This is a genomic window from Brachybacterium sp. ACRRE, assembly GCF_022346485.1.
In the GTDB taxonomy this organism is placed as follows: domain Bacteria; phylum Actinomycetota; class Actinomycetes; order Actinomycetales; family Dermabacteraceae; genus Brachybacterium; species Brachybacterium halotolerans.
This window is the reverse complement of the sequence record NZ_JAKRMO010000020.1, coordinates 1-57,671: the sequence shown is the minus strand read 5'-3', so window position 1 is coordinate 57,671 and position 57,671 is coordinate 1. Positions and strand designations below refer to the sequence as shown.

At 70.8% G+C, this 57,671-nt stretch carries 43 protein-coding genes and 1 pseudogene (1 of these 44 running past the window's edge); 15 read left to right on the top strand and 29 right to left on the bottom strand.

Annotation, left to right across the window (positions count from 1 at the left end):
• The 3 genes from MHY49_RS08000 to MHY49_RS07990 form a co-directional block, all read right to left on the bottom strand.
• On the bottom strand, positions 1-154 hold the 5' end (the start) of the coding sequence (locus MHY49_RS08000) for an OBAP family protein (RefSeq protein WP_239203498.1). The gene continues 584 nt to the left of window position 1, outside the view; the window shows 154 of its 738 coding nt (coding positions 1-154); its start codon is at positions 152-154; the stop codon falls past the left edge of the window.
• A 298-nt stretch (positions 155-452) separates the two neighbouring features.
• Entirely contained in the window at positions 453-620 is a 168-nt protein-coding gene (locus tag MHY49_RS07995) for a CDGSH iron-sulfur domain-containing protein (protein ID WP_239203501.1), read from the bottom strand.
• Between the two features lie 56 nt (positions 621-676).
• Entirely contained in the window at positions 677-1,579 is a 903-nt protein-coding gene (locus tag MHY49_RS07990; RefSeq protein ID WP_239203497.1) for an iron-containing redox enzyme family protein, read from the bottom strand.
• 155 nt (positions 1,580-1,734) lie between these two features.
• Between MHY49_RS07990 and MHY49_RS07985 the strand changes: the two genes are divergently transcribed.
• The 6 genes from MHY49_RS07985 to MHY49_RS07960 all read left to right on the top strand — a co-directional run bounded on the left by MHY49_RS07985 (position 1,735) and on the right by MHY49_RS07960 (position 7,766).
• On the top strand, positions 1,735-2,226 hold the full coding sequence (locus MHY49_RS07985) for a transporter substrate-binding domain-containing protein (RefSeq protein ID WP_239203496.1): 492 nt from the start codon (positions 1,735-1,737) through the stop codon (positions 2,224-2,226).
• Entirely contained in the window at positions 2,223-3,257 is a 1,035-nt protein-coding gene (locus MHY49_RS07980) for a cation diffusion facilitator family transporter (protein ID WP_239203495.1), read from the top strand. The genes MHY49_RS07985 and MHY49_RS07980 overlap by 4 nt, the downstream gene beginning before the upstream one ends.
• An 86-nt stretch (positions 3,258-3,343) precedes the next feature.
• Positions 3,344-3,946, top strand: coding sequence for a cysteine hydrolase family protein (locus MHY49_RS07975; protein ID WP_239203494.1), 603 nt, complete (start codon positions 3,344-3,346; stop codon positions 3,944-3,946).
• A gap of 48 nt (positions 3,947-3,994) precedes the next feature.
• Positions 3,995-5,128, top strand: coding sequence for a hypothetical protein (locus MHY49_RS07970; RefSeq protein WP_239203493.1), 1,134 nt, complete (start codon positions 3,995-3,997; stop codon positions 5,126-5,128).
• Positions 5,129-5,280: 152 nt separating this feature from the next.
• Positions 5,281-6,021, top strand: a complete 741-nt coding sequence (locus MHY49_RS07965; RefSeq protein WP_239203492.1) for an MBL fold metallo-hydrolase — start codon at positions 5,281-5,283, stop codon at positions 6,019-6,021.
• 32 nt (positions 6,022-6,053) lie between these two features.
• A complete protein-coding gene (locus tag MHY49_RS07960; protein ID WP_239203491.1) occupies positions 6,054-7,766 on the top strand; it encodes an NAD-dependent epimerase/dehydratase family protein in 1,713 nt (570 codons plus the stop codon).
• Here MHY49_RS07960 and MHY49_RS07955 read toward each other — a convergent pair.
• The 4 genes from MHY49_RS07955 to MHY49_RS07940 all read right to left on the bottom strand — a co-directional run bounded on the left by MHY49_RS07955 (position 7,755) and on the right by MHY49_RS07940 (position 16,145).
• On the bottom strand, positions 7,755-9,077 hold the full coding sequence (locus tag MHY49_RS07955) for an APC family permease (protein WP_239203490.1): 1,323 nt from the start codon (positions 9,075-9,077) through the stop codon (positions 7,755-7,757). The genes MHY49_RS07960 and MHY49_RS07955 overlap by 12 nt on opposite strands.
• Before the next feature lie 140 nt (positions 9,078-9,217).
• Positions 9,218-10,588 (bottom strand): M18 family aminopeptidase, encoded by a 1,371-nt coding sequence (locus tag MHY49_RS07950; RefSeq protein WP_239203489.1) that lies wholly within the window; start codon positions 10,586-10,588, stop codon positions 9,218-9,220.
• Between the two features lie 93 nt (positions 10,589-10,681).
• Positions 10,682-13,810 (bottom strand): acyltransferase family protein, encoded by a 3,129-nt coding sequence (locus MHY49_RS07945; RefSeq protein ID WP_239203488.1) that lies wholly within the window; start codon positions 13,808-13,810, stop codon positions 10,682-10,684.
• Positions 13,811-13,967: 157 nt separating this feature from the next.
• A complete protein-coding gene (locus MHY49_RS07940) occupies positions 13,968-16,145 on the bottom strand; it encodes a DUF6541 family protein (protein ID WP_239203487.1) in 2,178 nt (725 codons plus the stop codon).
• Positions 16,146-16,278: 133 nt separating this feature from the next.
• Between MHY49_RS07940 and tgt the strand changes: the two genes are divergently transcribed.
• Positions 16,279-17,568 carry a tRNA guanosine(34) transglycosylase Tgt gene (gene tgt, locus MHY49_RS07935; RefSeq protein WP_370646055.1) on the top strand — a complete coding sequence of 430 codons (1,290 nt, stop codon included), beginning with the start codon at positions 16,279-16,281 and terminating at the stop codon, positions 17,566-17,568.
• Between the two features lie 57 nt (positions 17,569-17,625).
• On the opposite strand, the gene MHY49_RS07930 is transcribed toward tgt, so the two are convergent.
• From MHY49_RS07930 to MHY49_RS19335, 4 genes and pseudogenes are all read right to left on the bottom strand, one after another.
• Positions 17,626-18,138, bottom strand: a complete 513-nt coding sequence (locus MHY49_RS07930; RefSeq protein WP_239203502.1) for a hypothetical protein — start codon at positions 18,136-18,138, stop codon at positions 17,626-17,628.
• A gap of 732 nt (positions 18,139-18,870) precedes the next feature.
• Positions 18,871-21,939 (bottom strand): glycoside hydrolase family 2 TIM barrel-domain containing protein, encoded by a 3,069-nt coding sequence (locus MHY49_RS07925; RefSeq protein WP_239203486.1) that lies wholly within the window; start codon positions 21,937-21,939, stop codon positions 18,871-18,873.
• Complete coding sequence (locus tag MHY49_RS19340) at positions 21,936-22,346, bottom strand: pentapeptide repeat-containing protein (protein WP_370646054.1); 411 nt, start codon at positions 22,344-22,346, stop codon at positions 21,936-21,938. Before MHY49_RS19340 ends, MHY49_RS07925 begins: the two co-directional genes overlap by 4 nt.
• Positions 22,244-22,459 (bottom strand): annotated as a pseudogene (locus MHY49_RS19335) (hypothetical protein); the annotation flags it as partial. The pseudogene MHY49_RS19335 and the gene MHY49_RS19340, both read right to left, overlap by 103 nt.
• Between MHY49_RS19335 and MHY49_RS07920 the strand changes: the two are divergent.
• Positions 22,365-22,793: a hypothetical protein gene (locus MHY49_RS07920; protein ID WP_239203485.1), complete on the top strand. Its 429-nt coding sequence runs from the start codon at positions 22,365-22,367 to the stop codon at positions 22,791-22,793. The pseudogene MHY49_RS19335 and the gene MHY49_RS07920 sit on opposite strands and share 95 nt — an antisense overlap.
• A gap of 142 nt (positions 22,794-22,935) precedes the next feature.
• Positions 22,936-24,444, top strand: coding sequence for a DUF3375 domain-containing protein (locus MHY49_RS07915; RefSeq protein WP_239203484.1), 1,509 nt, complete (start codon positions 22,936-22,938; stop codon positions 24,442-24,444).
• Between the two features lie 52 nt (positions 24,445-24,496).
• Here the strand turns inward: MHY49_RS07915 and MHY49_RS07910 are convergent, their stop codons facing one another.
• Complete coding sequence (locus MHY49_RS07910) at positions 24,497-25,051, bottom strand: YdeI/OmpD-associated family protein (RefSeq protein WP_239203483.1); 555 nt, start codon at positions 25,049-25,051, stop codon at positions 24,497-24,499.
• 330 nt (positions 25,052-25,381) lie between these two features.
• Between MHY49_RS07910 and MHY49_RS07905 the strand changes: the two genes are divergently transcribed.
• Positions 25,382-26,893 (top strand): APC family permease, encoded by a 1,512-nt coding sequence (locus tag MHY49_RS07905; RefSeq protein ID WP_239203482.1) that lies wholly within the window; start codon positions 25,382-25,384, stop codon positions 26,891-26,893.
• Positions 26,894-26,929: 36 nt separating this feature from the next.
• Here the strand turns inward: MHY49_RS07905 and MHY49_RS07900 are convergent, their stop codons facing one another.
• From MHY49_RS07900 to MHY49_RS07885, 4 genes are all read right to left on the bottom strand, one after another.
• Complete coding sequence (locus tag MHY49_RS07900; protein ID WP_239203481.1) at positions 26,930-28,552, bottom strand: amidohydrolase; 1,623 nt, start codon at positions 28,550-28,552, stop codon at positions 26,930-26,932.
• A gap of 155 nt (positions 28,553-28,707) precedes the next feature.
• The gene (locus tag MHY49_RS07895) at positions 28,708-29,865 is read right to left on the bottom strand and encodes a patatin-like phospholipase family protein (RefSeq protein WP_370646047.1); all 1,158 of its coding nucleotides are present in this window, start codon (positions 29,863-29,865) and stop codon (positions 28,708-28,710) included.
• The gene (locus MHY49_RS07890; RefSeq protein ID WP_239203480.1) at positions 29,865-31,250 is read right to left on the bottom strand and encodes an AI-2E family transporter; all 1,386 of its coding nucleotides are present in this window, start codon (positions 31,248-31,250) and stop codon (positions 29,865-29,867) included. The genes MHY49_RS07895 and MHY49_RS07890 overlap by 1 nt, the downstream gene beginning before the upstream one ends.
• Before the next feature lie 358 nt (positions 31,251-31,608).
• Complete coding sequence (locus MHY49_RS07885; RefSeq protein ID WP_239203479.1) at positions 31,609-33,267, bottom strand: ATP-binding protein; 1,659 nt, start codon at positions 33,265-33,267, stop codon at positions 31,609-31,611.
• 382 nt (positions 33,268-33,649) lie between these two features.
• On the opposite strand from MHY49_RS07885, the gene MHY49_RS07880 reads away from it, so the two are divergent.
• Positions 33,650-34,051, top strand: a complete 402-nt coding sequence (locus MHY49_RS07880) for a response regulator transcription factor (RefSeq protein WP_239203478.1) — start codon at positions 33,650-33,652, stop codon at positions 34,049-34,051.
• Here the strand turns inward: MHY49_RS07880 and MHY49_RS07875 are convergent.
• The 5 genes from MHY49_RS07875 to MHY49_RS07855 all read right to left on the bottom strand — a co-directional run bounded on the left by MHY49_RS07875 (position 34,014) and on the right by MHY49_RS07855 (position 39,825).
• On the bottom strand, positions 34,014-35,903 hold the full coding sequence (locus tag MHY49_RS07875) for a glycosyltransferase (protein WP_239203477.1): 1,890 nt from the start codon (positions 35,901-35,903) through the stop codon (positions 34,014-34,016). The genes MHY49_RS07880 and MHY49_RS07875 overlap by 38 nt on opposite strands.
• Positions 35,904-36,150: 247 nt before the next feature.
• Complete coding sequence (locus MHY49_RS07870) at positions 36,151-36,336, bottom strand: hypothetical protein (protein WP_239203476.1); 186 nt, start codon at positions 36,334-36,336, stop codon at positions 36,151-36,153.
• Between the two features lie 97 nt (positions 36,337-36,433).
• Positions 36,434-38,182: a hypothetical protein gene (locus MHY49_RS07865; RefSeq protein WP_239203475.1), complete on the bottom strand. Its 1,749-nt coding sequence runs from the start codon at positions 38,180-38,182 to the stop codon at positions 36,434-36,436.
• Between the two features lie 256 nt (positions 38,183-38,438).
• Positions 38,439-39,146, bottom strand: coding sequence for an SDR family NAD(P)-dependent oxidoreductase (locus MHY49_RS07860; protein WP_228359279.1), 708 nt, complete (start codon positions 39,144-39,146; stop codon positions 38,439-38,441).
• Complete coding sequence (locus MHY49_RS07855; protein WP_239203474.1) at positions 39,139-39,825, bottom strand: 2-C-methyl-D-erythritol 4-phosphate cytidylyltransferase; 687 nt, start codon at positions 39,823-39,825, stop codon at positions 39,139-39,141. The genes MHY49_RS07860 and MHY49_RS07855 overlap by 8 nt, the downstream gene beginning before the upstream one ends.
• Before the next feature lie 243 nt (positions 39,826-40,068).
• On the opposite strand from MHY49_RS07855, the gene MHY49_RS07850 reads away from it, so the two are divergent.
• The 3 genes from MHY49_RS07850 (at position 40,069) to MHY49_RS07840 (ending at position 45,664) form a co-directional block, all read left to right on the top strand.
• Positions 40,069-41,088 (top strand): hypothetical protein, encoded by a 1,020-nt coding sequence (locus MHY49_RS07850; RefSeq protein ID WP_239203473.1) that lies wholly within the window; start codon positions 40,069-40,071, stop codon positions 41,086-41,088.
• A 136-nt stretch (positions 41,089-41,224) separates the two neighbouring features.
• Positions 41,225-42,979, top strand: a complete 1,755-nt coding sequence (locus MHY49_RS07845; RefSeq protein ID WP_239203472.1) for a CDP-glycerol glycerophosphotransferase family protein — start codon at positions 41,225-41,227, stop codon at positions 42,977-42,979.
• 156 nt (positions 42,980-43,135) lie between these two features.
• Complete coding sequence (locus MHY49_RS07840) at positions 43,136-45,664, top strand: hypothetical protein (RefSeq protein WP_239203471.1); 2,529 nt, start codon at positions 43,136-43,138, stop codon at positions 45,662-45,664.
• Positions 45,665-45,842: 178 nt separating this feature from the next.
• Here MHY49_RS07840 and MHY49_RS19330 read toward each other — a convergent pair whose 3' ends face one another.
• From MHY49_RS19330 to MHY49_RS07800, 8 genes are all read right to left on the bottom strand, one after another.
• On the bottom strand, positions 45,843-47,438 hold the full coding sequence (locus MHY49_RS19330; RefSeq protein WP_239203470.1) for a glycosyltransferase: 1,596 nt from the start codon (positions 47,436-47,438) through the stop codon (positions 45,843-45,845).
• Positions 47,435-48,325, bottom strand: coding sequence for an ABC transporter ATP-binding protein (locus tag MHY49_RS07830; protein ID WP_239203469.1), 891 nt, complete (start codon positions 48,323-48,325; stop codon positions 47,435-47,437). The genes MHY49_RS19330 and MHY49_RS07830 overlap by 4 nt, the downstream gene beginning before the upstream one ends.
• Entirely contained in the window at positions 48,312-49,181 is an 870-nt protein-coding gene (locus MHY49_RS07825; protein ID WP_239203468.1) for an ABC transporter permease, read from the bottom strand. The genes MHY49_RS07830 and MHY49_RS07825 overlap by 14 nt, the downstream gene beginning before the upstream one ends.
• Before the next feature lie 208 nt (positions 49,182-49,389).
• Positions 49,390-50,808, bottom strand: coding sequence for a glycosyltransferase (locus MHY49_RS19325; protein WP_239203467.1), 1,419 nt, complete (start codon positions 50,806-50,808; stop codon positions 49,390-49,392).
• A gap of 167 nt (positions 50,809-50,975) precedes the next feature.
• Positions 50,976-52,853 carry a CDP-glycerol glycerophosphotransferase family protein gene (locus MHY49_RS07815; RefSeq protein WP_239203466.1) on the bottom strand — a complete coding sequence of 626 codons (1,878 nt, stop codon included), beginning with the start codon at positions 52,851-52,853 and terminating at the stop codon, positions 50,976-50,978.
• 137 nt (positions 52,854-52,990) lie between these two features.
• On the bottom strand, positions 52,991-54,235 hold the full coding sequence (locus MHY49_RS07810; RefSeq protein WP_239203465.1) for a CDP-glycerol glycerophosphotransferase family protein: 1,245 nt from the start codon (positions 54,233-54,235) through the stop codon (positions 52,991-52,993).
• The gene (locus MHY49_RS07805) at positions 54,235-56,148 is read right to left on the bottom strand and encodes a glycosyltransferase (protein ID WP_239203464.1); all 1,914 of its coding nucleotides are present in this window, start codon (positions 56,146-56,148) and stop codon (positions 54,235-54,237) included. The genes MHY49_RS07810 and MHY49_RS07805 overlap by 1 nt, the downstream gene beginning before the upstream one ends.
• Positions 56,149-56,339: 191 nt before the next feature.
• A complete protein-coding gene (locus tag MHY49_RS07800; RefSeq protein WP_239203463.1) occupies positions 56,340-56,681 on the bottom strand; it encodes an MGMT family protein in 342 nt (113 codons plus the stop codon).
• A 41-nt stretch (positions 56,682-56,722) separates the two neighbouring features.
• Here MHY49_RS07800 and MHY49_RS07795 point away from each other — a divergent pair, with 41 nt between their 5' ends.
• A complete protein-coding gene (locus tag MHY49_RS07795; RefSeq protein ID WP_239203462.1) occupies positions 56,723-57,541 on the top strand; it encodes a DUF4194 domain-containing protein in 819 nt (272 codons plus the stop codon).
• Positions 57,542-57,671: the final 130 nt, after the last annotated feature.

The window sequence follows — 57,671 nt, the reverse complement described above, 5'->3', positions numbered from 1 at the left end:
GTTTCCGCTGAACGAACGCTGACCCCAGATCCAACAGGCGATGCCGCCAAGGGTGACTCCTGCTGGTCCTGAGGTTGCTCATGGTCTTGCGTCCGGTGACGGTCGCCGCGGCGACCCCGATGCCGAGGACGAGCCCGGTCGCGAGACTCTTCATCTGTTTCGATCCCATACTCCACCGTAGCGCGACCGACCTCCGCGGCATCACTGCAGGCGCCTTTCGGGGCAAGGACAGTCAGGCGCTTCAGGACAACGTCGTTTCCAGTCGCGTCGAAGAGGCCGGTTGCATCGTGCACTCGGACGGGGGCCCCAGGGCGGGCCCAACTGGTGGTCGCGACGCCTTGGCTTCGGAGGTGTTCAAGGGTGGCAGCGAGCTACTGGAGCACCAAGACCAGCGATGCGGCCGAGGGGCTTCGTCGGCAGTGGCGTGCCGAGAATGGAAGCAGACCGGCCCCTCATCGGGAGGTGCGCTGTCCTCGCCTCTTCTCGATGGCTTTGTGCGTGCCGTCGCACCAGGGTTTGATGGCTGATCCGCCGCACATACATACGGCGCTGACTGGTCGCGGTGTCTCGTGCTCATTCCCCTCGGCGTCGCGGATCACGTGATCTCCGCGCAGGAGCATCGGCCCTCCGGGGCAGAGCACCACGTCGGGCGGGGCGTGTTCCTCCGCGCCCGGGTTCATGGCGCCCACTGTGAGAGCATGCGCCGCGCGTACCGGTCATCCATATCCAGGCAGATCCACGCTCCGAAGAAGATGTTCTCGTACTGGTCGGGGGACTCCTCGACGAGGGTCCCGCAGATGTTCCGCACCGCGAGCTGCTCGTGGACCGCATCGGCCTCGACGTGCTCGGTGTAGTAGGCGATCACTTCGGATCCGAATCCGAGTCGCTCCAGACCGCCTGCGATCTTGCGCGACGGACCCGAGCTGGTCGCCTCGAAGGCCGCGAGGAAGCCGAGGGAAGCCGCTCGCAGGCGGCGGTTGAGGCCGAGCATGCTCATCGCGTTGTCCTGCTCAAGCACCTCAAGCGGCACCTCGTCGACGAAGGCTCCGTAGTCGGAGGACAGACCGCTCTCCTCGAGTCCTCTGGCGAAGAGGTGCGCGTGCAGCCGCCGCGGGTCCCCGGCACCGTACTCGTCGTACTGGAGCTCCACGACGGCCGCTTTCACGCGATGCGACAGGCGAGGAATCGTCCACATCGTGTGGTCCGATTCCTTCAGCGTGTAGATCGATCGGTGGCGGAGGAACTCACGCATGTGCTCGGTCGTACCGGAGCTGCGCAGCCAGGCGGCGACCGAGGGGCCGTCATGGTCCGCGATGAAGGAGAAGAGGTCCGCGGCGAAGTCATCGGGCTCGGGAAACGCCGGAGCACGTTCGCGCAGCGACCGCTCGAAATCGTGCTCGAGCTCGCGTCGCAGGGAGATGAGCACGGGGTCCCACTCCAGGCGGTCGTCGACGTCGTCGAACCCGAGATGGTGGAGAGCGAAGAGCGACCACAGGGCGATCTGCGCATCCTCAGGGCTGGTCGGCGGTGGGGCATCGGCCGCAGTCGGACTCGTGTCTCCGGACCGCAGAGCGCGCATGACGACCTCGCTGAGTTCTCCGCGGGGGAGGGGAGTCCGCACTGGGTTCTCGCCTCCGCTCTCTGCTCCTGGCCGCCGGGCGCTGCGGGCTCGGCACGAGGATTCCCACGATATAGGGTTCCCGCACGACGGCATGACCCCGAGGAGGACTCGCAATGTCGCGGACACTCACGAGACGTTCCGCGCTCATGCTCTCCGTCTCGGCCGTGCTGGCGACCGCCGGCTGCGCGGACGCGGTGCCCCGTGACTCGCAGGGCACCTTGGAGCGCGCGGAGGGCGGTCGGCTCTTCGTCGGCGCCGCGGAGAACCCCCCATGGACCGAGATCGCAGATGACGGCGGTGTCGGTGGCCTCGAAGCGGACATCATCGCGGACTATGCAGCGAGCATCGACGCGACCGTCGAGTGGACCACCGGAGGCATGAACGAGCTCGCCCGGACGATGAAGAACAACGAGCTCGATCTCGTGATCGGCGGCCTCACGGCGGACACGCCGTGGTCCGACAAGATCTCCCCGACGCGTCCTTACCAGGTGGTCAGGGCGGAGGATGGATCGAAGCAGAAGATGGTGATCGGTGTCAGGCCGGGCGAGAACGCCCTGCAGGTCTCGCTCGAGCGCTTCCTCGCGAAGAGGACGGGGGAGCTGTGAACGAGAGCAGGCGCGGCGAGCCCGCCCCCGAGGAGGTCTCCCCGTCGGGGCGCGACGCCCTCCCGGAAGAGCAGGAGCGCGTGCTCGCCCGCGCCATTCGCCTCGAATGGTTCTCCCTCGTCTTCCTCGCGGTGACCGTGACCATGGTCGCGCTCGTCTCCGGGCAGTCGCAGGCGATGAAGGCCGCGTGGCTCGAGGACTCGATGTCCCTTCTGCCGCCGATCGCCTTCCTCGTCGCCGCGCACCTGATCAGCAAACGCTCCGACCGCGGCCATCCCTACGGCCATCACCGCTCCATCGGCGTCGCGCACGTCGTCTCCGCCGCGGCGCTGCTCGGTATGGGCGTGTTCCTGGTGGTCGACTCGTTGAGCACGCTCATCACCGTCGAGCGGCCGCCGGTGGGGCTGACCGTCGTGCTCGGGCACGCCTTCTGGGCGGGCTGGCTGATGATCGCGGTCATGGTGGTCACCAACATTCCGCCCATCTTCATCGGCCGCGCGAAGATGAAGCTCGCCGAGCCGCTGCACGACAAGGTGCTGTACGCCGACGCCGACATGAACAAGGCCAACTGGACCTCGGCCCTCGCCACCGTGGTCGGGGTGCTCGGCATCGGCGCCGGTCTGTGGTGGGCCGACTCCGTGGCCGCCCTCGTGGTCTCCGTCTCGATCCTCCACGACGGCGTGAAGAACCTGCGCTCGTCCATCCGGGGTCTCACGGACGCCGAAGCGCGGACCTTCGACGACAAGGAGCCCCACCCGCTCATAGGGGACATCGAGCAGAAGGCGCGGGAGGCGGACTGGGTCGCCGACGCGGTGAGCCGAGTGCGGGACGAGGGGCACGTCTTCCACGCCGAGGTCTTCGTGGTGCCCGCCGAGGGGGCGGAGGTGACCGGGAAGAGATGCGAGGAGCTGCGCAGAGCGCTGCGGGACGTTGACTGGAAGGTCCACGACGTCGTCATCGCCCCTGTCTCGGAGATCCCGGCCGATCAGGCCTTCCGCAGGACCGTGGCGGGCTCGGAGGCGACGTCATGATGGAGTCGGCACCGCTCGACCGGCGCTCGATGGCGACGGGAAGCGGGAGGCGAGGCGAGTGCAGCGGCGGCGTACTGTCCGTGGGCATGGGTGACGCACTGCTGCTGGTCGACCTGCAGGAGGCCTTTCTCGAGGCCTCCGGGCTGGCCGACGCGCGAGCGGGCATCGTGGATTCGGTGACCGCGCTCGCCGAAGCGGCGCGTACGGCAGAGGTCCCGATCCTGCTCGTGACGACCGAGCACAGCAGGGATCGCTCCACGTGGACGCTGAACATGATCGACGATGACCAGGGGTTCCTGTTCCACGGCGACCCCGGGACCGAGGTGGTCCACGAGCTGGACACGACCGGGATGACACGGGTCGAGAAGACCCGCGACAGCGCCTGGTTCGGCACCGACCTGCTCCTGCGCATGCGGAACCTCGATGCGCGGCGAGTGGTGATCGCGGGCGTCTCGACGCACGCCTGCATCGCACAGACTGCGCGCGACGCGTATGCCAACGGGCTGCGGGCCGACGTGGTCACGGACGCCGTCGCCGACGAGCGCCCCGAGCACAAGGACGCCGTGCTGGACCTGCTCGTCGGCGACAGACAGGCCGAGCTCGTGCGCGTGCAGGAAGTGCTCGACCGCTGGCGCGGTGACACGCGGACCGGGCGTGCGCCGGCACGGCAGCGGCCGTCCGATCGGTAGGCCCGAACGTGCGCGCCCCACGGCCGCCCTGCCACGAGAGGAGCCGGGATGAGATCTCGTACGCGGAAGATCGGGCTGCTCGCTGACCTGGGGGCGCCGGAGACCATCGCTTCGCGCATCGCCGACGCCGTCGCGGCGCGCGTGTCCGAGTGCCTCGGTGAGGAGACCGACGTCGAGGTCGGCCGGGAGACCCTCCCGCTCTCCCCGGACGGATCGGTCCACCTCGCCGAACGGGCGCCGGCACTTCGCAGGCGCCACGAGTGGGACTGCGTCGTGTACCTGTCGGACTTGCCGGACTTCGTGGACGGGCGCCCCCTGCTCGCCGAGGCGGCCCACGCGGAACGCTGCGCGCAGGTGACGGTGCCGGCCATGGGTGGTCTGCGTCTCGCTGCGCGGACGCGAGATCTCCTCGTCGGGCTGATCCTTGCCATCCTCCAGAGCGACCAGCGACACGGAGAGGGCACGCTCGAGGAGGCACTCGGTGCCGGCCATCGGCGCGTCATGCCCTCGCCGGACAGATCGGGCCTCACGACCGTGGTCCTGGAAGGACGGCTGCGCACCGTGCGGCTGCTGGGCGGCATGGTGCGCAGCAACCGGCCCGGGCGCCTGCTTCCCGCACTCACCGGATGCATCGCCGCCGCGGTCGGTGCGGGCGCGTTCGGCGTCTTCTACGGAACGCTGGCACCTGTGGCGGACCCCTTGTCGCTGTGGCGACTGGGCGTGATCGCTCTCCTCGCCGGCGCGATCCTCACCGTCTGGTTGATCGTGCGCAATCGGCTGTGGAACTCCGCGAGCCCCAGCCGGAGGAGCTCGGAGAGACGCCTGGACAATGCCGCGACCGTCCTCACCGTGGGCTTCAGCGTCGCCATGCTGTACATCGTCCTGGCCGTGCTCATGCTGCTGCTGAGCGTCACGGTCCTGGACCCCGTCTACCTGCACAACGAGCTGCTGCACCCGGCCGGCGCGATGGAGTACGTCAAGCTCGCGTGGCTCAGCGCTTCCATGGGAGCGCTGGCCGGCTCCCTCGGCGCGAACTTCGACGACGAGTCCGCGGTGCGCAGCGCCACGTTCAGCCGCCGTTATGACGAGCGCCGCCGCCTGTTCGATCAGGAGTCGGACGACCAGAGCAGCAGGGAATCCCGGGGCGAAAGCGGAGGCGACGGCGATAGGCGGAGCGGCTGAGCGGTGCGCGCGGTCTTGCGGGTGCGTCACTCCCGGCCGCGCCGGCTCCATAGCTCATGTGCACAGTCGTCGGCAAGCCCCGCTCCGACCGGAATGCGAGGAGACCCGTGCGGACGTACCGTCGCAGGAACGCTCGAGGCGAGGAGGACTCCATGCTCAGCGTCGATGTCGCGGATGGCATACATCTGCTCCAGCACGGTCACGTGAACTGCTGGCTGATCGAGGGGGCAGGAGGACTGACCCTCGTGGATGCTGGCCTGCCGGGCGTCTGGAACCGGCTCGGACGAGCTGTCCGGGAGCTCGGGTACCGGCCCGAGGACCTGCGTGCGCTGGTGCTGACCCACGCGCACTTCGACCATGTGGGCACGGCCCGCCGCCTCGTCGACCGGCTGGGGCTCCCGGTGCTCGCGCCTCCGCAGGAGCGGGAGCTCGCAGCGCATCCCTATCGATACGCGCACGAGAACCCCCGGGTGCTCTACCCGATCCGGCACCCCCGCGCTGTGCCCCTGCTCGGCGGGATGCTCGCGGCTGGAGCCGCATGCGTGCGGGGCGTCGAGCTCACCGGCACCTTCGCCCCGGGGGACGACCTGGACGTCCCCGGTGCACCGCGGGTGATCGCGACCCCCGGCCACACGCTCGGGCACGTCGCCCTGCACCTGCCTGATCGCGACGCCGTGATCACCGGGGACGCCCTCGTGACGCTCGACCCCTACACCGGGCTGCGCGGACCGCGGATCGTGGCGGGCGCGGCCACGGCGGACAGCGGACTCGCCCTTCGGTCGCTCGAGGCGATCGCCGAGACCGACGCCCGTCACGTGCTGCCGGGGCACGGCCAGCCCTTCCTCGGGGCGCGGCAGGCCGCTGCCGAGGCCCGGCGCCACGGGGCGTCCTGAGACGCCCACCGCCCCAGACGAGGAGGACCACCATGCGCATCGCCGTCGTAGGAGCCACAGGGAACGTCGGTACCGCGGTTCTGCGTGCTCTCCGGCGTCGTCCCGAGGTCACGGAGATCCGGGGCATCGCGCGCCGTCTGCCCGATCCCTCCGCGGAGCCGTACGATGCGGCGCACTGGGAGGCGATCGATATCGGCGCCGCCAGTGCGCCGGAGCGGGCAGTGGAGCAGCTCGTCCGCGCCTTCGACAGCATCGACACCGTCGTCCACCTCGCGTGGCTCCTGCAGCCCAACTCCCGTCGCGACCTGCTGCGGCGCGTCAACGTCGAGGGCACCCGGAACGTCGCCCGGGCCGCCCGCCTCGCGGGGGTGGGCCACCTCATCGCCGCCTCCTCGGTGGGAGCCTATGCGCCCGTGCCGGCGGGGGACGACGACCTCAGGGACGAGACGTGGCCTGCGCTCGGGATCCGCACCTCCCACTACAGCGTCGACAAGGCGGCCCAGGAGGACGTTCTCGACGAGGTCGCCTCCGCGCACCCCGAGCTGGTCGTCTCCCGCCTGCGGCCCGCCCTGATCTTCCAGGACGATGCCGCCTCCTCGATCCAGCGGTACTTCCTGGGCTCCCACATCCCTGTGCAGGCTCTGCGGTGGGGCGGCCCGCCCCTGCTCCCCCTCCCGGCGGGACTGCGGTTCCAGGCGGTGCACGCGGCCGACGTGGCCGAGGCGTACGCGGAGGTGGCCGTGCGCCGCGCGCCGGGCGCCTTCAACATCTGCGCCCCCGAGGTCCTCCGGGCCGACGACCTGGTCGGCCTCCTGGGCGCCCGCGGCTCCGTCCCCGTGCCGACGGGCGTCCTGCGCGCGGCGCTCGCTGCAGCGCACCGTGCCGGGGCGATCGCGGCCGACGAGGGCTGGCTGGACATGGCCATGTCCGCACCGCTGATGGACGCCTCCCGCGCGCGCGAGGTGCTGGGCTGGCGGGCACGACACACCGCCGCGGACGCACTGGGAGAGCTCCTGGTGGGCATGGTCGAGGGCCACGGCGCGGCGTCGTCCCCGCTGCGTCCCCGCGCGGCGGGCGCGCTGGCGCTCGTGCCGGGGCGCGCCGCGGTCGCCGAGGTGGCACGGGAGCAGGCGGGCTCTGCGGACACCGCCCCGATCGACCGCCACCTGCTTGCGCTGTACCTGGCGGATCATCTCAGCGGGGCGTCGGCAGGCCTCGCCCGGGCCGAGCGGATGCGCGACGACTTCGCGGACACCTCGTTCTTCCCCGAGCTGGCGGAGGTGGCGGAACGCCTGCGTGCGGAGCACCGCTTCGTGCGGGACCTCATCCGCCTGCTCGCCCTGCCGCCGATGCGGTATCGGCAAGCGGTGACCTGGTGCGGAGAGCGCATCGGCCGCCTGAAGACCAACGGACGGCCGCGGGAGCGCTCGCCGATGACACCGCTGCTGGAGCTGGAGCTCCTGCGCGGCGCCGTGCTCGCGAAGCTGGGGCTGTGGGAGACGCTGCGCGCGCATGCGGCTGGTCTCGGGGTCGACCCCGAGGTGCTCAGCGACCTCGAGGGCAGCGCCCATCACCAGCTGCGCGTGCTCGGGGACGTCCACGGCCAGGTCGCACCGCGCGCGCTGCGCGTGGATCGCAGCCCCTTCGATCGCGTCGGGACCCCCGATCGGTCGGCAGGCTCGACCGCCTCGGCGGGCTCACGAGGGCCGGACGGCTCGTCCGTCTCGGGCGGCTCAGCGCACTGAGGTGCCGGCGCGGCGCCGACGCCAGGCGGCGAGTGCGGCGAGGACGGCGGCGACGGCGAGCAGAGGCAGCCCCCTGCGCCACACCTGGCCCTCCACCTGCGTGAGCAGCAGCAGGCATGAGATGAGCCCGCCGACGGGCAGCACGATCGGCACCCGGAAGTGGGCGTGCTCGACCCGGTCCCTGCGCAGCACGAGCACCGATGCATTGACGGCGAGGAACACGACCAGAAGGAGCAGGACCATCGTCCCCGCGAGCACCTCCACGGTGCCCGTCAGAGCGAGGAGGACGGACAGCGCCGTGGTCACGACGATCGCGACCCAGGGCGTGCGCCGGCCCGGCAGCAGCCGCCCCAGGAAGCCCGGCAGCAGGCCGTCGGCGGCCATGCCATAGGTGAGAGGCGAGGACATGATGCCCGTCAGCAGTGCCCCGTTGGCCACGGCGACCAGCGCGATCGCGCTGAACACCACGGGCGGCACGATGCCGGCGGCGGAGATCACGCGCGCGAGCGGGGCGGAGGAGCCGGCGAGCTCGTCGGTGGGCACCACAGCGGAGGCGACCACACCGATCAGGGCATACACGACCCCCGCGGTGATCAGGGCGCCGAACAGAGCGCGCGGATAGGAGCGGGCGGGGTCCTTGGTCTCCTCGGCGATGTTCACGCTGGTCTCGAAGCCCACGTAGGAGTAGAAGGCGAGCACGCTGCCCGCGAGGACGGCGGCGACCGGGCCGTTCTCGGGCGTTCCCAGCGTGGTCAGGCGGGAGAACTCCCCGTTCCCGCGCAGCAGCACGATCGCCCCGAGCACGATCACCAGCAGCAGGCCGGAGACCTCGATGAGCGTCGCGACGCGGTTCACCCACATCGACTCGGAGATCCCCCGTGCGTTGAGCACGGCCAGCAGCGCAAGGAACACGACCACGACGAGCATCGTGGGCAGCGTGACGAAGGTGCGCAGGTAGTCCCCGGCGAAGCCCAGGGCGAGCGTGCCCACCGAGACGATCCCGGCGGCGAGCATGCAGAACCCGACGAGGAAGCCGACGAAGGGGCCGAAGGCGCGGGTCGCGTAGTGGGACGATCCGCCGGCCCGCGGGTACTTCGTCGCGAGCTCCGCGTACGAGGAAGCGGTCAGCAGCGCGAGCACGAGCGCGACCACCAAGGGGACCCACAGGGCGCCGCCGGAGATCGCGGCGATCTCGCCCGCGAGCACGTACACGCCCGCTCCCAGCACATCGCCGAGGATGAACAGGAACAGGCTGAAGGTGGTGACGGACCGGACGAGCGAAGGAGCGCTGGCGCTCCGCTGCGCAGGCATGCCGGTCAGACTACGGCGGGGCCGCGTTCAGGAGCCATCGACCGACCGATCGGAAGGTCCACCCTTTTGCTCGATTCGCCCGGTGCAGGCCCCACACGGGGTGGGCGACCGGTTCGCGCCCGGGATCCGACGGCGAGGCGTCAGCCCCGCAGGAACTCCTCGCACGCCCGTGAGAGGTGCAGCGGGTCGGCGACGGCGCACATCTCGCGGGCCGAGTGCATCGAGAGCAGGGTGATGCCCACGTCGATCGTGGTCATGCCCAGCCTGGTCGCGGTGATCGGGCCGATGGTGGAGCCGCAGGGCATCGCGTTGTTCGAGACGAACGCCTGCAGCGGCACGCCCGCGCGCTCGCAGGCCTCGGTGAGCGCGGCGGTGCCCACGGCGTCGGTCGCGTAGCGCTGGTTGGCGTTGATCTTGAGGATCGGCCCGGCGCCCAGGCGCGGACGGTTCACGGGGTCGTGGCGCTCGGGGTAGTTCGGGTGGGCGGCGTGGCCGGCGTCGGCCGAGAGCACCATCGAGCCCGCGAGAGCCCGGCGCCGCGAGGCCTCGTCCCCGCCGAGCGCCGCGTGCACGCGCACCAGCACGTCCTCGAGGAACGGCCCGGCGGCGCCCGAGCGGGACGCCGAACCCACCTCCTCGTGGTCGTTGGCGACCATGAGGGCGATCGGACGCTCGCCGTCGGCCGTTCCTGAGCGGGCTCCCGAGCCGGAGCCGGCCCCCGCGTCGGTGCCGGACCCCGTGCCGCCCGCGAGCCGCACGAGCGCCTCGACCTCGGCGTGCACGGAGGAGAGGTTGTCCAGGCGGCCCGAGGCCAGGAACTCCTCGTGGGCGCCGAAGAAGCCGGGCGCCTGGGAATCCGCGGTGACCACGTCGGTCCCCAGGATCTCCGCGCGCTGCACGCCCGCGCGCTCGGCGAGCAGGCCCAGCACGTCGACCTCGCCCAGGCCGAGGATCGGCTGCATGTGCTTCTGCGGGTTCAGCGTGAGGCCGTCGGCGTTCACCCCGCGGTCCAGGTGCACGGCGAGCTGCGGGACCCGCAGCAGCGGGCCGGTCGCGACCAGCACCTCGCGGCCGCCGCGCAGCACCAGCCGCCCGGCCAGGCGCAGTTCGCGATCCAGCCAGGAGTTCAACAGCGCCCCGCCGTAGACCTCGACGCCCACCTGCGCGATCGTCTCCGCAGCGAGCTGCGGGTCGGGCTTCACCTTGAGCGCCGGGGAGTCGGTGTGCGAGCCGACGATCCGGAAGGCCGTCCCGTCCGACGCCTCCGCGGGCGCGGACCAGGCGATGAGCGAGCCGTCGCGCAGCACGAAGCGGTTCCCGCGCACCGCGTCCCCGCTCCACTGCTCCCGCTCGTCCAGCGCCGTGAACCCCGCGACCTCGAGGCGCCGGGCCGCCTCGCGCACGGCGTGGAAGCTCGAGGGGGAGGCGGTGACGAAGGAGCCCAGGTCGGTCGCGAAATCGCGGGCCTCGGCGGTGGGGTGGACGGCGGATTCGGCAGGTGCGGAGGTCATGGGCTCATCGTTCCACAGCGGCCGGGGCCGCGACGGCGGCTTCGGCCCGTCCCGTCCGGTCCCGTCTCGTCGGTCCGGCCCCGTCGGCCCGGATCAGCCGGCGTCGGACGGCTCGGTCTGCGGGGCCTCCGCGTCGGGGCCCTTCATCGCAAGCGTCGCGTCGATCTGCTTCTCGAACCAGTCGTCCATGGTGCGGGAGAAGGCATCGGTGAGGTGGTAGCTGTCGCGGTAGACGAACACGTTGCCGATGATCGGCGAGCAGCGCCCCTTCGGGCACAGCACGTCGGTCGCGGGGTCGGCGATGCGGATCGGCGCGTACGGGTCGTCGCTCGCCCGGTAGGCCGACGGGTTCTCGGCATCCATCCGGTTCTTCATGTCGTCGCCGCACTCGGCGTCGGCCTGGGCCGCGTCGCCGCCCTCGCGCAGCACGTCGAAGGAGCAGTCGAAGCGGTTGCCGGACTCCTCCTTCTTGGGCCAGCGCGGATTGTCCCGCAGCAGCAGCACGGGGATGCCCCGCTCGGTGGTCAGCGGGAGCGCGCTGTCGAGGTTCTCGCGGTCGGATTCGGTGTCCGAACCGCCGTCGAACGAGGTGCGGGTGCCCATCGTGATCAGCACGTCCGGGTCGACGCCGTCGATGAGGGTCTCCCAGGAGGTGTTGACGTCCTCGCACTGGTTGGTCGCCGGGTCCGTGGTGAAGGTGCAGCCGCTGTGGCCGATGTAGTAGACCGCCCAGTTCCTCTCCTTCGCGATCTGCTGGATCGCGCCCGTGTACTGGCCGGCGTGGGAGTCGCCCGCAAGCGCGACCGTGAGGTCGGGGTCGCCGTCGGGCGCGGGGGTATATCGGCAGGTCACGGTGTCCGGGAGGCCCAGCTCCTTCTGGCAGTCCTCGGCGTAGGTGTGCTCGGAGGGCTTCGTGACGACGTCGGGCGAGGGGATGGTGGCGCTGAAGCCGTCGGTCATGGGGTCCACGGTCCACTGCGCGCCCGGGTTCGGGGCTGCCGGCGCGGCAGGGCCGCCGCCGTCGCTTGCTCCGGCGTCGGCGTCGGCATCCTGCGAGCCCTGGGCGACGGTGAGCGAGCGCTCGCCGACGGCGGGGAAGACGGCCTGGGAGCCGACGAGCACCACCACGAGGCTCACCGCGACCGCCGCGAGGGTCCTGCGCGGCCGCGCATCGAGCCAGGCCGAACGGCGCACGGGGGTGTCGACGAGACGCGTGAGCAGCCACGCGATCAGCAGGGACACGGCGAGCACCCCGGCGCCGTCGAGCGCCCCGGCGCGCTCCTGCCCGGTGAGGGCGAGCCAGCCGATGAGCAGCGGCCAGTGCACGAGGTACAGGGCGTAGGCGATCGACCCGAGGAAGGCGACCGGGCGCAGCGAGAGGAACGCGTCGGCGCCCCAGGCGCGGCCCGAGCGCCCGGCGAGGATGACCAGGCCCGCCGCGGCGAGCGGCCAGATCGCGATCCAGCCGGGGAACATGCCCTGCACGTCCAGCAGCGCCCCGCACGAGAGCAGCGCCGCGAGGCCGACCCAGCCGATCACCGCGCGCGCCGCCGCGAAGCGCGGAGGGGTCGCGGCCGAGGTCGTCGCGCCCGTCGCCCGGTCGATCCGCGGCAGCATCAGGCCCAGCAGCGAGCCGAGCGCGAACTCCCACAGCCGCGCCGCGGTGTCGAAGTAGGCGAAGGTCTGGCTCGACGCGGTGGAGAGGATCGACCACACGAGCGAGACCACGATGACCAGCGAGAACATGCCCGCCATCAGTCGGCGCGGGTGGGCGCGGAGCACCGGCAGGCGGCGCATCAGCAGGGTGCCGAGCGCGAACAGCAGCGGCCAGACGAGGAAGATCTGGCCCTGGATTGACATCGACCAGAAGTGCTGCAGCGGGGAGGCGGCCGCGGCGTCGTGCGCGTAGTAGTCGACGCTGTCCGCCGCCAGCACGTAGTTCTGGACGTACAGTGCGCTCGCCCACGCCTGGCGCTGCACGGTCGCCCAGATCGTCGGCGGCAGCACCGTGAACGCGAGGATCAGCGAGCCCAGGATCGTGACGACCGCGGGCGGCAGCAGACGCTTGAACGTCTTCAGCCAGTAGCGGGGCACGGCGAGCGGACGCCCGGACTCCAGGCGCCGCGCGAACGAGCCCGTGAGCAGGAAGGCCGAGATGAACAGGAAGACGTCGACGCCGCCGGAGACCCTCCCGAACCAGATGTGGTACACCGCGACCAGCAGGATCGCGATCGCCCGCAGCCCGTGGATCTCGACCCGGAACGGCACCGAGAGAGCCGGCTCCGAGGGGCGGGGCGACGGAGCAGCGGGCACTCCGGTCGACGGGGCGGCAGGTGTCTCTGTCGACCGGGCGGCCGGCGTCTCGGTCGACAGTGCGGCGGGGGCGGGCGCATCGGCCGACGGGTCGGCGGGCGCGGGCTCGGTCGGCCGTGGCGCCGGTGGCTCCGGGGCTGCTCCGGGTGCTGACGGTTCTGCGGGTGCCGCGGGTGCCGCAGGTGCTGGGTGCGTGCGTCCGCGGGTGGCGCGGTCGAGATCGGCGTGGGAGGGGAGCGGTCGCGCGTCGGGCGCGGTCGGCTCGGTGCGGGGCGCCGTGGTCCACGCATCGTGGACGTCGTCGGCGGGCTCAGCGCGCTCAGCGGGCTCGACGGGGTCGGCTGGCCCGGCGGGGCGCGGACCCGCGCGCGGAATCTCGGCGGTGTCGTCCGCCGTGGGCGCCGCATCCTCCGCGTTCGTCTGAGCCTCGGTCCCGACATGCCCGGCCCGGTCGTCCCCGGTCGCTTCGTTCCTGCTCCCGTCGTCCCCGTCGTCGGCGGTCCCCTCGAACTCCACGGGGTACCCGAGGTCGGCCGAAGCATCGCCGGGCTCGAGCCAGGCGTCCAGGGATTCGGGATGGACGTGCGCATAGGCGGCGCGAGCGGGGGTGCGCTCGGCGGGCGTCTCCTCGGAGGCGGCGGGCGTCTTGGCGTCCGACGAGGCGGGAGCCTCGGGCGCCGGCTCCTCGAGGCGGCGGGCGCGGCGACCGTGGCGGCGGGCGGGCGGGGTAGTGGTCGCGCTCTGCGTGGCGGCGGTGCTCGGGTCCGGCGACGCGTCCCGCTCGGCCGGGTCGGGGAGTCGCCCGTCGGCCCGCGGGGTCTCCGAGGCGGCCGGCGGCGTCTCGTCACGGGGGGTGCCGCGGCGACGGCCGTGGGCGCGCGGCGCCGACCGCGCGTCGTCGTCCGACATCCGTCCCCCTTCGTCAGCTCGTCAGCGCACCCGTCCGTCGCCGCATGCATGCGGAGGCGAGCGCACAGATCCTATCGTCAGTGCGCACAGCGCTCAGGCGAGTCCCGCCTCGCACGCCCGGGTCGGCTGCGCGGGTCGTCGGTTGCCGATCCGGGTCTCAGCCGTCGCCGGTGAGCTCCATCCGCCCGTCGGACCCGCGGCACGGGCGCAGTTCCCACAGCGCAGCCTTCCCCACCCGGTGCAGCTCGATCGCGCTGCCGTTGCGCGCGGCGTCCTCGGGACCGCGGTTCGGGCTGCGCTTGCGCCAGAGCGCACCCTCCGTGGAGGTGAAGACGTAGCGGGCGTCCTGCCGCGCGGCGGCGTCGCACACCGCGGGGTCGCTGTCGATCCTGCCGAGTCCCCGCAGCAGCAGGCGGTCGTCCTCGCTCAGGGCCGAGGCGGGCGTCGGGGCGAGGACACGGCGGTCCTCGAGCGCCCACAGCAGCGAGCCGCCGTCCCAGGGATCCGCGATGATCGTCGCGTGCGGCGGCACCAGGGCGTCGGCCTGCGCGAACACGGCGAGCTCGTCGGCGGAGACGACCTGAGGGATCTTCCAGTAGCGGGCCATCAGGGCGTCCTCGTGCTGCGACGCGGAGGAGAGGACGGCCGGGGCGAGGAGGCCCAGGACGCAGACCGCGACCACGACGGCCGAGGCGGGGAACCCGGCGGCGGGCGCGCGATGCCCGGGGCGACCGGTCCGCGTCGAGCCTCGGGCGAGCTCCGAGCCTCCCGCACGTGTCGTGCTCTCTGCGCGCACCCGGCGTCCCGCAGGCGCTCGGCGCGGGGCCGGCAGGGCGCCCGCCGCGCGGGCGAGCACGTCGATCGCGACGGCCAGCACGGGGATGCCGAGCACCGGGATCAGGGCCGCCGGCCGATAGCTGTCGATGTACCAGGGACCGGTGAGCAGGTAGCGGATGTCGCGGTCGCCGAAGGCCGCCGCCGCCACGAACAGGAAGGTGGTCGCCAGCAGCGGCGGCAGCATCCAGCGCGAGCGGGAGAGCACGAGCACCACGAGCATCGCGAGGCCCATGAGCAGGGCCGGCAGCACCCCGGGCGGCACGTGCGCGCCGGACATCCCCAGCCCCGCCCGGAGCGCCTCCTCGATGTGCATGTGCGCAGGCCAGGCCGACGCCCGGCGTGAGGGGCGCAGCTGCGTCCAGGCGAACGGGATGAGGGCGATGAGCACGAGCGAGGCGCCGCAGGCGAACAGGGGGAAGCGCCGGCGGGGGTCGCGCCCGTCGGCGCGCCTGCGCCCGCGCAGCCACGCGAGGACCCCGCCGACCGTCGCCCACAGCGCCATCGGCGCGACCAGCACCAGCGAGGCGTGCAGGCCCTGCGGGTGCGCCCAGAGCACGGCGCACGCCGCCACCGGGGCCGCGATCACCAGCTGCAGAGGGCGCAGGTGCTCGCGGGTGCGCGGGGCGAGGCCGAGCGCCTGCGCCGCCACCAGCACCACCGTCGGGAGCATCGCGGTGGACAGGAAGTTCGGCAGCAGCAGGCCCCAGGTCATGAGCGCGAGCGGGAACGCGAAGGACGCGCCCGTGAGCGCGCCCGCCGCGCACAGGCCGGCCGGGCCCACGCGCGTGCACCCGGCGACCAGGGCCACGATCCCGATCGGCCACACCACGGCCCCGACCAGCAGCATCAGCGCGTTCGAGGCGAGCGGGAGGGACTGGCCGGAGGCCATCACCACGAGGCTCGCGAGCTCGTGCCAGCCCGCCGGGTAGAAGCCGCTGCGCCCCTCGGGGAGGTTCAGTGTCGAGACCACCGCGGCGGAGGCGTCGTGGGCGTCGAGGATCGCGCGCACACCGCCCAGATGGAAGATGTTGTCGTAGGTCTGGCTGATCGCGTCGATGCCGCCCATGCCGTGCAGCGCCCGCACCGCGATCACGGCGCCGCCGACCAGCAGCCCGAGCAGCGCGGCGAGGGTCCGGGCGCGCGGCGAGCAGTCCGTCGGGGTCAGCGGGGAGGGGCGGGCCGACGGGCCGTCCCCGTCATCTGCGCCACGCGGGGACACTCCTCGGGACGTCGTCCGCCCCGCTCGCGCAGCGATCCTGCGCGTCGCGAGGACGAACGCACCGGCGAGCAGACCCACGACCACGGGCGTCACGAGGGACCACGCCCAGCCCAGCGCATGGGAGCCCTCGGCAGAGACGGCGACGACCACGAGCGAGGCCGGGGCGAGCAGGGCGGCGCCGGTGAGCGGACGCGGCCGGAGGGCGACCACGAGCGGCAGCCCCGGGACCACGAGCACCCCGAGCGCAGCGGCGAACGCGGCGATCACGGCCAGCGACATGCGGACTCCTCCGGGCGGGCTGCGAGCCGCGCTGGAAAGGGCTCAGGAAACCAGATCCGACCGCGGCGTGCTCGGACGGGGGACCTCGCCGTGCCACACTGGTGCAGTGCAGGACAGCCGCGTTCCCCCGGACATATTAGGGTCTCCAGACTCCTCGTTCACGCCCGTCGACCCCGGAGTCGCGTCCGCGGGCTTCACGATCACCGCGCGCCACGGCGAGAAGGCCCGCGCCGGCGTCATCCGCACCCCGCACGGGGACATCGCGACACCGGCGTTCGTGCCCGTGGGCACCAAGGCGACCGTGAAGGCCGTGCTGCCGCAGGCCGTCGCGGACCTCGGCGCGCAGGCGGTGCTCGCCAACGCCTACCACCTCTACCTCCAGCCCGGCCACGACCTGGTCGACGAGGCCGGCGGCCTGGGCGCCTTCATGAACTGGCCCGGCCCCACGTACACCGACTCGGGCGGCTTCCAGGTGATGAGCCTGGGCGCGGGCTTCAAGAAGGTCCTCTCCAGCGAGTTCTCCGGCGGGGAGAAGGCCCGCACCGCGAGCGGCGAGGATGACGCCGTCGCCGAGGGCAAGGAGCGCCTCGCGCACGTCGACGACGACGGCGTCACCTTCCGCTCCTTCATCAACGGCGACGTCCACCGCTTCACGCCCGAGATCTCCATGCAGATCCAGCACGGGCTCGGCGCCGACATCATGTTCGCCTTCGACGAGCTCACCACGCTCATGAACTCCCGCCCCTACCAGGAGCAGGCGCTCGAGCGGACGCGGCTGTGGGCGATCCGCTGCCTCGCCGAGCACCGCCGTCTGACGATCGAGCGGGACACCAAGCCCTACCAGCAGCTGTGGGGCGTCATCCAGGGCGCCCAGTACGAGGACCTGCGCCGGAAGGCCTCCCGCGACCTCGGTGCGATGGAGGTCGACGACCAGGTCTTCGACGGCTTCGGCATCGGCGGCGCGCTCGAGAAGGAGAACCTGGGGACGATCGTCGGCTGGGTGACCGACGAGCTGCCCGAGGACCGCCCGCGGCACCTGCTGGGCATCAGCGAGGTCGACGACCTGTTCATCGCCGTGGCCGCCGGCGCCGACACCTTCGACTGCGTCTCGCCCTCCCGGGTCGCCCGCAACAGCGCCGTCTACACGCGCACGGGCCGGGTGAACCTCACGGGGTCGCGGTACAAGCGCCAGTTCGCGCCGATCGACGAGACCTGCGACTGCTTCACGTGCACGCACTACACCGCCGCGTACATCCACCACCTGTTCCGCGCCAAGGAGATCCTCTCGGCGACGCTCTGCACCATCCACAACGAGCGGTTCGTGGTGCGCCTGGTCGACGAGATCAGGGCGTCGATCGCGAGCGGCGACTTCGACGCCCTGCGCGAGGAGCGCACGGGCGCGAACTACGGCGAGGCGCGGTGAGCGGTCTCGCGGAGGCCGGCTGCTAACGGAGGGTGCGACGCGCCCCGAGCGCCGAGGTCAGGACTTCTTCGCGGCGCGGAGCACGACGATCCCGCCGACGATCACGAATGCGCCCTCGATGACGTGGCGGATCACCTCGACGATCACCATCACCACGAGCAATCCCCGCGCGGCGTCGAAGCTCCCGTCGTGGAGAGCGGACTGCAGCGCGGCCTGCGCGATCGCCGTGATGATCAGTCGCGTGACGACGCCGCAGACGAGCGGAGCGAGGATCAGTCCTCCGCCGATCCGCACCTTCTGCGGGCCGACCACCAGGAAGTAGATGGCGGCTGCGAGCAGGGCGATGCCCACGATCACGTTGAGGATCACGAGCAGCACGCCGCCCACGGCGAAGCCGGTGACTGCTGCCTCGGAGCCCTGATAGCCCGCCGAGTACCCACCGACTGTGGTCACGATGATGGCGATCGAACGGATCAGCAGGAACAGCGCCCCGAGGGTGATGACGATGATCGCGAAGGTGCGCGTCAGCCGGCTGCGATCCGGCGTTCCCGCCGGTGCGTACACGGGCATCGAGGCATTCCCCGGAGCGTACGGGCCGCCCGGCGTCGCCGGCTGAGGAGCGGCGTAGGGCGAGGGCTGCTGGGGCGGGGCGCCGAACGGCTGTGGCGCGGGGGAGGGCTGTGACTGCGCGGGCTGCCCCCACGGGGAGGGCTGCTCGGACGCGCTCGGTCGGCGTGCGTCCGACTGATCAGTGTTCGGCTCGTCCGTGCCTGGTTGGGGAGCGTTCGATGATGCGGCGCTCTGCTGCGGCCAGCCGGGCTGCGGGTCGCTCTGCTGCGGCCAGCCCGGCTGCGGTTCGCCCTGCTGCGACGAATCCGGCTGTGCCGTGCTCTGCTCCGAGGTGCTGCGGTACGGGTTGTACGGCTGGGCAGGCTGCTGGCCGCCTACGGGTTCGCCGTATCCCTGCTGCCCGTCGGGAGCTCGCCCGTACCCCGGCTGGCTCTCCTGCGGATCCGGCTGCCCGTAGCCCTGCGACATGTGCTGTTCTCCCTGCTCTGGTCGGCCCTCGTGTGGTTCCAGCCTAACGGGCAGGTCACGTCGCCCCGGCGTCGACCAGCCCGCGCGGGCACATCGATCTAGCCTCGCGCGCACCGTCCCCGCGATCACCGCGCTGGGCCGGGGCTCCGCCGGGTGCGAGCAGCACGCGTAGCAGGAGGTCGGGTCACCGCATATATGACACGTGACCCGACCTCCTGCTACGCGAAGTGCACGGGGGCTCCGGACAGTCTGACCGCGGGACGGTCAGCGCGCGGCGAGCTCGAATCGGAAGCTCATGGGGGCGGCGCCCAGCACGTACTGCGGCAGCGGCTCGGGGCCGCAGGCCGCGGAGCCCACACCGTGCAGCGCCGCGGACAGGGTCACCCAGGTGAGGCCGTCGGATTCGAGGGCGGCGTCGTGGGCCTTCGCGTCGAGCTCGGCCGTCGGCCACGGGCGCACCGCCAGTCCCAGGCCCTCGGGGGCGACGACGTCCACCTCGTGCCCATCGCCGCGGACAGCCGCTCGCACCACGCCCGCCCGGTTGCCGTTCTCCTGCGGCATCACGTAGCGGGTCTGGAGGTCGGTGACGGAGGAGCGGTAGGTCGCGAAGGTCGTGCCGCCGCCGGTGTCCGGGTAGGACTCGTGCGGCCCGTAGCCCGTGTACTGGACATCGTCGAGGTCACCGGGGACCGCGAACGTCCAGCCCACGCGGGGCAGCGGCAGATCCTCGGGCCAGTGCGCCGAGGGGGCCACGTCCACCTGCACCCCGACGCGCTCGCCGTCGCTGGACCAGCGCTCGATGACATCGGCGCCGAGGCTCGATCCGTCCAGTCCCAGGCGCTTGCGCAGCACGAGTACGTCTCCCTCGACGTCGGCCGAGACCAGTCGCAGCCTCGCCACGTCCAGACCGATCCGCTTCCACCGCGTCTCGAGCGCCACGGACGTGAAGGCGCGCTCGTTGTCCACCGGAGCGCGGTACAGGTCGACGCCCGCGTGCGGCACGTCGACCGACCCCACCTTCACCAGGCGACCCAGGTCGTCGAGCACCGCCGAGCCCACGCGCCAGCCGTCGCGGCCCACGGCCGCATCCGGGGGGATCGGGGCGACGAGCTCGCCCAGGCCCCCCTGCTGCGCGGAGAGCGCGGCACGATCCATGCGGTCAGCGGCGATCACGAGGTGGCCCGCCGGGACAGGTCCCTCCTCCTCGCGGGTCAGCAGGCGCACGGTCACTGCGGGCCCGTCGCCCGCAGGCAGGGGCACATCGGCCGACGCCCCCGGCGCGAGGTCCGGCAGCGCGAGCTCCTGCCAGCTCTCCTGCGCATCGAGCGAGACCTCCGCGCGCAGATGCTCGAGGGAGCGGAACGCATAGCGGTTCGTCACCCGCGCCGCGCGGGCGCCGGACTCATCGCCCGTCGGCGCCGCGAGGATCTCGAGCCCCACGGGAGAGAAGTGGTGCTTGGCGTCGAGCAGCGCGGGGGAGGGGCTGCGGTCGGGCAGCACGAGGCCGTCGGCCACGAAGTTGGAGTCGTGCAGGCGCTCGCCGAAGTCGCCGCCGTAGCCGTCGATCGCACGGCCCTCCGCGTCGGTCGTGGCCAGGGCGTGGTCGATCCACTCCCAGATGAAACCGCCCTGGATCGCCGGGTACTCGTGGACCAGGTCGAAGTACTCCTTCAGGGAGCCGGCGCCGTTGCCCATCGCGTGCGCGAACTCGATCCACAGGAACGGCTTGGTGAGCGCCGGGACGTCGTCGAAGGCGTCGTCGGCGGCGTCCACGCCGAGGTGGCGCAGCATGCCGACCAGCTGCTTCCTGTTCTCCGCATCCAGCGCGCGCTCGCCGATCTGGCGGGACTGCTCGTGGCTGGGGTACATGAGCGAGAAGAAGTCCGCGTCCAGCGCCCGGTAGTCCTGCTCGTAGATGACCGGGCGGGTGGGATCGACCTCGCGGACGCGCTCGATCATCGCGGTCGTGTTCTGCCCCGTCGACGCCTCGTTCCCGATCGACCAGATGACGATCGACGAGTGGTTGAGGTCACGGCGCACGAAGCGGTCGGTGCGCTCGAGCAGGGACTCGGTGAACTGCGGGTCGTCGGCCGGGCGCTTCGCGGCGCCCGTGGAGTCCTCCCCGGTGGTGTCCGCGTGGAAGCCGTGCGCCTCGAAGTCGCACTCGTCGACCACGTACAGCCCGACCTCGTCGCACACATCGAGGAACCGCTGGTGGGGCGGGTAGTGGGAGGTGCGCACCGCGTTGATGTTGTGCTGCTTCATGAGCGCCGCGTCGAGATCCTGGTTGCCCGGATGCTGCGTGCGGCCGACGAGCCGGTCGACCTCGTGCCGGTTCACGCCGCGGATCTCGACGCGCTCGCCGTTGATGCGGAAGATCTCGCCGTCGATCTCCACGCGCCGGAAGCCCACGCGCAGGGAGATCGTCTCGGTCACGGCCCCGCCGGATGCGCCCGCGACGCGACCGGCAGCGCCGGCGCCGCCGGCGCCTGCTGCGGCCGTCACCGTCGCGTCGTAGAGGGCGGGCACCTCGGCGCTCCAGGGGTCGACGGGGCCGACGTCGATGCTCGTGCCGTCCGCCGGGGCCTCGACGTCGAGTGCGGGGATGCGCACCACAGCGCCCTCGAGCAGCGCGCCGTCGATCCCGGTCGCACGGGCGCTGAGCGTGCCGCGGCCGGTGGACGGGTCGAAGTCGACGCGGGTGACGAGGTCGTGGATGCCGCCGACGGGCCGCAGCAGCAGGTCCACGCTGCGGAAGATCCCGGAGGCCCACCACATGTCCTGGTCCTCGAGGTACGTGTTGACGCTCCACTGGACCACGCGCACCTCGAGCAGGTGGGCGGCGCCCGCGCGCAGCAGGTCGGTGACGTCGAACTCCTGGGTGAGGCGGGAGCCGGCGGTCACGCCCACCTCGGTCCCGTCGATCCATACCTTCGCCGCCGAGTCCACGCCCTGGAAGCGCAGGATCGCGCGGGCGCCCTCGGTGAGCTGCTGCTCCCAGTCGGCGGGCACCGCGAGCGCGCGCGAGTAGTGGGCCGTGGGGTTCTCGTCGGGCACGTGCGGGACGTCGACGGGGATCGGGTAGACGACGTTCGTGTACTGCGGGGCGCCGTGGCCCTGCAGTTGCCACAGTCCCGGCACCTCGATCGTCGTCGGGTCGCCCAGGTCCGAGCCGTCGGCGCGGGACCCGAAGCGCACGTCCCACGTGCCGTCGAGACTGAGCTCCGGGGCGTCGGAGTGCAGGTGCGCCCGACCGCGCAGGCGCCCGCTGCCAGTAGGCAGGGCCTCCCACCAGCGATCGGTCGGGGCGGTCACGGGAGCGGCGGTGGTCATCGTGAGGATTCCTCCAGGTCAGATGGGGTCTTCGCGTCGGACCGGGCGCGGGTGGCCGACGGTGGCGCTGGGATCAGCCTACAGATTCGTGAGCGTTCACGTGACGGGGTGCTCGAGGCGGCCAGGGTGAGGGGAAACCGGGAGGAGGGGAGTATCCGGCTCCCGCGGCCTCGGCGGCCCGCGAGAAGTACGAAGTGGTTGCCATGGGCCCTCTTGGCAACGACTTCGTGCGGCTCGCGTACGGCCGGGGCGGTCGTGGCCACTCGCTCGCAGCGAGCGGGACCTAGTCTGAGCTGAGCTGAGCTGAGCTGAGCTGAGCTGAGCTGAGCTGAGCTGAGCTGAGCTGAGCTGAGCTGAGCTGAGCTGAGCTGAGCTGAGCTGAGCTGAGCTGAGCTGACGGTGAGGATCGAGGTGAGGGGAAGAGTATGGGCTCCGCGGACCACGAGCGCCCGGGACGTCGCATCGACGGCGTGCCCGAGCACGTCGATCGTCCTGGGCGCGACGACCTGCCCGGGCACACCGGTGCGCCTGAGCGCGACGATCTGTCGCAGCTCGCAGGCATGCCTGGGCCCCTCCTGGTCGACTGGGACTACGTGCTGATCCTGGACTGGCCGGAGGGCGACGATGATCTCGATCTCCCCGACCCCGAGGCCGTCATCTCCCCACCGCTGTCGCAAGCGCTGCGGCGATGGTCGACTGCGATGCGGATCGCCTACGACGATGAGACGGGCGCGCATGACCCTGATCCGGAGGAAGCCGACGCCCTGGACGCCGAGTACGACCGCCTCGTCGCGCGACTCCGCGCCACGGGGCTCGCAGTGGACCAGGGGGAGAAGTGGTGGCGCGCACCCTGATGCCGCCGCTTCCCGGCTCGGCCCGATCGCGCCACAGGCGCGAGCAGCTCGCCCCCATCAGAACCGCGAGAAGTGAGAAGTCGTCCTGAAGAGGCGGTTATGACAGCAACTTCTCACTTCTCGGTGGCACGGGGCGCCGAGGGTGCCGCGTGACGGAGCGCCGTCCGCCCCGCTCCTCGGGTCCGCGACCGATCGCCCGCAGACGGTCTCCGCGCGCAAGGACGCCTACGAGCAGCTGCGACGCCTCTCGACGTGGCGTCTGCTGAGCGCGACGAAGGCCCCGGCGGTGCTCGCGATCCTGCAGACGGTCTTCCCCGGCGGCAGCCGTCGCCTGGGACGCAGCGACCTCGTGGCGCGCGTCGAGACCCACCTGGACCTGCTGCACGAGGACGGCCAGGGCCGCACCGCCCCGGAGTACGTGGACTCGTGGGTGCGCGAGGGCTATCTGACCCGGCGCGACGACCCGCAGCACCTGGAGACGATGTTCGAGCCGTCCCCGGCGACGATCGACGCGGTCCAGTTCATCGCCTCCCTCGAGGAGCACCGGCCCACGACCACGGAGTCGCGCCTGCAGCTGGTGCTCCAGCAGTTCGACCGCCTCGCGCAGGAGACGGAGACCGACCGCGACGTGCGGCTCGCGGACCTGCAGCGTCGGCGCGCGGCGATCGAGCAGGAGATCCGGGACCTCTCCGAGGGGGAGCTGCTGCTGCCCGATGCCGGCACGTCCGCCGACCGTCTGCGCGACATCCTGCAGATCGCCTCCGAGCTCTCGGGCGACTTCCTGCAGTACCGCGAGGACCTGCGCGCCGTGGACCTCCATCTGCGCGAGCAGATCCTCTCCCCGGAGGCCTCGCGCGGCGAGATCCTCGAACAGCTGCTCGCGGGCGACGACCTGCTGGGCCAGTCCCAGGTGGGCCGCACCTTCACCGCCTTCTTCCGGATGCTCAACGACCCCGCCCAGACCCGTCGGGCGCAGGACGTCGTGGACCGTCTGCTCGAGCGCGACTTCACCCAGCACCTCACGCGGGACGACCGCGAGATGCTCGCGAACGTCTTCAGCGACCTCTACGAGCCCGCGCAGGAGGTGCTCGACGTCAAGACCGAGCTGTACCGCTCGCTCGCGCGATTCGTGCGCTCCCAGGACTTCCGCCAGCACCGCGTGCTGCTGGACCTGCTGCAGGAGGCCCAGGGCCTCGCGCTCGCGCAGAAGGACGAGGTCTCCACGCGCTTCCCGTTCTCGCTGGACCTGCGGGTCGCGCGGGTGCGGATGTCCTCGGTCTCCCAGCACCGTCTGAAGGATCCGACGGATCCCGGCGCCCCGGTGGAGGCCGAGGTGCACGATGCGACCACGCTCAGCGTCGAGGTGCTCCAGGACCTGGTGCGCACCAACGACATCGACACCGTGGGCCTCACCGGCTCCGTGAACCGCGTGCGCTCGCTCGCCGGGCAGGCCTCGATCGGCGACGTGCTGCGCGAGGAGCCCGCCCGCCAGGGACTGGCCTCGGTGATCGGTCTGATGTTCCTGGCCACGCAGTTCGCCCAGGAGCGCGAGGGGTCGACGGAGGTCGTGGGCTGGCGCGAACTGGACGGCAACGACTACGCGGCCAAGGTCCCCGCCTACTACTTCCTGGACGACGTGCCGGTGGAGTGAGTCGGCCGACGGGCCTGCCCGGGCCGCCGGCGGTCATGCAGGCACCTGTCCCTCAGTCGAGCCCGAGCAGCTTCCCGCTCTTCGAGACCTCGGGGTCGGTGCACGAGGCGAGATCGAAGCAGCAGGGGCGGCGCTTGCCGTGGCGCATCTTGTCCAGCGACACCTCCACGCGGCGCGCCCGGGTGTCGGGGTTCTTCGTGGCGCCGACCCAGCGCACCCACTCCCACCGGGCCATGGGCGTGATGTCCTCCCAGACCCCGCCGACGTCGTCGGCGCCCGCGAGCGCCTCGCCGAGGTCCTCGGGGACCGACGGCTCGGGCCATGCGGCCGACGGGGTCAGCGCGAAGGAGACCTCGTCGCCCTCGCCGCGCCCCAGCACCTCGAGCATCTCCGCGTCGAGGCTGATCCAGTGCCCTTTGGCGCCGTCGGGCTCGACGACGAGGTCGAAGGGATGACCGTCGAGCATCGCGGTCACGGCGTTCTGTCCGCGCGTGCGCAGCCGAGCGCTCGCCGCCGCGGGCAGCGGCAGGATCAGGCGCTCGCCGATGGCGCGGATGCGTCCGGTGCCCTCGATCGGCTCTGCTGTCTCGTCGGGGGTCCCGGCCATGTCCGCTCCGTCCTGCTGCTCGGCTCCGCCGCCCCGTCGGAGACGACGGGGTCGAGGCTGTCGAGGTCAGAGTACGGCCTCTCCGCGCAGCGGGGCCGCGCGCGGGAGCCACGCACCGGGGCCGCGCACCGGGGCCGCGCCCCCAGGCCGAGCCGCGGGGACGGGCGCGAGCCGAGCGGGGACGTGTGGGATGACGGACGCTCCTCGGACGCCGCATCCGTGACGGCGCGATCCCGGCCAGTGGCATCATGGCTCCCCGGCTCCGCCCGCGCGACGAAGCTGTGCAGCGACGACGCTGTCGACCGAACAGTCGCCATCGAAAGGCTTCCCATGTCGGAGAGACCCTCCGCCCCCTCGTCGACCACCGGTTCCGCCGCCGCCGGGACGACCGCCCCGCTCAGCGCCGATGAGAACACGCGCTCCCTGCAGTCCACGCTCAAGCCCTCCTGGGTGTTCGCGATCGCGCTCGGCTCGGCCGTGGGCTGGGGCGCGTTCATGCTGCCCGTGGACTGGCTGCAGGACGGCGGCACCGCCGGCGCGCTCCTGGGCTTCACGATCGGCGCCGTGCTCATCGGCATCATCGGCATCAGCTACGGGATGATCATCCGCGTGCTGCCCGTGACCGGCGGCGAGCTCGCCTTCGTGCTGCAGGAGTTCGGGCGGCGCCACGCGTTCGTGGTCGGCTGGTTCCTGGCGCTCGCGTACGCGTGCATCGTCGCCCTGAACGCGACGGCCGTCGCGCTCGTGTTCCGCATGCTGCTGCCCTCGGTCATGGAGCAGGTGCACCTGTACACGGTCGCGGGCTGGGACATCTACCTGCCCGAGGTGATCATCGCGGCCCTCGCGATCGTCGCCACGGGCTTCATGAACGCGATGGGCACGGCCCTGTCCGGGCGCTTCCAGTTCATCGCCTGCGTGGTGCTGATCATCGCGGTCGTCGCGATCCTGCTGGGGGCGCTGCTCCACGGCATGCAGCACGGCTTCGCGTTCTACCCGGCCTTCCCGGAGGGCTACTCTCCGCTGCCGGCGATCGCCGTGATGGTCGCCTTCGCGCCGTGGGCGTTCGTGGGCTTCGACAACGTGCCGCAGGCGGCCGGGGAGTTCGACTTCTCGCCCCGCAAGGCGCTGTTCCTCATCCTCGCCGCGATCGGCACGGCGGGCCTGGTCTACCTCGCGATGATCTTCTCGAGCTCCGTCGCGCTGGGCCCGAACGGCGACACCCACCCCGACGCCGCCTGGCCCACGGCCGAGGTGATCGCCGGCATCATGGGTCCGCTCGGCAAGGGCCTCATGGTGATCGCGGTGCTGATGGGCGTGGCGACGGGTCTGAACGGGTTCACCGTCTCCTCCTCGCGCGTGCTGATGGCGATGGGCAGGGCGAAGATGCTGCCGGCGTTCTTCGGCCGCGTCGAGAGCCGGCACCGCACGCCCGTGGTCGCGATCGTGTTCACGAGCGCCCTGTGCCTGCTGGCGCCGTTCTTCGGGCGCTCCGCGCTCCAGTGGATCGTGGACATGACCTCGGTGGGCGTGACCATCGCCTACGGGTACACGTGCCTGGCCGCGTTCAAGCTGGCCCACCCCGCGCGAGCGGGGGAGCACGACGCCTTCGGCCGCGCCCGCCCCGTCTACCGCGCGATCTCCCTGCTGGGCGCGCTGCTGTCGCTGGGCTTCCTGCTGCTGCTGTTCGTCCCGGGCTCCCCAGGGCGCCTGGGCACCCAGCCGCTCGTCGCGCTCGCCGTGTGGGTGGTGCTCGGCGCGGTCTTCCTCGCCGTCCGCCACCGTCGGCTGATGGCCGCCCCCGAGGCGGAGCTCGAGGAGGTCATCCTCCACCCCGAGCCGTGAGTGCCGGGCTCAGGTCGGCCCGGCACCGTCCGGCTCTCACGCCGAGTGCACGACCTCGCCGTCCTTGACGGTGGTGAGCACCTCGATGCCACGCAGGTCCTGCGGGTCGGTCGCGAGGGGGTCGGCCGAGAGGATCACGAGGTCGGCCCGCATCCCCTCGCGGATCTGCCCCTTGGTCTGCTCCTCGCCGTACTGGTAGGCGGCGTCGGTCGTGACCGCGCGCAGCGCCTCCCAGGTCGAGATGCGCTCCTCGGGGCCGACGGGCGGGCCCTCGCGGCTGATCCGGTTCACGGCCGCCCACACGCTCAGCAGCATGTCCGGGGGCGTGACGGGGGAGTCCTGGTGCAGGGTGACGCGCACGCCGCGGTCCAACGCCGAGCGGGCCGGGGAGACGCGCCGGCCGCGCCGCGGGCCGAAGTTGCGCAGATGCGCGTCGCCCCAGAAGTAGGTGTGGACGCTGAAGATCGAGGCGATCATGCCGAGCCGTGCCATGGTCTCGAGCTGGTCGTCGCGCACGGTCTGGGCGTGGATCATCACCGGGCGCTCGGCCAGCAGCGCCGGGTTCTCGGCGCCCACCTGCGTCACCGTGTCGATCCACTGCTGCGCGGCGGCGTCGCCGTTGCAGTGGGCGATGAGCTGGACGCCGTCGCCCGCGAGCTCGCGGGTCCAGGCGAGCACCTGCTCGTCCGAGTGGGCGGGGTAGGCGCAGCCGGGATGCTCGTCGCTCGGGACCGGCTCGTAGGGCTCGCTCATCCAGGCCGAGCGCGCCTGCGGGGAGCCGTCGAGGATCAGCTTGTACCCGCCCAGGCGCAGTCGCCCCGCGTAGTCGCCGGTGAACTCCGCGAACTGCTCGCGCGCCGGGGCGCCCCAGGCCGCGACCGGGTAGACCACGAGGTCCAGCGGCAGCTCGCCCGCGCGCGCCGCCTCGGCCAGGTCCGTCACGGCGTCGGGCGAGGCGGCGCCCTCCTGGGCGGTCGTGATCCCGTGGCGCAGATAGTCGTCCGCGGCCAGGCGCAGGGCGGCCGACGCGTCGCCGCCGCCGAGGATGCTGCCCGCGCCGCCCTCCGGGTCGATCGCGGCGAACAGGGCGCCGAGCGCCGCATGCTCCTCGGCGAAGCCGTCGGGCGAGCCGTCCTCGCGGCGGCCGAAGCGCCCGCCCTCGGGGTCGGGCGTCTCGGCGGTGATCCCTGCGGCCTCGACGAGGACGGAGTTCGCGGCGCCCACGTGCATGCTGCGGTGCATGGCGAGGACGGGGATCTCGGTCGAGACACGGTCGAGGTCCTCGCGCGTGGGGTGGCGCCCCTCGGCCAGCTGCGTCGGGTCGTACTTCGCGCCGATCAGCGGCGAGTCGTCGCCCGCATCGCGCGCGGCGAGACGCTCCCGGAAAGCCGCGATCACCTCGTCGATGCTGCGGGCGCCCTCGAGGTCGACGAGGGCGGCGAGCCGGCCGTGTGCCAGCAGATGGCCGTGCGAGTCGACGAAGGACGGCATCAGAGTGCGGCCTGCGAGGTCCACCTCGGCGGGTTCGTCGGCGCGCTCGCGGAGGTCGGCGAGAGCGCCGACGCCGGTGATCAGGCCGTCCTCGACGAGCACGGCCTCGGGGGCGTCGTCGCGGTCGACCAAGGTGAGGATGCGGCCGGAATGGTAGAGCGTCTGCACGCTGCGGCTCCTTCGATGCGGGGGTGAGGCGTCGGCGCGCCGCGCGCGTCGGCCGAGCCACCGTATCGGTGCGGGCAGGACGGTCGCTGGGCCAGGACCGTCCTGCCCGACGCCGCTGATGCCGCGGCCCTTCGTGTCCCCGCCTACGCCTACGACTACGCCTCGGCCCCGGCCCGCGCCCCGGTGCGGAACCGGGACACGTACTCCTGGAAGTCCCACCCCTCGCGGGTCGCCGTCCCGTCGAGGAAGTCGGTCGCGGCCTGCCGTCCGGTGCGGTAGAGCTTCTCGCGGTCCTCGTCCGAGAGGTCGAACTGGGTGGGCTTCACGAAGCTCGTGTCGATGAAGATCGTGCGTGCCTGCACGTGCGGGTCGTCGATGTGCATGCGGTCGCGTGCGCCGATGAGGGTGTCCAGCAGGGCGAGCGCGTAGGACAGCGCGCCGCGGATGCTGTTCACCGGGGCCGGATCGGCCGGCGGACGGGCCGAGAGCTTGATGCCGAACGTGGGCCAGCGCGGGAGCGCGCCGTCGGCCCGATCGAAGACGCCGACGGGGAAGTTCGAGAGCATCCCGCCGTCCACGAGGAACGCGCGCCGCCCCTGCGAGGTCGCCCATCGCACGGGCCGGAAGAAGAAGGGCATCGCGGTCGAGGCGCGCACGGCCTCGGCGACAGGAAGATCGGCGGCCGTCATGCCGTACTTGCCGGCGTCGCGGGGCAGCAATCGGAGTCGCCCCGCCGTGACGTCGGAGGCGGTGACGACCAGGCGGGACGCGCCGGCGGCTGGGCCCGCGCCGGTGGACGAGTCCGCGGCGGCGTCCTCGATGGACCGACCGTTCCCGACGGGCCGGACTCCCCCGACGGGCCGGTCGGGCGCCTCGCCCTCGGGGTCCTGGTAGGGGAGATCGGCGAAGGTGAACGGACGGGAGGGATCGGCGGGCCGCGCGTGCTCGGCCAGCTGCTCGGCGAGCCACGTTCCCACGTACCTCCCGCGATGCACGCCCTTGCGCACGAGGATCGCGACGGCCTTGCCCACCAGCGGACGCGTCCACCAGGGGCCGTCGCAGAACTTCTCGTAGTCGATCTCGCGCAGGAGCCCCACCAGGTCGGCGGCGGGGACGTCGGCGGCGACCAGCGCCCCGGCGATCGCTCCCGCGGACGAGCCGGCGACCCGGCCGAAGCAATACCCGCGCTCCTCGAGCACCTCGATCGCGCCTGCGAGGGCGATGCCCTTCACGCCGCCGCCCTCGAGGACGAGGTCGGCGCGGGACGTCTCGGCGCCGCCTCCCTGGTGGGCGTCCTGTACCTCCGACGCCATCAGCGAGCGGGTGCGGCAGGGCCGGCGGGCGTCTCGGGCGCGCCGGACTCCCCGTCGTCCCTGTCATCCCGGTCGTGCCCGTCGATCCCGTCGTCCGCGGCGGCGACCTCGTACCCACCGGCTCTGCGGTCTCCATCGCCGTCGGACCCGCCATCGCCGTCGTCGGCCCCGTCATCGTCGTCCCCGGGGACGTCCGGCACGCCGAGCATCGCGGGCACGTCGTCGACGGGCGTGCCCGGCTGCCAGCGGCGGGCGGCGACGATCATCGAGTTGACCGTGGCGATGAAGGGCACGGCGAAGAACGCGCCGGCGATCCCGGCGATCGCGGTGCCCGTGACGACGCCGAGGACGACGCCCAGCGGGTGCACCTTCACGGCCGTGCCGGTGAGCATGGGGTGCAGGACGTGGGATTCGATCTGCTGCACGCCCACCACGATCGCGAGCATGATCAGCGCGTGGACCCAGCCGTTGAAGACGAGCGCGAGGCCCACGGCGACGGCGCCGCCCACGATCGCGCCGACCACCGGCACGAAGGCGCCGAAGAAGACCACCACGGCGATCGGGATCGCGAGCGGGACGCCCAGGATCGCGGCGCCGATGCCGATGAACACGGCGTCGGTCGCGGCGACGACGAGCTGGATGCGGATGAAGCTGGTCAGGGTGTGCCAGCCGGCGGCGCCCGCCGCGAGGATCCGTGGCTGCGCCGCGCGCGGGAACAGCCGCGAGGTCCAGATCCACATGTGCTTGCCGTCGATCAGGGCGAACAGGGTCACGAAGATGACGATGAACAGGCCCTCGAGCACGTGCGCGACGCTCGAGCCGGCCTCGGCGGCGCCCGCCCCGATCTCCGAGGCGTGCTTCTGCAGCCACTCGGTGGCCTTGGTGACGTAGCCGTCGACGTCGGACTCGGTGATCCCAAAGGGATGGGTCGCCAGCAGGGTCTCGGCCTGGTCCAGCGCGTCGATGGCCTGCTTCTGGATCGACGGCAGCTGGCTGCGGATCTGGCTGGTCACCAGGACCACGAGCCCCACGATCACGGCGAACATGACCACCCAGGCGGTGATGATCGCGACCCACTTGGGCCAGTGGTGGCGCTGCAGGAACGCGGAGACCGGCACCAGGAGCGCCGAGAGCAGCAGGCCCACCATGAAGGGGATCACGATCTCGGAGAGCCACATGGCAAGCAGGGAGACGGCGACGACGCCGAGTCCGATCACCAGCACGCGCCAGGTGAAGCCCGCGCCGATCTTCAGCCCGTCAGGGATCGGGTCGGGGTGCGGCAGCGGCGAGGAGGGCCGCGCCGATGCTGCAGCGACACGGGCCGGAGCAGGAGTGCTTGAAGACGGGGGAGCGTCCCCGGGGCGCGTGGTGTCCTGATCTGTCATGGACGGATTATCCCGCTCCCGTGGGGAATGCGTTGCTGGTGCGAAGTACGGCCGTGGAGGAATGCCTCGAGGATCGGTCCGGTCGCTTCGCTTCTACGAGGCAGTGTGCTGATCCATCGTGTCAACCTTCACGGCCGAACGGAGTTCATCCATGCCGTTCGCCTCGGACCAGATCCCGTTCCCTCAGCTGGACCTCGTGGCAGGATCGCCGTCAGGTGCAGCGACGACAAGCAGTGCTCTGCCACGAGGCTCCGCATCGACAGATCCAGGCCGACTGTCTCCCGGGGGCCAGGGCCTCCACGTTCGGGCCCAGTCCCCGCGCGTCGCGTCCGGGCCGGCAAGACGCCCGCTCGGCGCCTCACACCTCCGCGACAGGCATGCGAATCGTGAACGCGGATCCCTGCCCTGGTTCGGAACGCACACTGATCTGTCCTCCGTGGGCGCGCACGATGCTCTGGGTGATGGCGAGCCCCAGCCCGTGCCCGGGGATCTGCTTCTTCGCGGCGGTCGCTGTGCGGTAGTACTCCGTGAACAGGTTCGCCTGCTCGTCCGGGGTCATCCCGATGCCATTGTCTTTGACCTGCGCTTCGACGGCTCCCTCGACTTCGGCGACGGTCACGTCCACGTGGCCGCCCGACGGCGTGAACTTCAGGGCGTTCGAGATCAGGTTCACCAGCACCTGCGTCATCCGGGCAGTGTCCAGCGAGATCAGCCGGTTCTCGTCCACCGTGCAGGTGAGCTGGACACCCTCGCTCTGGGCACGCGGGCGCAGGGTCGTGCAGGCCTCGCACGCGATGTCTCCGAGCCGAGCCGGGGAACGATCCAGGGACCGCTCGGCCGCGTGCGGGGACATCCCATCCAGCAGGTCGCCCACGAGGTGCAGCAGCTGCTCTGCGTTGCGCTCGACGACGGCGAGCTCGTTGCGAACATTCGGGTCCATGCGCGGATCGTCCATCGCGAGCTCGAGGTACCCCAGGATCGAGGTGAGGGGCGTACGCATCTCGTGGGAGACATCCGCCGTGATCCGACGCTGCTGCCGAGCGTGCTCCGTGAAGGTGCTGATGTCGTTGAAGACGATCACCGCGCCCCCGCGCTGACCCTTCGTGTCGACGATCTGGCGGGCAGCGGTCGAGACGGTGCGACGCTCGCCGCCGGCGTCACCGAGCACCACGATGTAGTTGGTGAAGGTCTCCTGGTCCACGGCGCGGCGCACGGGCCGCAGGTGAGGGGGGATCGTTGCGCCCGTGTCGGGATAGTGCACCAGGAGCTGGTCCTCGGCGGGGTCCGGCTCATCCTCGGGCAGCGCCAGGCGGTGCAGCTCCATTTGAGCGCGATTCATCATCAGGTCGTGGCCGTCCTTGTCGACGATCACGATGCCGACCGACAGGCTGTCGATGACGTTCTGGAACAGGTTCTCCTGTTCGGTCGTCACCCTCAGCAGCTCCGTCTTCTGCCGCAGGGCCTCGTGGCTGCGATGACTCTCCTGCACTGATCGCGTCGTGGCCATGGCGATCATGAGCGTCATCTGCAGCACGACCAGGGCGAGCAGTACGGAGCGCACGACCGCGGCGCCGGTCGGATCCGGATACGCCCGCAGGAGCGTCGGGATCGCGAACGATATCGTCACGGCGACGGTAGATGCCGCAGCACCGACGTAGCGCCAGCTGTAGGCCGCCCACAGCGCGGGGACGAAGGCGAGCAGCGTGACCGTTGCCGCCTCCACCCGGAACGCGTCGCGCAGGGGAGCGACTGCCAAAATATCGGCGATGGGAATCCAGACTGCCGCACCTGGGCGTACCCGCAGCATGTGCCAGGTCGCCGTGAGAACGGTGATGAGTGCGAGGGCGATGATGCCGGCCAGGTATTCGGCGCCGAGAACCTTCTGGGGACTGACGACCGCGAGCAGCGCGCTGATCGCCAGGACGAAGGCGAAGAACCAGCACTGCTTGGGCAGGTGGTCATCTCGTGAGGCGATCGCCAGGAAGGAGCGCCGAGGAGAAGCGTCGAGGGTCGACATAAGAGCACTCTTCCAGACGCGGTGCGGGTGCACGTCAGACGCCGCTTGTACTGAGGATCAGGAAGAGCACCCGCAGCGCAGCGACGGCAGTCGATCGACGTCGCCACGCAGGCGAGTCGGGGTTGTGCACGGTCGATTGCTCGGCGAGCCGCGCCTGGAACCGGGCACCTTCGAGCCCTTCTCGTGGAGCTGCAACGACTGATGATGGTGGCGGCTCCGCAAGGGACGCCACAGGCCGCTCGTCCAGTCGACCTGCGCATTCGGTCGTCGCACCGCCGGTGTCGGTCCGCTCGTCTTACCGGTCAGTCCCTTCAGCCTCCCTGGCGCGCCCGCATCCCATAGCCTGGTGCGCGACAACGGTCGGGGAGGGAAGGTCGGGCGCATGGGCACATCGACGGCAACGGTGATCGAGGACGATGACGACATCCGGCGTCTCCTCGAGGTGGTTCTCAGTCAGGAGGGGTACGCGGTCACGACCGCGGCCAGCGGAACAGACGGGATCGCCTCACTCATCGCCGAACCCCCGGACCTCGCGCTCGTGGACGTCGGCCTGCCGGACATGGATGGCTACGAGGTGGTGCGCCGTGCGCGCACCACCGTCATCGGACTGATCGTGATGCTGAGCGCTCGCTCACAGGCAGAGGATGCCCGCCTGGGACTTGAGGCTGGCGCCGACGCCTATCTGACCAAGCCGTTCCGCCCCCGCCAACTGCGGCAGGAGCTTCGAAACCTCGTCTCCAATCCCCTCACTGACGACGGATCGGCACCGCCTGCATCTGACTGAGTGAGGGCTGCTCCACAAGTGGCACCTGCAGCAGCTCGCGCCTCACCGACACTTCCTTGCGAAGCATGCTCACGGTCTCCCGGCCGACGGCGGTGACGACCGGAAGCTCTGCGGCGGCCGCGTCCATGTCGCCGTGCTCCAGTGCGTCCTCGAGATCGCCCGCAGCCCGCTCGAGGCGCGTGGCTCCGACCATCGCCGAGGAGACCCGGATGCTTCCGATCGCATCCCGAGTCTGCATCGGCGACTGCGAGGCGAGGGCCCGCTCCAGCCGGGCTGTGCGTGTGGGCCACATCACCGCCCAGCCCGAGACGAAGTCGATGCCCAGGTCTGACCGGCCGTCCAGCTCTGCCGCGAGCTCCTCCAACTGTTCGGTGCTGAGCAGCGGCAGCGCCGCCAAGTGCGCCCCGAGGGCGACATCGACGAGGGTCCGGCCGTCCGCGTTGCGGCGCGTCTTCGCCCAGCCCGTACGGCCGGTGACGGCCCGCCAGGCCGCCCGCACGTAGTAGACGTATGTCAGATACACGTACACCAGGTTGGCGAGGCCCAGCGCGACGGACTGGCCCCGGGAGATCTCGTGCTCGGTGACCTTGCGGTACACCAGACCCCACACGGCGTACGGCAGGACCAGGAAGAACAGCGCCGCCAGAACGAGGGTCAGCAGGCTCGCGGAGGACCAGTAGTCCAGGGCGGACTGCGCCACCCCCAGGACCAGCAGAAGGGGGACCAGCACCAGGTTCAGCATCATGATGACGGGCTGAAGCATGAAGTAGTGGATCTCCAGGAGGCCGGCGAGGCTCAGATGACCGCTCTTGCGCAGCCCGGGCAGCGCGGATGCGCACTCCATGTTGCCCTGCGCCCAACGGGTGCGCTGGGTGATGAGGCGACGGGTGAACGGGAGGGCCTCCTGCGAGACGTGCGCCTCGCGCACGTAGTGGTTGTGCATGCCCATCTGCAGGATGTTGAGGCCCAGCTCGTAGTCCTCCGAGAGCTTCTTGCCCCAGGGCTTGCCGCGCCGGCTGGCCAGGGCGTCCAGTACGGATAGGCGCGTGAACTGGCCGTTGCCACCCATGCCGACCGTGCCCGTGCGCACCCTCAGCACCTGCATGGCCGAATTCGTGGTGCGGAACTCCAGGTCCTGCATGCGCACCAGGAACCTGCCGACGAGGTTGAGCCAGCGACCGTCAGCCGGGCGCGGACGGCGGTCCCCGCGGTTCTTCATCCACACCTCGAGCTGCACCGCGCCGATCTCCGCGTCTCCGAAGGCCTGCGGACCCGCGAGCATCGCGAGCGTGTTGTCAGACAGGTAGCCGTCGGCGTCGAGGACGCCGATCACGGTGCGATGGCGTGCGTCCTCGGTGCCGCCCACGTGCTCGGAGACGATCCGGTAGGCGGCATTCAGTGCGTCGCCCTTGCCCGTGCGGGCCTCGGGCGCGATCCGAGAGATCAGGTGCACGCGCTGGTCGAAGACCATGAGGTCTTGCACCACCTCGGCCGTCGCGTCCTCGCTGGCGTCGTCGATCACCCACACGTGCAGATCCGGGAAGCTGGAGCGGGCCGCCGAGACGGTTTCGGCGATGACGTTCTCCTCGTCGCGGCACGGCACCAGCACGTGCCACTCCAGGGCATCAGGGTCGCCGGGCGTGTTCCGCGGATGCCGCACCTCACCGACGAAGGTCATCAGCAGCAGTGCGACGTAGGTCAGCGCGCACGCTGCCACCACGGTGAGGAGAAGCACCGCGACGTCCCGCCAGATCTTCTCGCCGAAGGAGCCGAACTCTCCCGAGAGCCCGAAGACGAGGATGGCTGCGACGCCGAAGAGCGCAGCGAGGAGCACTGTCAGGAGGGACCTCATGTGGAAGCTCGCTTTCGCCGGTCGTGCCGCGTCCGACGCGTCGATGCCCTCCCCAGTGCGTGCGCGGGAAGGGGGAGGGCATCAGCGTGCGAGCGGACGCGTCGGCCCGCCTGCGGTCGCCCCGCACGTCTACGGGACCAGCCTCAGATTACTGTCCGGTAGGAGCGCGTACAGCGCGCATGGGTCACCTTCACGTCACGATTATCCGCACGGCACGGCCCGTGCGGCGGCTGAAGACCGGACGATCTCAGCGCGGAGACTCGTCCTCCGGCGGGCTGACGGGCGAGGCGGCGGCGCGCTCCCGCTCCCGGCGGCTCTCCTCCTCATCGCGACGGCGGAAGCGCCGTCCGATGACGACGCCGACCACGACGAGAAGGATCAGCACGAGCGCGGAGATCCCGTAGAAGGCGAGGAGGGGCTCGAGCGGCATCATTCCCACGAGTCTAATCCTCGGCGCCCGGGACCGACGACGGAGGGCGGGGACGGCCTCGGATGAGACCGTCCCCGCCCTCCGTCATGCGGAGCTGGGGTCACAGACCCCGCTCGGTGTCCTCGATCCCGTCGTCGAGGTCGCCCTCGCGCGGACCACGCGCCCGGCGCACATGGCTCTCGGAGATGCTGAAGGGATCCGAGTCGTCGACGGGGCGCGATGTGCGCCCCTCGGCGTCGGTCTCGGGGCGCAGCGTGCGTCCGTCGGCTTCGTCCGCGGGTCGCGGCGCGCGTCGGTCGTCCGCACTCGGGCTCTGGACGGGGGTCACCGCGCCGCGCGGATCCTCGTACGCCTCACCGGAGCGGGGCGCAGCGTCGCCCGCGGTGGGCGCGGCGTTGCTCCGATCGGTGCCCCTGCTGCTCTCGTTCGCCCTGGCGTCGATCTCATCCTCGCTCAGGACGTGGCCGTCGGCGTCTCCGGGCTGTCGGTCGGCGTCGCGTGACGTGCCGCTCGCCGGAGCAGCAGCACCGGCCTCCACCGGCTGCGCCCGACGTGTTCCCCCGTCGTCCGCGATGAGCGAGCCCTCGCGTGACGCGTCGCCGTCTACCGGACGAGCATCTTGGTGGCGGCCCTCGGTCTGCTCACCGGCCAGCGGTTCGCGATGCGTCCCCGCGGGAGCATCCTCTCGGTGTGCGGCGCCGTCGTTGGCCACACGGGCGCGCGGCCTGGCCTCGGCGCGACTCTCGCCGGCATGCACGCGATCGGCTCCCGTGTTCTGCGGGGCCTGCGCTGTGCGCTGATCCTGCGCGGCCTGGGCATCACCGGAGTGCACACCGGCGGCGACGCCGGCGCCCGCTGCGGCTCCTGCGCCACCGGCCGCTGCGCCATGGCCGCTCTCGCCGGGTGCGCGATGGGCACCGCGCGTGTCGCCCTCGTGACGTCCCTGCGACCGATTCCCGTCGGCGGACTCGGAGGCCTCCGGCGCACCCTCGGGGACCCGCTGATCGCGCGGGGCCGCGCCCGGCTGGGCCGCGCCCGCCTCCCGAGGTTTGGGCTGTGTCGACCTCTCGCTGCGCGCATCCGGCTGGACCGCGTGCTCCGCGTGAGATCCGGGTTGCGGGGCGCTCTCCGAGTGTGCGTCCGGACGGGTCGCTTGTTCGTCGTGTGTGCCTGCCGGGTTCACGGCCGCCTCACGGGGAGCGGCGTCGACCGTGCGCGCGTCGCGCGGACGATCCTCGACGTGTTCCGGCGGGATTGCATCGTGCCGCGCCGTGGCGCCGTCGATCCCGGCTCTCTGCTCCGTGCGGTCCGTGCGGTCGACGTACCCCTCGTCCGAGGCGGCAGCGCCCACGCCTGCCGCGCCGACTCCGGCAGCGCCGGCGCCGACACCGTGCCCGGGGGCTCTGCGCTCGTCGGCCCGCGGGTCGGCATCGCCGGCGTCCCGAGCGGTCGTCTCGTCGAGGGGCGCGTCGGAGCCGCGTCGGCCGCTCGATCCCTTGGCGTCGACGTCGGGGTCGAGCTCATCGGCCTGGCGGAGCCGGCCGTCGACGTCGGCGCGCGCCCTGTCGGCGTCCTGCCGCTGCTGCTGCGCCGTCTGGTCGCGGCGCTCGGCCTCGACCTTGGCCTTGTCGGCCTCGAGCTCCGTCTCGCGCGCCTTGATCTCTCGCTCCTTGACCTCCACCTGGTCCTTCTGCGCCTGCGACCGGAGCTCGGCGGCGCGCTGGCGGTCGATTTCCTCCTGGCGGGCGCGCCGACGCCGGGAGCTGACGACCCCCACGATGATCAGGATGGCGAGGACCACGATGATGAGGATGATGACCGGGATGACCCAGCCGGGCAGGTTACCCATGTGCTTCTCCTTCGGTCGGACCCGTTCCTCCGGGCCGCGGAGCGTTCGCGGCAGTCACTGCCGCGCTGTGCATTCCACCAGATATATGTGGTGGGCGCCACATCCCGTGCTGAATCGGGGCCGCGGGTCCGGGAGTCCCGAGACGCAGAAGGACCCCTCGAGCCCGCCGAAGCTGGCGGTTTCGAGGGGTCCTTCTCTCAGCGCTGCCCGGGAGGCTCCGTCCTGCGGACGGGCGCGAGCCCGGGCGGCGAAAGCGTCACTGACGCACGACGATGTTCTCCGAGTCGATGAAGCGACCGACCGGTGAGGCGAAGGTCTCGATGACCCGCGCGACGTGCTCCGGCTGCATGATCGTGGACGGGTCCTCCTCCGGCGCCAGGGTGCGGCGCAGGGCGGTCGCGGTGCGACCGGGGGAGAGGCAGACCACGCGGGTGCCGTAGATCGCGAGCTCCTCGCGCATCACCTGGCTCATGTTGATCACGGCCGCCTTGGAGGCCGAGTACGTGAGCCAGCCCGAGCGCCCGTTGATGCCGGCGGTCGAGGCGATGTTGACGATCAGCTTGAACACGTTGCCGTGGTTCAGCAGCCACTTGACGATGAGGAACGGCGCGTAGACGTTCACGCTCATCGTCTTCTCGAAGTCCTCGATCTCCGCCTGCTGCAGGGGGACCGGGTTCGTGTAGCCCGCGTTGTTGACGAGGATGTCGATGTTGCCGACCTCGCCGTGCACGGACTCGAGGGCCTCGTGCAGCGAATCGCGGTCGCCCACGTCGACGTAGCGGGTGATGATCTTGCGGCCGACGGGGCTCGAGGAGCGCAGCTCCTCGACGGCGGCATCGAAGTCATCGGACTTGCGGGCGAACATCACCACGGTGGTGATGTCCTCGCTGTTGTGCAGGAAGCGGCGGGTGGTCTCGAGACCGATCCCGCGCGAAGCACCGGTGACGAGAGCAGTCTTAGTCATCGTCTTCCTCCTCCGGGCGCAGGAGGAAGCCCGCCATGCGCAGATCAGTGGGCGTGGTGACCTTGAAGTTCACGTCCGAGCCGTCGATGAAGTGGACGGGGTGCCCGGTGACCGCGACGAGGGTCGCATCCTCCGTGTAGACCTTGTGGTCCTGCTCGGCCTTGGCGTGGGCGTCCTGCAGGTCGGCCTTGGAGAACTTCTGCGGCAGCTGCACGTTGCGCAGCTGGTCGCGCTCCAGCGAGCCCGTGACCTCGTGGGTCTCGGGGTCCACCGGCGCCACGGTGAAGGAGATCGGGGTCATCAGCGAGACATTGCTGTGCTCGGAGGCGATGAGGTCCTCGAAGTTCTTCTTCGTCACCAGCGGGCGCGCGGCCTCGTGGATGATCACGTCGTCGTTGGTGCAGTGGGGGAGCATCGCGGCGACGGACGAGTGCCGCGAGTCGCCGGCCTCGACGAGCGTGACCGGGGTGGAGATCGCGTAGTCCCGGAGGACCTCCTCGACCTCTTCCTTCCACTCCGGCGGGTAGTTCAGGACGATCTGGTCGATCTTCTCGACCCTGTTCGCCATGATCAGCGCGTAGACCAGGATCGGGATGCCACGGAGTTTCAGCAGCTGCTTCGGCTGGTTGGCGCCGATGCGAGCCCCGATCCCTCCGTTCAGCAGGATCAGTGAGTACATGGATGGGTTCCTTCGTGCAGTCGGTGTCGCGCTCCGCTCCGCTGCGGGGTTGCCGCTCCGGCGTGGTCACGCGACCGCTACGTCGGTCAGCCGGGAGTTCACCTCCCGGACAGGTGCCCGTAACCATACAAGACGAGACCTGCGCGACCGCACCTCGCTGGGGCGAACTCGCTGAGGGAGCTGCGCGTGAGAGTCGCCTCCCGTGCACTCAGAAGGCACCCCGCGTTCACTTACGATCGGGGGATGACCGCTTCACCGCTCCCCGTGTACTACCTGGGCGACAGTCACGTCCGGTACTTCAAGAAGGCCGCGAAGGCCGGTCTGCTCGCACCCCACGAGCTCACCGGGGTCGAGGTCGGCGGGGCGACCGCCGTCGGCATGAGGAACCCGAACTCCAAGACCGATGCGATCGGCCGGTTCCGGAAGTGGATCAGCGACAGGTCGCGAGAGGCGATCGTGGTGTTCCACCTCGGCGAAGTCGACTGCGGATATGTGATCTGGTTCCGCGCCGATAAGTACGACGAGCCGGTCGAGCTCCAGATGAAGAACTCCATCGAGGCGTACTTCGAGTTCATCGACGAGCTGCGGGGCCTCGGATTCCGCCGCGTCATCATCACTGGCGCCACGCTTCCCACGATCACCGACGACGACCAGGTCGGGGAGGTCGTGGTCAAGCGGAGCGCGATCACGGCCACGCAGAAAGAGCGCACTGACCTCACGCTCCGGTACAACGCGATGCTGAGGAGCGAAGCCGTGCGCCGTGGGCTTCCCTACGTCGACATCGACGAGGATGTGCTCGACCCGACGACGGGTGTCGTGGACGAGCGGATGCGCAATCCCAATCCGGAGGACCATCACATGCACGGGAGCGTGGCGGCCGCGCTGTGGGCCCGGAAGCTCCGCGATGCCATTGCGACGTACCAGGAGACGGCACCCGCTCCGCGCATCTGGACGTGCACGCACGCCACGTACGTGAAGGCCTATCCGGGACATTCCCAGCGTATGCCCGTCGACATGCGGCATGCGGTCTCCGTCGGCGACGTCGTGACGGGTGACGAGGTGCAGACCCAGGGGCAGTACACAGTGATCAGGAACGCCCGGATCAATGGGACGAGCTACCCCCTCATGAGCCTCGTGCACACGGAGCACTACGGGCCGGCCACGCCGCCCGAGCCCGACGCCGTGGGCGGCCCTCGCGGGCTCCTGCAGCGGATCTTGCGGCGTCGTCCCGGCAGATCGCCGCGGGGAGCCCGCGCGCACTGACGCCTCTGCTCTCAGCGGCGCGAACCGAGAGCACACGACGGGCGGCCGGCGGCCCGCATCCCCACGGCAGCTCCGAGCCCGCCTGTGGGAACCCGTTGTCCCCACCAGCGAACAGACCACGAAGAAGAAGAGACGAATGCCCGCTCCCCGCCCCGTCGTACGCAAGGTCGTCAAGCTGCTCCGGATCTGGGCAGTGCTCGTGGACGTCCTCATCATGGCCTCGGCGTTCCTGGTCCTCCTGCACCCGGACGCATGGTGGACCGTGGTCGCACTCGCCGTCCCGCTGCTCGTGATCATCTGGCGCACGCGCCGCTCCCTCACGCGGCGTCTTCGGTCCGTCGGCGCCATGGGTGAGTACCTGGTCGGTCGCTATCTGCTGCTCATCGTGGGCCTCGTCCACGTCGCCCAACAGGGTGTGCCGACGCTCCTGTGGATCGTGTCCGGCGGTCTCCTTGCGCTCGCACTCGAGGCCGAGCGCTTCGAGGTGCGCATGCACCGGCGCATCCGCCCGTATGCAGCCCACCTGCCCGGTCGCGATACTGAGCACCGTCCCCGCTTCGCCTACGGCTACGTCTACTCCCTGGTGATCCTCGGCCTCGCCCTGCTCGTGGTCACTCCGTGGCTCGGGACGGCAGGGGCATGGGCGGTGGTCGCCGTCGGGCTTCTCGCGGTGCTCTTCGCCGCGGCGGTCCTCGTCGACATCGTGCAGCGGATCTCGCGGCGCAGTTCCGCGCTTCGTGAGATGCCGCAGATCGTCGAGGATCTCGAGCCCCGGTTCTTCGTGTACTGGAGCGCGCAGTCAGGGTCGGCCTTCCAGATCACGATGTGGCTGCCGTACCTCGAACGCCTTGGAGTGCCCTTCGCGATCATCGTCCGCAACGATGCCAACTTCCGGGATCTCGAACGGGTCGTCGACGCGCCGCTCATCCTGCGCAGGACACTCGCTGATCTGGATGCGGTGATCGTGCCGAGCGCCCGCGCCGCGTTCTACGTGAACAACGCCGTCCTGAACAACCACATGATCCGGTACTCGGAGCTCATGCACATCCAGCTCCTCCACGGAGAATCGGACAAGGCCGCGAGCACGAACCCGGTCACGCGCATGTTCGACCGCGACTACGTCGCCGGTCAGGCGGCGATCGACCGTTTCGCCGCGCGAGGGATCTCCATGCCCGAGTCGATGTTCCGGATCGTCGGCAGGCCCCAGGTCGAGGGGGTCGAAGCCGCCCGCGGGCCCATCGGCGAGATCGAGGCGCCGACGGTTCTGTACGCGCCGACGTGGCAGGGGTTCCATCAGGATGCGCAGTACTCGTCACTCGCTCACGGTCCTGATCTCGTTCAACGGCTCCTGGAGCGCGGCTGCACCGTCGTCTTCCGCCCGCATCCGTACAGCTACAGGACGCGGCCGTTGCGCCGTGCCTGTGTGAGGATCAAGGCGATGCTCCAGAAGGATGCGGAGCTGACCGGCAGGGAGCACCTGTACGGCGCTCCCGCGGAGAAGGAGATGACCGTCTTCGACTGCTTCAACGCGTCTGACGCGATGATCTCCGACGTCTCGAGCGTCGTGGGTGACTATCTCCACTCCGAGAAGCCGATGGCGATGATTTCGATGCATGCCGCAGTCGACGACTTCCGCCGTGAGTTCCCCACCGCTCGTGCCGCGTACGTGATCGAGGGCTCGGCGGAGGGGCTCATCGATGTCGAGGACGTGCTCGACGCGATGCTCGATCCGGACCCGATGTCCGAGGTGCGCAAGGGCTTCGCGACGTACTACCTCGGAGACATCCCTCGCGACTCCTATGCGGAGCGCTTCCTGGCCGTGGCGCGTGAGGATCTGGGCATCGAGTCCGAGCGCCCGTCAACGGTTGGTCGTGAACGGGTGGAGCAGTGACACCTTCGCGCGGGCTCTGACTGCCCCGAGGTTGGTCGCCTTGTAGACTCCCCGCCGTCACCTGTTGTTCACCCCCACCTGGAGCTCCCTGTGCCGAGACTACGACGGCTCCGCCGCCTGGCCGCATCACGACTGCCCATCGCCACCAAGGATCAGGTGCGAGCCGCCTCTCGATCGGAGGACTGGGCGAACGCCTATGAGCAGCTCCTCGCAGCCGCAGAGGGGCGGGCGGTCGGCAACCCTCCGAAGAAGGTTCCGTCTCCGGCCGTCGCGGAGCGGGTGCGCAAGAGCGTGGAGAAGAAGTCCGCCGACCCGCTCACGCGCGCGATCGTGCAGGGCAAGGGTCTCGACCAGGCCGTCGCCGAGCGGGTCCGTGCGCTCCTGAAGGATAAGAAGACGAACGAGGCGCACGCGGTCGCCGACGCCCTCGTGCGGGACGAGTCGACGGTCGCCGCGGGGAACCTCGCCGCCGGGATCGTCGCCGCCTCCCGCAACCACCACACGCTCGCGGTGCATCACTTCGACGCGGTAGACGATGAGCAGTCCCTGCGCTTCGCTCCGCTCGAGAAGATCCAGACGCTCTTCCGCGCGGATCCGGGCCGAGGGATCGAAACCGCGCGGACGTGGCTTGCCGAGGATCGGAGCTTCAGCGCGCGCACCTGGTTCGAGGTGTACCGAAACCTGTTCGTCGCCGACGAGCTCGACCTGGCCGACCGGGCTTTCGCGAAGACGTCGGCCGCGTACACGACCCCGAAACAGCAGAGTGCCTGGAAGACGGGTCATGACGACCTGGCCTGGGGAGAGCGCTGGGTCGGCGCCCGTCGCTTCCAGAGCGCCTCGGCGGCCCCCGAGGGCCACGTGTCGTTCGGACTCATCGACTACCTGCAGCCCGGGCGCGCCCGCGCCTCCCAGAACATCGGCGATCAGATCCAGACGCTGGCCTCCCTCGGCCACGTCGTGCGGCACCAGGACCTGCGTTTCCACGGTGAGGAGAGCGTCGTCGACTTCGTGCGCTCCATGCAGGAGCGCGTGCGCCCCGAGCTGCGCAGGGAGGGCGTCTCCGCGGACGTCGATCTGCTGACGATCGATCGTGATTCCTCGACCTACCAGCAGATCCCTCCGAACACATGGCTTCTGGAGTTCGGCTGGCACATGCACGCCATGTTCGGCCTCGGCGTCTACGACTTCCCCCTCCACCCGAACCTGAACCCGATCTTCGTCTCGTTCCACTGCAGCAAGCGAGCGCTCCTCAGCGAGGAGTCGCTCGCGTACCTGCGCGAGCATGGGCCGATCGGGTGCCGCGACTGGACCACCGTCGACCTGCTGCTCTCACTCGACGTCCCCGCGTTCTTCTCCGGTTGCCTAACGACGACGGTGAACACCGTCTTCCCGGATATCGAGGAGAAGCCCGAGGAGGCGACCGTCTACGTGGACGTCGCCCGAAGCCCCGTCCCGAAGGGGCACGAGAACGTTCGGCAGTCCTACCCCGAGATCAAGAAGCGCGACTTCACCGCGAACATGTGGGATGCCGTCCAGGTGCTCGAGCGCTACCGCCGCGAGTACACCGATGTGGTGACCACCCGACTGCACTGCTACCTCCCGACGACGTCCCTCGGTTTGAAGGTCGACTTCGAGCCGAAGAACAACGCCGACGTGCGCTTCAACGGCCTGTTCCGTCTGAGCCAGACGGACTTCGACGCCATGCGGTCGCGGATGCGCGATCGTCTGCAGCCGGTGCTCGAGGCGATCTTCCGGGGCGAGGACCGTGATTCCGTCTACGCCCTGTGGCGGAAGACAGTCGAGCCCGAGGTTCAGCAGGCGCGGGAACGGCACTCGCGCTCCGTGACCGTCCCCGATGCCGGGCACTCGGCCGGCCAGCTGGTCGCGTCCGTCCAGCGGAAGAAGGTCGACGGCCCCGCGGACGCGATCGACATCGTGCTGACCCCGACCGCCTACCAGGTGCGCCACCTCAGCGCCGTGCTGCGTTCCTCGGCCGAGAGCTCCTCGCGGACGATCCGGGCCTGGATCGTCGCGCGCGGCGCCCGCCCCGCGGAGCTCGAGGTCGAGGGCGTCGAGATCCGATGGATCGACACCACCTCGATCGACGCCAAAGCCGTGGAGGCGCTCGACGAGCGCTCCCTGGACCGCGCACTGCTCCCGGAGCTCGTTCCCGTGGACCGCGCGATCCTGCTGCCGGTCGACGGCGTGGTCTCCGCCGACCTCGCGGACCTCGAGGGCATCGACCTCGATGGGGCGCTGTTCGCGGCGCGTCGCACGTCCCGGGCGGACGCGAGCGGTTTCGCGGTGCTCTACGGCGCCGCGAAGCGCCTGGATTCCGTGCCCGAGACCGCCTACGAGTTCTATCGCGACATCCACGGTCGCCACGTCTTCGACTTCGATGCCTTCGACACCGATGTCATGGTGCTCGACCTCGCCGGCCTGCGTGCCGAGGGCTTCAGCGACCAGGCCGTGCCGGCGATGGCCCACTATCGCCTGGACGACCGCGACGTGCTGCACTACGTGGCGGGTCCCCGTCGCGCCGACCTGCGCGCCGAGTGGGCGTACGTGCCCGACCGCGAACCCCTCGAGGCTCCGAAGGTGCGCGTCTGGGCCGAGGGTGCGAAGCCCTGGTCCTCCTCGTACGTCACGGACGCCGAGCTCTGGGAGCAGTACTCCTCGAAGTGAGGCACCTGGCCCGCAGCAGGGGGAGACCGACTCCTCGAACTGCACGACGCGTGCGGTGACTCGAGCCCTCAGAGGCTCGGTGCACCGCACGCCTCGTCGGCGTCCCCCGGAGGAGTGGGCCGAATCGGGCTGGGCGACGGACCTCAGCGGGAAGAGCCCGGCGTCGACGGGAGCGTGGTCAGTGTGAGGAACCGGGGAGGCCGCTGCGGGCCTCGGCGTGAGCGAAGGCACGGTCCCAGTCGCGCAGCACGGCGTCGAAGCTCAGGCGCTGCGAGATGTCCTCGCGGCCAGCAGCGCCCATGCGCGCCGCCTTTTCGGGGGCGCGCAGCAGGTCGACGACTGCGTCGGCAAGACCCTCGCGTTCGCCGCGGGGGACGATGACGCCGCTCTCGCCGTCTCGTATGAGAGTCGAGGGTCCGTACAAGCAGTCGTAGGCGACGACGGGAGTGGCCACGGCGAGCGACTCGGCGATCGACAGCGGCAGCGCCTCCCAGTCCGACGTGGACAGCGTGCAGATGCTGCGGGCCATCACGCCGTTCGGGTCGTCGGTGCGGCCCATGAACTCAACGTTCCCCTGGATCCCGAGCTCGGAGACCAGTGACTCGAGCGCAGACCTCTCGCTCCCGCGACCGTAGATCTCGAGACGTGCTTCCGGCACCTGCTCCACCACGCCGGCGAAGGCGTGGACTGCCTCGTGCAGCGCCTTCTGCGGCGCGAGGCGCGAGATGATCGAGACTAGTCGTGGATCCCGTCTCTCCGCGGGCTCGGGCGGGATGACCAGGGCATTCGGGACGACGGTGAACGTCTCGGCATGCCCCAGCCGCTCCGTCATGTCACGGCGCTGCCGCTCGCTGAGCAGCACGTAGGCGTCGACCTGATCGAGCTTCGCGAACGGGTCCTCGTAGTCGGGGCGCAGCGGGCTGTCGACCGCGAACGGCGAGGCGAGGTGGCTGTTGTGCATCATCCCCAGGCGTACGGCGCTGTCCCGGCGGAGCTTCAGCATCTTGGTGATCGCGGAGGCGGTCTCCGCGATCACGTACGGGGGCGTGTCGCTCCGGTCGACGACGGACTGCAGCCAGGCCGCGTGCCAGGCCGGTAGGCCGCTGAAGCGTCGCATGGTCCGCGTGCCGGGCTGCACGACGTACACCCCCAGGCCGTGACCGTCCTCCGGGTCTGTCCAGCGCTGGGCGAAGCAGAGGCCCTCAGGGGTCATGAACTCCACGCGGTTCGCCGCACCGGCGGCCGTGAACCATGTACGACGTGCCGCGAACCCGTCCTCCATGTCATCGCGGCGGATCAGGAAGCGGTTCTCGAAGAAGTTGGTGTAAGCGACGCATCCGGACGTGTCGAGTCGGTCGAACGCGTAATACTCTCCGGCGGCCGTGAAGCGACGGCGGTAGGGCCCGTGCTTGTCCTCGCCCATCTCCGTCAGGTCGTCGTTCGAGACCGAGGAGATCTGCCGACGCACTCGCCTGCTGAGGGTGCGACCAGCCGCCGTCGCGCGCTCGCGGATGCCCGCGGCGCTCCTGGTCCCGGAGCGGCCACCGGCGGCCTGACGGGTGTCCTCGTAGACGTTCAGCACCTCGACGCCGCGGGGCAGCCTGCCCGACTCGCGCAGCGACGCGACCGAGGAGCGGAAGGCTGGATCGTCGTCGAAGGTCGCGATCGTGACCATCCGACCGGCGCGCTCGAACATCCGCGCCTGATCGAGCACGGCCTGGGTGACCCCGCCGTGCGCGAGGCGATGGAGGACGATCAGGATCGGTCGCGTCACTGCTCCGCCTTGTGCTGGGCAGCCAGCTGCTGGGCGTACCGCTTGGACTCGTTGACGAACTGTTTGTAGCGATGGCATACCTCGTCGGCCGGACCGTCCATGACCAGCTGGCCCTTGTGCACCCACAGCACGCGCTCGCACATGCTCTTCACAGTCGCCAAGGAATGGCTGACCAGGAACACCGTTCCGGCAGCCTCCCGCACCTCGTTGACGCGCGCCTTGCTCTTGGCGCGGAATGCGGCATCGCCCGTGGACAGTGCCTCGTCGATCATCAGGATGTCGGGGACAGCGCTCGCGGAGATCGCGAAGCGCAGGCGCGCACCCATGCCCGAGGAGTAGGACTTCATCGGCATGTTGACGAACTCACCGATCTCGGCGAAGTCGACGACGTCCTGATAGCGCTCGCGCACCTGCTGCTGTGTCAAGCCCAGCGCGAGGCCGCCGATCATGATGTTGCGTTCGCCGCTCAGGTCTCCCATGAGCACGGCGTTCACGCCGAGAAGCGCCGGGTCGCCGGCCACGTACACCGAGCCCTGGGCCGGGGGGATCAGTCCGGCGATCGCGCGCAGCAAGGTCGACTTGCCCGATCCGTTCACGCCGATGATGCCGATGGATTCGCCGTGACGGGCGCTGAAGGAGATGCCGCGCACCGCCTTCACCTCGCGCACGTTCTGCTGAGACGCACCTCGGCTGAGGAACTTCTGCAGAGCGGTCTGCTTCCGTGCGGGGCCTGCTCCCACCTTCTTCGCACCGAAGACGCGGTAGGTGATGTGCAGGTCGTTCACCAGTAGTGAGAGCCGGTCGGACTCGCTCTCCTGGACCGGGGTGTTGTCGAGGTCCTCGGCATCGACCTCGAAGTCGTCCTCGTCGGTCTCAATTGCGGCCATAAGTCTCTTCCCCCTGCCAGAAGTAGAGGAACCCTCCCACCAGGAACACGATCGCCCAGCCCACGCCGACAACCCACTTCGTCGGGTCGAGCGGGGCGGAAGGTTCGGCGAGGATCGCGGAGCGCGCGATCTCCAGGAACACCGCGACGGGCTGGTACTCCATGATCCAGCCCCACGAGAACTTTCCGAGGAAGTGGTCGATCGAAAAGATCACTCCCGAGACGTACATGAGAATGCGAGTTCCGAAGGGGATCAGGTTGTCGATATCGGGGGTCTGCGCGACGAGCCTCGCCATGATGAACGCGCAGCCCGTGCAGAAGCACCACAGCAGCAGCACGGCCGGGATCAGCAGCAGCCAGCGCGGCTCGAGGGGGACGTCGCCCTCGTTGGGCAGCAGCCCCGAGAGATACGCGATCACGCACATTACGACGAGGGCGGGGACGAGCGTGGTCAACTCTGCTGCCACGCCGGCGATCGGGAGGACCGCGCGTGGGAAGTGCACCGAGCGCACCAGGTTCATGTTGGAACGGATGGCCTTCGAGCCGGCCTGGAGAGACATCTCGAAGAATCGGAACATGAACACGCCCACCACGATGAAGGCGATGGTGTTGTCGATCCCCGCGCGGCCCACCTTCAGAATGAAGCCGAAGATGATTGTGTACACGGCGGCATTGAGGACGGGCGTCAGCAGAGCCCAGACCTGGCCCAGGTAGGTGTTCTGGTTCTTCGCCTGCGCCTTGGACACTGCGAGCACGCGGATGAAGGTGCGGCGCTTCCAGAGCTCCGGGATGTACTCGCGAAGGGACGGGCGCACGCCCATCCGCTCGAGATCGTTCTGCTGCGCCGTGGACTCCACCCACTCCGGAGCGTAGGTTCGCTCGAGCGGAGGGGGCACCGTGGGGAGCGCCAGGTTGCTATCAGTCAACAGGCCGTACCAATCTCCGAAGGGCCGGGAACAAAGGGGCGGCCTACCGCGGCCGAGGCACCGTTCATCCTAGCCCGGGGGCCCGGCGTCGTCGCGGTGGCCTCTCCCACAGGGGGGGGCGCCGGGCGCTGACGGCGCGTCAGCTGCGCCGGTCCGCGACCTCGAACGCCGCCTTCCACTTGGGAGCGATCGCCTCCATCGAGAATTCCTCGGCCATCCGCCGGGAGGCGGAACGTCCCATCTTCGCCGCGGACCGCGGATGTTTGAGCAGTTTGATGATCCCCTGAGCGAGCCGATCGACGTCGCCGTCGGGGACCAGGATTCCGTCCCTGCCTTCGCGGATGAGGTCCGAGGGGCCGTAGTTGATGTCGTATGCGACCACGGGCGTCTCCGCCGCGAGCGACTCGCCGATCGAGAGCGGCAGCCCTTCCCACCTCGCGGCGGAGGCGGTGAGGATGCAGCTGGCCATGAGGTCCGCGCCGTCGGGCACCCACCCGTGGAAGGTGACGCTCTCCTGAAGGCCCAACTCCGCGGTGAGCTGCTCAAGGGACCTGCGGGCGCCACCGTCACCGCCGATCTCCAGGTGCGCGGCGGGGACCGCCGAGACGACCTGGACCCAGGCACGGAGCAGATCGTCCACACGCTTCTGTTCGGCGTGCAAGCGGCACACGACCCCTACTCGTCCGCGCACCTTGCGGATCGAGGTCGAGGACCTGCGGTCGCGGATCACGTTCGGGATGACGATCGGGTCGCAGTTCTCCGCTCCGAACGTGGCGCGATAGTCCTGCGCCTGCTTCGCCGTCAGAGCGAGCACCACGGGCATCTCGGACACCCGTTCGAACGGCTTGACATAGTCCTCGCGGATCGGCGATCCGAGTGTGTAGGGGGGCTGGAACAGGTTGACATGGGCGAGGAAGAGTCTGCTGGACAGCTTCGGGTCGGTGTCCAGCAGCTTGCGCATGGCGGTCGGATGCTGGGCGATCGCCAGCGGGCGGGGCTGGGACTCCTCGAGGATCTTGGTCAGCCATGCGGCGTGCCACGGGATGTTGTGCGCGTAGCGGGTCGACCGGCCGGAGCTCGGGTCATGGCAGTAGACGCCGAGCTGTCGACCGCTCGCCGGATCCAGGTGACGCGTCACGTAGCAGATGCCATCAGGTGTGAAGTAGCGCTCCTCGGACACGTTCCCGGTCACCGGGTCGAGGGAGAGCTCGCGACCGCACGCACCCGTGTCCTCGTACTCCCGCTGCACCGATGGCTTCCCATCCCGGTACAGGACCGTCCGGATCGGCTCGTCCCCGTGCAGCTCCCGGTGTTTCACGAGGCGACCGGTGGGATCGAAGTAGTCCAGGCGGGTCGTGTCCCCGATCGTGGACGTGCTCCACGTGAGTCCGTGCGTGTCCTCGTCCTCGGCGCGCGACCAGTCGGCGTCGGGATCTTTGGTCAGGGGTGCGCTCATGTCACGGTAGATGTTGACCGCGGACGACCCCTCGGGAAGCACGATGTCACCCTCTCGGGAAGCGAGTCCCTCCTCGAATCTGGGCTCGTACTTGAAAGTCACGATGACAGGCTTCAGCCCCATGTTCACGAACATGCGGCACTGGTCGAGAGCGGCTCCGGATCGCCCGGCATAGCCCAGGGCATGGAGGAGTATGAGTACGGTTCGCATGGCGGCGTCACCCTTCCGGTCGACGATTCTCCTGATTCGGTTCTCTACGGATGCGCGGTTCAGTCGTCCTCGTCGGCACTGTCCGCACCAGGTTCATCCGTGCCGTCCAGTGCTCGGTCAGTGTCCTCGGTGATCGCCTCGCCTGCACCCGTGCGGGAATCCTCGATTCCCTCGTCCGCTCCCTCGGTCCGAGCATTCAGGGCGGCCACGGGCTTGCGATCGTGCAGCACCACGTTGCGTGAGGCGCTCACGAAGGCGTCGGCGTAGTTCTCGGCCGGGAACGGGCCGAGATAGTCCACGCGCGTCTGCTTGCGGCGCTCGGCCTTGGGATCGGTGACCAGGAGCTGCTCGAGCATCTCGTCGAGATTCGAGAGGTCCTTCGGGATCACGTAGGCCGAGCGCGCGAGCGGGAACATCCGCTCGAACTCCGCGACCGTGTACGACATCGTCACCAGGCCGTAGGGCTTGCCGGAGTACAGGAAGTCCGGGACCACGGAGGAGACGTCGGAGATCATCGCATCGGCCGCGTTGAAGCAGCCGAACGCATCCAGCTCCTTCTCCGCAGGGCGTCCCCACAGGTGCTCGTGCCCGCTGATCTCGCTGTCCTCGCGCAGCATCCTCTTGATCTCGCTGATGTTCCGGGAGGCCTCGGGATTGCGATAACTGAAGGGGTGGGGACGGAACACGACCGTGATCCCGCGCTCCAGCAGGTTGCGGATGATCTGCGGCCCCACGGGCAGCGAGCCGTAGTTCGTGTCCGCGTAGTGGCCCTCCCATGTCGGCGCGTACAGCACCGTGCGCACCGGCACGTTCTCCGGACTCTGCTGCTCGACGGTCTCCACCTGCGGGCGGCCGACGATCGTGAACTTCTCCTGCGGGATCTCCACGCCGTTGTTCGCATAACGGTCGATGGCAGCCTGGCCCGCTACGAAGATCTTGTCGTAGAGCGCGGTGACAGGGTTGAAGCTCGAGGCCTTGTCGCTGTCGCCGTGCAGGAGCTGCACGTGGGTGATCTGCGGGTACCGCACCAGGTGCACGTTCGGCGCGGAGTTGTTGACGTAGAAGGCCGTGGTGATCGACGGGGTGATCACGTCGTCCAGCTGCCAGATGTTCGTGCGCACCACCACGGGTGCGAGGGTCAGGCGCGTGATCTCGCGGAACGCGGAGGTCTTGCGCAGCACCACGATGAAGGGCTCGCCGATGCGCTCGAGGTACTCGATCCACATGCCCACCTGGTAGGCGGATCCGGCGGGAACGCCGTAGTAGAGGACGAACCTCGGGGCGTACGCCTCGACGGCGGCGTAGAGGTTGTTGTCTGCATTCACGGAATCCCGCACGCGCCGGAAGGAGTCCAGGGCGTGATAGCCGGCCACGGCGAGGGCGATCAGCGGCAGCGCCAGCAGCGCACCGGCGGGCACGTGCACGAGCAGCAGCAGCGAAGCGAGCGCTGTGAGCGAGAGGTCGACGACCAGCACCACGTTCACCGGAAACCTCGGTCCACGGTGGTCGGGGATCCCGGGCAGATTGGCCACGCGGAGCTTGCGGCCCGGCGCTACGCGGGTGACCACGGGCTCGGACAGAGGCACCAGGGCGAACAGGACGGAAGTCGCCCAGCCGAGAGGACCCGTCGTCTCCTGCGCCCAGCAGATGCCGAGCGGCAGCAGGCCGAGCAGCAGACGGATGCCGTGCTCCCCGGCCAAGGCGGTGCGGCCCACATGTCTGCGCAGCCGGCGGTATCCGCGGCGGATGAGGATGAAGAACGGGTAGATCGCGGGGATCACGGCGATCGCGGGATGCACGCCGATCGCGAGCAGCACCAGAGGCACGATCGCGACGGTGGTCTGGGTGAGGCGCCTGCGCAGCCCGGCCATACGCTGCCAGGGCATCACCATGCGGTGGCGTGCGGCGGAAGGATTCGTGGATTCGGTCTGGGTCATCGGATACGGCCCTCCTCGGGCTCGCCGGCCGTGCGCGTCGCGCACGTGCCGCCCTGGCGGTCACGGCATCAGCCGTGATGTCTTGATCTTTCTTCTGTGCGCTGCTCTGCGCACATCGGCTCGGACGATCATGGGGCTCACGATGCGGTCCCCTCCTCCTGGATCGAAGCCCACAACTGATCGCGCAGCACGGTGAGGTCGGTGCAGGCGTCCAGGAACCGCTGGAGGGAGGCCCCCGGGGTGGTGTCGCCCAGGTAGTACTCGGTCAGCTCGCGGCGCTGCTCGCGCTGGGGATCCTCGGTGATCTCCTCGAGGGCGAGCTCGCCCGCGCGCGGGGCCTGCTCCTCGCTCAGGCGCGGCGTCGTCTGCAGCAGCCGCGTGGCGGCCTCGCGGGGGCCGCCCTCGGCGCGGTCGGGCTCGGTGACGATGAGCGGCTTGCCGGTGGCCAGCCAGTCCGTCGCGACGGCGGAGACGTCGCAGATCATGAGGTCGGCGCGGGCGAAGTCCTGCTGGATGCTGTGGCGCTCGGCGACCTCCTGCCCGCGCTCGGCGAGCAGTTCGCGCAGCTGGGCGTCGGCCTCCCCGAAGGCGGGCACGCGCACGCCCGTCAGCGGGTGCGGACGGTAGATGACGTGCAGACCGGCGGCGACCAGCGAGCGCACGATCATCTCCGACTGCGTGAGCAGCGAGGAGTAGGCGACGCTCGCCTGCCCGCCCTCCCACGTCGGCGCGTAGAGGACCGTGCGGGGCGCGCCCTCGGAGCGCGCCGGGGCGCTCGCGCGGTCCGTGTCCAGGCTGGGTCGACCGACGGGGATGCAGCGGGTGCGCGCGTCGAACAGGGTCGAGTAGCGCTCGAGGCGGTCGATCGCCGCCTGCCCGGCCACGAAGGAGAAGTCGTAGGCCTTGATCTGGTTGGAGACGGACACGCCCTTGTCCGAGTCGCCGTGCAGCAGCGAGACGTGCAGCGCCGAGCGGCTGCGCAGGGGCGCCGTGTTCAGCGGGTTGTAGTTCACGTAGAGGATGAGCTTGGTGTCGCTGCGCAGGATCAGCGCGTCCAGCGTCGCGTCGCGGGCGACGGTGATCACCGTCATCTCCACCTTCTCGCGCAGCGCCGCGGCGACCCGCGAGTCCATGCACACGATGGTCACGCCCCGCTCGCGGTGCAGCTCGCGCAGCGGCCCGAACCAGTCGTCGAGCTGGTAGAGGCTCTCCAGGGTGTCGGGGAAGTAGAGGATGACGTCGCCCTCGAGGATGGTCTCGCCCAGGCGGTCGTCATCGCCCAGGCCGTCGGGCACGCCGCCGGGCAGCAGGCGGAAGCGGCGCAGGAGCTTGCCGCCGGTGCTGCGCAGCCGGCGCTTGAGGGAGTTGCCGCGTGCGGCCATCAGCGGCCTCCTTCCCGGCTCGCGTCAGCGCTGTCGTCCCTGCGCTCCTCGGTGCTCGTGCTCCCCGCCTGCTCGGTCTGCTCGGTCTGCTCGGTCTGTTCCGCCTTCGCCGCCTGCTCAGCCTGCTCAGCGCGATCCAGGATCTCCCGCCAGGCGCCCGCCGTGGTCCAGCGCGGCAGGGCGCGCGCATACCTGCGGCGCAGCGAGCCCCAGCGCAGGGCCAGGCGCGCGTGCGTGAGGAGCACCCGCACGAGGAGGGACCGATCATCGTGCCCGTCGATCGCGAAGGCGTCGATCCTCTCGCCCTGCGCGGAGGTGATGATCACGGCGTCGGCCCCGAGCACGGTGCGCCAGGACACCTCGCTCGCGGGGACCTCCAGCACGCTGCGCGGGGCGCGGGCGGGGGAGAGCGCGCGGGCGAGCGCCCGCAGCGCCCCCGCGGGCGGGGAGAACGGGGAGGTGCGCGTGGGTTCGAGGCCCTCGGTCCGGGTGCGCTGGCGCTCGCGCCAGGCGTCGACCACCGCCTGGCCGTCGGCCCGCGCGCTGCGCAGGTCCGTGCCCAGCCATGCATCGGGGCCCGCGAGCGCGGCCCGTGCGCCCTCGTCCCACAGGCGCGCCGTGAGGTGGAGGCCGGACAGCACGTGCTTGAGCTGGTGGGCGAGGGAGTCGGCGAGCACTCCGCGGCCCGCGCGGTGCGCGGCGGCGGTCGCCAGACGGTTGCGGTGCAGGATCCGCGCGCTCCAGCTCATCTGCGTGCGGTATGCGTCCCAGGAGGGGTGGGTGACGGAGGCGCCCGGCAGCACCATCGTCGAATAGCCGTGCGCGCTCGCGCGCAGCCCGTACTCGGCGTCGTCCCACTTCAGGAAGAAGGGCGCGGGGAGCCCCAGCGTCCCGACGGCGCCGGGCGGGAGCAGCGTGCCCCACCAGCCGGAGTAGTCCGCGGCGGTGCGCGGCAGCAGGGCGTCCCAGTCGGCGGGGGTGGTGCTGGCGAGGTCGAGCGGTCCGTGCATGCCGTCGGCCGAGCGCCAGAAGAAGGTCGATCGCTCCACATGCTCAGCCTCGGTGAGCAGGGTGGGGGCGTCGACGGGGGAGCCTGCGTCCAGCAGCCCGGTGCCCAGGATCGTCGGCGCCTCGGCGAGGGCCTGGAAGGTCAGCAGGCGGCGCAGGGACTCCTCGGAGATCAGGGCGTCGTCGTCCGAGAGGAACACGGCCTGGGCGGGGTCCTCGAGGGAGGCGAGCATGCCGCGCGCGTACCCGCCGGAGCCGCCCAGATTCGGCTGCTCGAGCAGCTCGATGCGCGCGGGGGAGTCGGGGAGGTCGGCCGACGCCCCCTCCTGCGCCTCGAGGAGCCGGGTGAAGGGGGCGTGGTCCGCGAGGGTGCCGCCCTGATCGACGACGAGCACGCGGGCGACGAAGGGCATGGCGGCGAAGGCGCGGGCCTGCGCGGTCGCGTCGTCCTCGCGGCGGAACGTGGGGACGACGGCGCTCACGCGCGGCAGCTCGACCCGCTCGTCGACCCACCAGCGCACGCCGGACCCGGTCGCGCCCGACCCGGCGGCCGCGCCGGACCCGGCGGCCGCCCCCTCGACCCACAGCCAGGCGGGGGTGGAGGGATCGGCGAGATCAACGGTGCGGCCCTCGGTGGCGATCTCGCCCAGGTCGATCACGGTGCCCGCCTCGGCCCCCAGGAGATGGGGGCAACGGGCGGAGGAGTGCGCGGCGGAGAGGGCGTCGGCCGTGTCCGCCCTGTCGGCCCCGTCCGTCCTGTCGGTCCCGTCGGGCCCGGGCGCCTCGATCGCGACGTGCACCGGGCGCGGCCCGACGGCATGGCGCCACGCCCACACGGCGAAGGCCTGCTCCCACAGGGGCGCGGCCGCGCTCGAGGTGCGCTGGAGCGTCGTCCCGACGTGCACGGGGCCTCCTCGGAACGCGCGGTCATGAACGGGGTGATGGACGGCAGGCCGCGGCGAGCTCGATCCCTGGGCTCGGAACACGGGTCTGCACGGAAAGGGGTCGGGCTCTCGCCGGGCCGTTCCTGAGGTTACAACAGGGCGAACGGCCGACGAACGAGGCGTGACCGATGTCGGGTCGTGCGGGCCGGTCCTCACTCCGCGGGCAGGTCCGCCCAGGCCCGTCGAGCATCCGCGACGAGCTGCTCGTGGTCGGCCCGGTACCGCGTGATCCGGCAGCCGCGGCCGTTGGGCTTGAGCGCGATGCCCTCCTCGTCCCACGCGTCGCGGGCGCGCGCGAGGAGCGGAGCGGGCAGGTCCCCGTCGGCCGATGTCACCCGCCACCAGGTCACCCCGGAGCCCCACTGGCTCATGATCCGACCCACCAGGCGCGGCCCCACCCCGCACACGTCACCCACCTGGCCGTAGCTCGCGACGCGGCCGGGCGGGATGGCCTCGACGGTGCGCAGTACGCGCTCGACGGTGAGATCGTCCATGACGGCCAGTCTCGCAGGTACCCTCGATGATCGTGGCTCCCATGACATCCCCCGCCTCGCCCGCCGCGGCCCCGTCGAACCCTTCGGGCTCGGCCCCGTCCCCGGACGACCCGGACGCGCCCACCACCTCCGGACTGGGCGCGCTCGTCGACGAGTCCCGCCGCGTGCTCGTGGCCCTCCTGCAGGGACCCTTCGTCGACGGCAGGCGCGAGCCTCAGCGCTACGGCCAGCTGCTGCGCGACCGCGCCGCCATCGAGGCCCGGCTCGCCGACATGTTCCTCGAGCTGGTCCTGGACGACGACGCACAGGTCGCCTTCGTGCGCCAGAGCGAGTCCGACCCCGACGCCCCCAAGCTGCTGCGCCGCCTCTCAGGCCTGAACCGCCTGGACTCGGTGCTGCTGCTGGTGCTGCGCCAGATGCTGCTCACCCAGTCCTCGCGCGGTCAGCGCGCGGTGGTCTCCGAGGCGGAGATCCAGCAGGCGCTCGCCGCCTACCGCCGCTCCACCTCGACCGACGAGGCCGGATTCGCCAAGGAGGTGCGCGCCTCCATCACCAAGATCCAGCGCGCGGGCCTGCTCGAGGAGCAGGGCGATTCCTTCGAGGTCTCCCCGGTGCTGCGCCTCATGATCGGCCCCGACACCGCGCGCGAGTTCATCGCGCTCTACCGCGAGGCGGGAGCCGGCGGCCTCGCCGACCCCGAGGACGCCGACGCTGACGATGTCGACGCGCAGGACCTCGACGCAGAGGATGCCGACGCGGTCGGCGCCGATGCGGACGACGGGGTCGAAGGCGGCGCCGCGTCCGACGAGGCGGGGGACGACGGGGCAGGGGCCGAGAAGGACGAGGATTCGTCCCGCTGACCCTTGAGGGGCAGACCCTCGGCGCATGCGTCCGCCGCACCGCATTCCGCTCGGTGCGGCACCCCGAGAGCGGGGCCGCGGGTCGGACTGACCAGCGACGCACCCCGACCCCCCCCCCCCCCGGTACCCG

Coding starts and splice junctions, on each gene's coding strand:
- MHY49_RS07995 (WP_239203501.1), bottom strand. CDS start 620: ATGCTCCTGCGCGGAGATCACGTGATCCGCGACGCCGAGGGGAATGAG.
- MHY49_RS07990 (WP_239203497.1), bottom strand. CDS start 1,579: ATGCGCGCTCTGCGGTCCGGAGACACGAGTCCGACTGCGGCCGATGCC.
- MHY49_RS07985 (WP_239203496.1), top strand. CDS start 1,735: ATGTCGCGGACACTCACGAGACGTTCCGCGCTCATGCTCTCCGTCTCG.
- MHY49_RS07975 (WP_239203494.1), top strand. CDS start 3,344: ATGGGTGACGCACTGCTGCTGGTCGACCTGCAGGAGGCCTTTCTCGAG.
- MHY49_RS07970 (WP_239203493.1), top strand. CDS start 3,995: ATGAGATCTCGTACGCGGAAGATCGGGCTGCTCGCTGACCTGGGGGCG.
- MHY49_RS07965 (WP_239203492.1), top strand. CDS start 5,281: ATGCTCAGCGTCGATGTCGCGGATGGCATACATCTGCTCCAGCACGGT.
- MHY49_RS07960 (WP_239203491.1), top strand. CDS start 6,054: ATGCGCATCGCCGTCGTAGGAGCCACAGGGAACGTCGGTACCGCGGTT.
- MHY49_RS07955 (WP_239203490.1), bottom strand. CDS start 9,077: ATGCCTGCGCAGCGGAGCGCCAGCGCTCCTTCGCTCGTCCGGTCCGTC.
- MHY49_RS07950 (WP_239203489.1), bottom strand. CDS start 10,588: ATGACCTCCGCACCTGCCGAATCCGCCGTCCACCCCACCGCCGAGGCC.
- MHY49_RS07945 (WP_239203488.1), bottom strand. CDS start 13,810: ATGTCGGACGACGACGCGCGGTCGGCGCCGCGCGCCCACGGCCGTCGC.
- MHY49_RS07940 (WP_239203487.1), bottom strand. CDS start 16,145: ATGTCGCTGGCCGTGATCGCCGCGTTCGCCGCTGCGCTCGGGGTGCTC.
- MHY49_RS07930 (WP_239203502.1), bottom strand. CDS start 18,138: ATGCCCGTGTACGCACCGGCGGGAACGCCGGATCGCAGCCGGCTGACG.
- MHY49_RS07925 (WP_239203486.1), bottom strand. CDS start 21,939: ATGACCACCGCCGCTCCCGTGACCGCCCCGACCGATCGCTGGTGGGAG.
- MHY49_RS07920 (WP_239203485.1), top strand. CDS start 22,365: ATGGGCTCCGCGGACCACGAGCGCCCGGGACGTCGCATCGACGGCGTG.
- MHY49_RS07910 (WP_239203483.1), bottom strand. CDS start 25,051: ATGGCCGGGACCCCCGACGAGACAGCAGAGCCGATCGAGGGCACCGGA.
- MHY49_RS07905 (WP_239203482.1), top strand. CDS start 25,382: ATGTCGGAGAGACCCTCCGCCCCCTCGTCGACCACCGGTTCCGCCGCC.
- MHY49_RS07895 (WP_370646047.1), bottom strand. CDS start 29,865: ATGGCGTCGGAGGTACAGGACGCCCACCAGGGAGGCGGCGCCGAGACG.
- MHY49_RS07890 (WP_239203480.1), bottom strand. CDS start 31,250: ATGACAGATCAGGACACCACGCGCCCCGGGGACGCTCCCCCGTCTTCA.
- MHY49_RS07885 (WP_239203479.1), bottom strand. CDS start 33,267: ATGTCGACCCTCGACGCTTCTCCTCGGCGCTCCTTCCTGGCGATCGCC.
- MHY49_RS07880 (WP_239203478.1), top strand. CDS start 33,650: ATGGGCACATCGACGGCAACGGTGATCGAGGACGATGACGACATCCGG.
- MHY49_RS07875 (WP_239203477.1), bottom strand. CDS start 35,903: ATGAGGTCCCTCCTGACAGTGCTCCTCGCTGCGCTCTTCGGCGTCGCA.
- MHY49_RS07870 (WP_239203476.1), bottom strand. CDS start 36,336: ATGATGCCGCTCGAGCCCCTCCTCGCCTTCTACGGGATCTCCGCGCTC.
- MHY49_RS07865 (WP_239203475.1), bottom strand. CDS start 38,182: ATGGGTAACCTGCCCGGCTGGGTCATCCCGGTCATCATCCTCATCATC.
- MHY49_RS07860 (WP_228359279.1), bottom strand. CDS start 39,146: ATGACTAAGACTGCTCTCGTCACCGGTGCTTCGCGCGGGATCGGTCTC.
- MHY49_RS07855 (WP_239203474.1), bottom strand. CDS start 39,825: ATGTACTCACTGATCCTGCTGAACGGAGGGATCGGGGCTCGCATCGGC.
- MHY49_RS07850 (WP_239203473.1), top strand. CDS start 40,069: ATGACCGCTTCACCGCTCCCCGTGTACTACCTGGGCGACAGTCACGTC.
- MHY49_RS07845 (WP_239203472.1), top strand. CDS start 41,225: ATGCCCGCTCCCCGCCCCGTCGTACGCAAGGTCGTCAAGCTGCTCCGG.
- MHY49_RS07830 (WP_239203469.1), bottom strand. CDS start 48,325: ATGGCCGCAATTGAGACCGACGAGGACGACTTCGAGGTCGATGCCGAG.
- MHY49_RS07815 (WP_239203466.1), bottom strand. CDS start 52,853: ATGACCCAGACCGAATCCACGAATCCTTCCGCCGCACGCCACCGCATG.
- MHY49_RS07810 (WP_239203465.1), bottom strand. CDS start 54,235: ATGGCCGCACGCGGCAACTCCCTCAAGCGCCGGCTGCGCAGCACCGGC.
- MHY49_RS07800 (WP_239203463.1), bottom strand. CDS start 56,681: ATGGACGATCTCACCGTCGAGCGCGTACTGCGCACCGTCGAGGCCATC.
- MHY49_RS07795 (WP_239203462.1), top strand. CDS start 56,723: ATGACATCCCCCGCCTCGCCCGCCGCGGCCCCGTCGAACCCTTCGGGC.